Annotated in this window: 52 protein-coding genes and 2 pseudogenes (1 of these 54 running past the window's edge); 14 read left to right on the forward strand and 40 right to left on the reverse strand. The window is 29.8% G+C overall.

What is annotated here, in order from left to right; genetic code table 11:
* Both HX049_RS13485 and HX049_RS13490 read left to right on the forward strand, forming a co-directional pair.
* Nucleotides 1-152, forward strand: a 152-nt coding sequence (locus tag HX049_RS13485; protein ID WP_286416528.1) for a transposase domain-containing protein, incomplete at its 5' end; no start/stop codon positions are given.
* Between the two features lie 338 nt (nt 153-490).
* Nucleotides 491-850: an adenylyltransferase/cytidyltransferase family protein gene (locus HX049_RS13490; protein WP_286416454.1), complete on the forward strand. Its 360-nt coding sequence runs from the start codon at nt 491-493 to the stop codon at nt 848-850.
* Nucleotides 851-1124: 274 nt separating this feature from the next.
* Here HX049_RS13490 and HX049_RS13495 read toward each other — a convergent pair whose 3' ends face one another.
* The 18 genes from HX049_RS13495 to HX049_RS13580 form a co-directional block, all read right to left on the reverse strand.
* A complete protein-coding gene (locus HX049_RS13495; RefSeq protein ID WP_286416455.1) occupies nt 1125-1601 on the reverse strand; it encodes a transferase in 477 nt (158 codons plus the stop codon).
* Between the two features lie 329 nt (nt 1602-1930).
* Nucleotides 1931-2887 carry an MraY family glycosyltransferase gene (locus HX049_RS13500; RefSeq protein ID WP_286416457.1) on the reverse strand — a complete coding sequence of 319 codons (957 nt, stop codon included), beginning with the start codon at nt 2885-2887 and terminating at the stop codon, nt 1931-1933.
* A gap of 140 nt (nt 2888-3027) precedes the next feature.
* On the reverse strand, nt 3028-3942 hold the full coding sequence (locus tag HX049_RS13505) for an NAD-dependent epimerase/dehydratase family protein (RefSeq protein WP_286416459.1): 915 nt from the start codon (nt 3940-3942) through the stop codon (nt 3028-3030).
* A complete protein-coding gene (locus HX049_RS13510) occupies nt 3943-5154 on the reverse strand; it encodes a glycosyltransferase family 4 protein (RefSeq protein ID WP_286416460.1) in 1212 nt (403 codons plus the stop codon).
* Nucleotides 5155-5162: 8 nt separating this feature from the next.
* A complete protein-coding gene (locus HX049_RS13515; protein ID WP_286416461.1) occupies nt 5163-6047 on the reverse strand; it encodes a dTDP-4-dehydrorhamnose reductase family protein in 885 nt (294 codons plus the stop codon).
* On the reverse strand, nt 6034-7170 hold the full coding sequence (gene wecB / locus HX049_RS13520; protein ID WP_326368675.1) for a non-hydrolyzing UDP-N-acetylglucosamine 2-epimerase: 1137 nt from the start codon (nt 7168-7170) through the stop codon (nt 6034-6036). Before wecB ends, HX049_RS13515 begins: the two co-directional genes overlap by 14 nt.
* Nucleotides 7161-7403, reverse strand: coding sequence for a hypothetical protein (locus HX049_RS13525; RefSeq protein WP_286416462.1), 243 nt, complete (start codon nt 7401-7403; stop codon nt 7161-7163). Before HX049_RS13525 ends, wecB begins: the two co-directional genes overlap by 10 nt.
* Before the next feature lie 173 nt (nt 7404-7576).
* Entirely contained in the window at nt 7577-8575 is a 999-nt protein-coding gene (locus HX049_RS13530; RefSeq protein ID WP_286416464.1) for a polysaccharide biosynthesis protein, read from the reverse strand.
* Nucleotides 8562-9686, reverse strand: a complete 1125-nt coding sequence (locus tag HX049_RS13535; RefSeq protein ID WP_286416465.1) for a glycosyltransferase — start codon at nt 9684-9686, stop codon at nt 8562-8564. The genes HX049_RS13530 and HX049_RS13535 overlap by 14 nt, the downstream gene beginning before the upstream one ends.
* Before the next feature lie 3 nt (nt 9687-9689).
* The gene (locus HX049_RS13540; RefSeq protein WP_286416466.1) at nt 9690-10679 is read right to left on the reverse strand and encodes an EpsG family protein; all 990 of its coding nucleotides are present in this window, start codon (nt 10677-10679) and stop codon (nt 9690-9692) included.
* Nucleotides 10680-10697: 18 nt separating this feature from the next.
* Nucleotides 10698-11660 carry a glycosyltransferase gene (locus tag HX049_RS13545; RefSeq protein WP_286416467.1) on the reverse strand — a complete coding sequence of 321 codons (963 nt, stop codon included), beginning with the start codon at nt 11658-11660 and terminating at the stop codon, nt 10698-10700.
* A 1-nt stretch (nt 11661) separates the two neighbouring features.
* Nucleotides 11662-12081, reverse strand: a complete 420-nt coding sequence (locus HX049_RS13550) for a serine O-acetyltransferase (RefSeq protein ID WP_286416469.1) — start codon at nt 12079-12081, stop codon at nt 11662-11664.
* A gap of 1 nt (nt 12082) precedes the next feature.
* Nucleotides 12083-13330: an oligosaccharide flippase family protein gene (locus tag HX049_RS13555; RefSeq protein WP_353653719.1), complete on the reverse strand. Its 1248-nt coding sequence runs from the start codon at nt 13328-13330 to the stop codon at nt 12083-12085.
* Nucleotides 13330-14349 carry a GDP-mannose 4,6-dehydratase gene (locus HX049_RS13560; RefSeq protein WP_286416471.1) on the reverse strand — a complete coding sequence of 340 codons (1020 nt, stop codon included), beginning with the start codon at nt 14347-14349 and terminating at the stop codon, nt 13330-13332. The genes HX049_RS13555 and HX049_RS13560 overlap by 1 nt, the downstream gene beginning before the upstream one ends.
* A 6-nt stretch (nt 14350-14355) precedes the next feature.
* The gene (locus HX049_RS13565) at nt 14356-15759 is read right to left on the reverse strand and encodes a UDP-glucose 6-dehydrogenase (protein WP_286416473.1); all 1404 of its coding nucleotides are present in this window, start codon (nt 15757-15759) and stop codon (nt 14356-14358) included.
* A gap of 27 nt (nt 15760-15786) precedes the next feature.
* The gene (locus HX049_RS13570) at nt 15787-17130 is read right to left on the reverse strand and encodes a nucleotide sugar dehydrogenase (protein WP_286416474.1); all 1344 of its coding nucleotides are present in this window, start codon (nt 17128-17130) and stop codon (nt 15787-15789) included.
* 198 nt (nt 17131-17328) lie between these two features.
* Entirely contained in the window at nt 17329-18774 is a 1446-nt protein-coding gene (locus tag HX049_RS13575; RefSeq protein WP_286416476.1) for a hypothetical protein, read from the reverse strand.
* Nucleotides 18775-18822: 48 nt separating this feature from the next.
* The gene (locus HX049_RS13580) at nt 18823-19500 is read right to left on the reverse strand and encodes a DUF6904 family protein (protein ID WP_286416478.1); all 678 of its coding nucleotides are present in this window, start codon (nt 19498-19500) and stop codon (nt 18823-18825) included.
* 166 nt (nt 19501-19666) lie between these two features.
* Here HX049_RS13580 and HX049_RS13585 point away from each other — a divergent pair, with 166 nt between their 5' ends.
* Nucleotides 19667-19894 (forward strand): YWFCY domain-containing protein, encoded by a 228-nt coding sequence (locus tag HX049_RS13585; RefSeq protein WP_286416480.1) that lies wholly within the window; start codon nt 19667-19669, stop codon nt 19892-19894.
* A gap of 676 nt (nt 19895-20570) precedes the next feature.
* Nucleotides 20571-21146 carry a hypothetical protein gene (locus tag HX049_RS13590; protein WP_016649235.1) on the forward strand — a complete coding sequence of 192 codons (576 nt, stop codon included), beginning with the start codon at nt 20571-20573 and terminating at the stop codon, nt 21144-21146.
* Nucleotides 21147-21400: 254 nt separating this feature from the next.
* On the opposite strand, the gene HX049_RS13595 is transcribed toward HX049_RS13590, so the two are convergent.
* Nucleotides 21401-21601, reverse strand: coding sequence for a DUF6904 family protein (locus HX049_RS13595; protein ID WP_244154080.1), 201 nt, complete (start codon nt 21599-21601; stop codon nt 21401-21403).
* Between the two features lie 103 nt (nt 21602-21704).
* On the opposite strand from HX049_RS13595, the gene mobC reads away from it, so the two are divergent.
* A complete protein-coding gene (gene mobC / locus HX049_RS13600; protein WP_286416482.1) occupies nt 21705-23708 on the forward strand; it encodes a conjugal transfer protein MobC in 2004 nt (667 codons plus the stop codon).
* Between the two features lie 61 nt (nt 23709-23769).
* Here mobC and HX049_RS13605 read toward each other — a convergent pair whose 3' ends face one another.
* The 10 genes from HX049_RS13605 to HX049_RS13650 all read right to left on the reverse strand — a co-directional run bounded on the left by HX049_RS13605 (nt 23770) and on the right by HX049_RS13650 (nt 33097).
* On the reverse strand, nt 23770-25785 hold the full coding sequence (locus tag HX049_RS13605) for a DNA topoisomerase (RefSeq protein ID WP_286416484.1): 2016 nt from the start codon (nt 25783-25785) through the stop codon (nt 23770-23772).
* A 1-nt stretch (nt 25786) separates the two neighbouring features.
* Nucleotides 25787-27076, reverse strand: coding sequence for a DUF4099 domain-containing protein (locus tag HX049_RS13610; RefSeq protein WP_286416485.1), 1290 nt, complete (start codon nt 27074-27076; stop codon nt 25787-25789).
* A 102-nt stretch (nt 27077-27178) separates the two neighbouring features.
* Nucleotides 27179-27472 (reverse strand): helix-turn-helix domain-containing protein, encoded by a 294-nt coding sequence (locus HX049_RS13615; RefSeq protein WP_286416486.1) that lies wholly within the window; start codon nt 27470-27472, stop codon nt 27179-27181.
* Between the two features lie 906 nt (nt 27473-28378).
* Nucleotides 28379-28627, reverse strand: a complete 249-nt coding sequence (locus HX049_RS13620; RefSeq protein ID WP_286416488.1) for a hypothetical protein — start codon at nt 28625-28627, stop codon at nt 28379-28381.
* 85 nt (nt 28628-28712) lie between these two features.
* Entirely contained in the window at nt 28713-29996 is a 1284-nt protein-coding gene (locus HX049_RS13625; RefSeq protein WP_286416490.1) for a relaxase/mobilization nuclease domain-containing protein, read from the reverse strand.
* Nucleotides 29986-30411, reverse strand: coding sequence for a hypothetical protein (locus HX049_RS13630; protein ID WP_286416492.1), 426 nt, complete (start codon nt 30409-30411; stop codon nt 29986-29988). The genes HX049_RS13625 and HX049_RS13630 overlap by 11 nt, the downstream gene beginning before the upstream one ends.
* Nucleotides 30412-30595: 184 nt before the next feature.
* Complete coding sequence (locus HX049_RS13635; protein WP_286416493.1) at nt 30596-31132, reverse strand: hypothetical protein; 537 nt, start codon at nt 31130-31132, stop codon at nt 30596-30598.
* A gap of 64 nt (nt 31133-31196) precedes the next feature.
* Entirely contained in the window at nt 31197-31889 is a 693-nt protein-coding gene (locus HX049_RS13640) for a CPBP family intramembrane glutamic endopeptidase (protein ID WP_286416495.1), read from the reverse strand.
* 436 nt (nt 31890-32325) lie between these two features.
* Complete coding sequence (locus HX049_RS13645; protein WP_286416498.1) at nt 32326-32853, reverse strand: hypothetical protein; 528 nt, start codon at nt 32851-32853, stop codon at nt 32326-32328.
* Between the two features lie 22 nt (nt 32854-32875).
* Nucleotides 32876-33097 carry a helix-turn-helix domain-containing protein gene (locus HX049_RS13650; protein WP_286416500.1) on the reverse strand — a complete coding sequence of 74 codons (222 nt, stop codon included), beginning with the start codon at nt 33095-33097 and terminating at the stop codon, nt 32876-32878.
* Between the two features lie 1563 nt (nt 33098-34660).
* Here HX049_RS13650 and HX049_RS13655 point away from each other — a divergent pair.
* The 4 genes from HX049_RS13655 to HX049_RS13670 are packed head-to-tail and all read left to right on the forward strand — an operon-like array spanning nt 34661 to nt 42430.
* Entirely contained in the window at nt 34661-37684 is a 3024-nt protein-coding gene (locus HX049_RS13655) for a SusC/RagA family TonB-linked outer membrane protein (RefSeq protein ID WP_286416501.1), read from the forward strand.
* Nucleotides 37685-37695: 11 nt separating this feature from the next.
* Nucleotides 37696-39075, forward strand: a complete 1380-nt coding sequence (locus tag HX049_RS13660) for a RagB/SusD family nutrient uptake outer membrane protein (protein WP_286416502.1) — start codon at nt 37696-37698, stop codon at nt 39073-39075.
* Between the two features lie 18 nt (nt 39076-39093).
* Entirely contained in the window at nt 39094-39867 is a 774-nt protein-coding gene (locus tag HX049_RS13665) for a hypothetical protein (RefSeq protein ID WP_286416504.1), read from the forward strand.
* A gap of 4 nt (nt 39868-39871) precedes the next feature.
* Nucleotides 39872-42430 (forward strand): alpha/beta hydrolase family protein, encoded by a 2559-nt coding sequence (locus HX049_RS13670; RefSeq protein ID WP_286416505.1) that lies wholly within the window; start codon nt 39872-39874, stop codon nt 42428-42430.
* 65 nt (nt 42431-42495) lie between these two features.
* Here HX049_RS13670 and HX049_RS13675 read toward each other — a convergent pair whose 3' ends face one another.
* Both HX049_RS13675 and HX049_RS13680 read right to left on the reverse strand, forming a co-directional pair.
* The gene (locus tag HX049_RS13675) at nt 42496-42837 is read right to left on the reverse strand and encodes a hypothetical protein (RefSeq protein WP_286416507.1); all 342 of its coding nucleotides are present in this window, start codon (nt 42835-42837) and stop codon (nt 42496-42498) included.
* Between the two features lie 871 nt (nt 42838-43708).
* The gene (locus HX049_RS13680) at nt 43709-44536 is read right to left on the reverse strand and encodes a helix-turn-helix domain-containing protein (RefSeq protein ID WP_286416508.1); all 828 of its coding nucleotides are present in this window, start codon (nt 44534-44536) and stop codon (nt 43709-43711) included.
* A 247-nt stretch (nt 44537-44783) separates the two neighbouring features.
* Here HX049_RS13680 and HX049_RS13685 point away from each other — a divergent pair, with 247 nt between their 5' ends.
* A complete protein-coding gene (locus HX049_RS13685; protein WP_286416509.1) occupies nt 44784-45629 on the forward strand; it encodes an RteC domain-containing protein in 846 nt (281 codons plus the stop codon).
* Between the two features lie 798 nt (nt 45630-46427).
* On the opposite strand, the gene HX049_RS13690 is transcribed toward HX049_RS13685, so the two are convergent.
* The 4 genes from HX049_RS13690 to HX049_RS13705 form a co-directional block, all read right to left on the reverse strand.
* Nucleotides 46428-47924, reverse strand: coding sequence for an acyl-CoA dehydrogenase family protein (locus HX049_RS13690; protein ID WP_286416511.1), 1497 nt, complete (start codon nt 47922-47924; stop codon nt 46428-46430).
* Nucleotides 47925-48148: 224 nt separating this feature from the next.
* Nucleotides 48149-48382, reverse strand: coding sequence for a hypothetical protein (locus tag HX049_RS13695; protein ID WP_286416512.1), 234 nt, complete (start codon nt 48380-48382; stop codon nt 48149-48151).
* Nucleotides 48383-48481: 99 nt separating this feature from the next.
* Nucleotides 48482-49042, reverse strand: a complete 561-nt coding sequence (locus HX049_RS13700; RefSeq protein ID WP_016649218.1) for a helix-turn-helix domain-containing protein — start codon at nt 49040-49042, stop codon at nt 48482-48484.
* 594 nt (nt 49043-49636) lie between these two features.
* A complete protein-coding gene (locus tag HX049_RS13705) occupies nt 49637-49864 on the reverse strand; it encodes a hypothetical protein (protein WP_286416514.1) in 228 nt (75 codons plus the stop codon).
* Nucleotides 49865-50113: 249 nt separating this feature from the next.
* Here HX049_RS13705 and HX049_RS13710 point away from each other — a divergent pair, with 249 nt between their 5' ends.
* Together HX049_RS13710 and HX049_RS18480 are read left to right on the forward strand one after the other, a co-directional pair.
* Nucleotides 50114-51040, forward strand: a complete 927-nt coding sequence (locus HX049_RS13710) for a beta-1,6-N-acetylglucosaminyltransferase (RefSeq protein ID WP_286416515.1) — start codon at nt 50114-50116, stop codon at nt 51038-51040.
* A 161-nt stretch (nt 51041-51201) separates the two neighbouring features.
* Nucleotides 51202-51459, forward strand: coding sequence for an ATP-binding protein (locus HX049_RS18480; RefSeq protein WP_353653720.1), 258 nt, complete (start codon nt 51202-51204; stop codon nt 51457-51459).
* Between the two features lie 245 nt (nt 51460-51704).
* Here the strand turns inward: HX049_RS18480 and HX049_RS13715 are convergent, their stop codons facing one another.
* Both HX049_RS13715 and HX049_RS13720 read right to left on the reverse strand, forming a co-directional pair.
* Nucleotides 51705-52475: a M15 family metallopeptidase gene (locus HX049_RS13715; RefSeq protein ID WP_286416517.1), complete on the reverse strand. Its 771-nt coding sequence runs from the start codon at nt 52473-52475 to the stop codon at nt 51705-51707.
* A gap of 306 nt (nt 52476-52781) precedes the next feature.
* A pseudogene (locus HX049_RS13720) lies at nt 52782-53072 on the reverse strand (transposase); the annotation flags it as partial.
* A 79-nt stretch (nt 53073-53151) separates the two neighbouring features.
* Between HX049_RS13720 and HX049_RS13725 the strand changes: the two are divergent.
* Nucleotides 53152-53724 (forward strand): annotated as a pseudogene (locus HX049_RS13725) (hypothetical protein).
* 111 nt (nt 53725-53835) lie between these two features.
* On the opposite strand, the gene HX049_RS13730 reads toward HX049_RS13725, so the two are convergent.
* Genes HX049_RS13730 through HX049_RS13740 form a run of 3 tightly spaced genes read right to left on the reverse strand, consistent with a single transcriptional unit; the run spans nt 53836 to nt 56003 of the window.
* Nucleotides 53836-54402, reverse strand: coding sequence for a hypothetical protein (locus HX049_RS13730; protein WP_286416519.1), 567 nt, complete (start codon nt 54400-54402; stop codon nt 53836-53838).
* Between the two features lie 18 nt (nt 54403-54420).
* Entirely contained in the window at nt 54421-55464 is a 1044-nt protein-coding gene (locus HX049_RS13735; protein WP_286416520.1) for a DUF3137 domain-containing protein, read from the reverse strand.
* A complete protein-coding gene (locus HX049_RS13740) occupies nt 55464-56003 on the reverse strand; it encodes a LemA family protein (protein ID WP_286416521.1) in 540 nt (179 codons plus the stop codon). The genes HX049_RS13735 and HX049_RS13740 overlap by 1 nt, the downstream gene beginning before the upstream one ends.
* Nucleotides 56004-57130: 1127 nt before the next feature.
* Here HX049_RS13740 and HX049_RS13745 point away from each other — a divergent pair.
* Nucleotides 57131-57671, forward strand: the 5' end (the start) of a protein-coding gene (locus HX049_RS13745) for a TonB-dependent receptor plug domain-containing protein (RefSeq protein WP_286416523.1). It continues 2237 nt past the right edge of the window; only the first 541 of its 2778 coding nucleotides appear in the window; it begins with the start codon at nt 57131-57133; its stop codon lies off the right edge, out of view.

The raw sequence follows: 57671 nt of genomic DNA on the forward strand, positions 1-57671 counted from the left end.
CGTTTTTTGCTAACTGCAAAAAGCATGACATTAATCCATATAAATGGCTAAAGTATGTTCTTGAAAATATTCAATCCATCAACCACAAGAATATCGCTGACCTATATCCTCATAATTACAAGAAACTTATCCTGGATAATGTAGAAGAATAATTAGATCTCACAAGATGTACTTGCTCGGGTGCATACATTGCAGATGCGTTTTTAGATAGAATAATTCACTCTGCTATTCGCTTTGAATTAGAAGGAGAATCTCTCAGAAAAATAATCAAAAAATAATAACTCTTTTTAGCTATATTTATACTACTAAAAAACAAGGCGAAGAACTGTCTACTTTCACACTGGAATAGACTGTTCACTTTCACACCGGAATAGACTGTTTACTTTCAGTGGAATATTCAACAAGGTAATGTAACAGAGAAATCTTATCATCATAGGGTATCATTAATCTCGAAAAATTCAATAAGTTTACACAACTTAAAAAACAAAAAATGAAAATAGGAATTACCTTCAGTCCCTTTGATCACCTACACGCAGGATATATCAAAATGCTAGAAGATGCTAAGTCACAATGTGATTACCTTATTGTAGGTTTACAGACTAATCCACATACAGATAAAGATTATAAAGGATTAGCTCCACAGACATTAGTAGAGCGCTATATTCAGCTTAAAGGGTGTAAATATGTAGATGAGATAGTTCCTTATATCACAGAACAAGACCTAGAAGACATCATACGTTCTTATAAAATAGATGTACGCATCATCGGTGAAGAATACAAAGGAAAAAACTTCACAGCTAAGAACTTCTGCATAGAGAAAGGAATAGAGATATATTATAATAAACGATAAAAGTTGTCTTTTGTTTATTCGTTTTTTTGTCTTTTTGAGCTTTCTCAAGACTATTTATTATCTGTAACAGAATAACAAATAACAAACTCACAGAAAACAATACCCCACAAACTGCGTCATCCTGAACTTGTGAAGGATCTCAGCCTATATATCACAATACAAAGATTACGAACTAGCAAACAAATTATATCATAAAGACAAAAGCCAAAGATTTACTCATTAATCTTTGGCTTTTTTATATTCATTTACTGTTTTATCAATCGGTTCTCTTTCCCTACAAAACCTCACTTTTCCACACCACCTGTCCAGGTTTCAAAGTCTGACCTTCCGTAATACGAGCAAAACCCGCTACATAAGCGGCAGGATAAGTACATACGTAATCCTCTACTATTGCATCGTGATCCACAGTTACATTCGCATTGATAATACAATGTTTTCCTATTTTAGCATCTGCTTGTATTACAGCATTCGCTAATACTACCGTACCTTCACCAATCTCTGCAGATGGAGCCACATAAGCGGTAGGATGTATAATCGTAGCAAACCTATGCTTCACATCTCCTACTATACGTTTACGTACCTCATTATTTCCAATTCCTATAATCAACTCTGCCTCCTTCTCATAACTCTCACTATAAGGATTTGACGCATCATCAAAGTACTCTACACTATTATCATTGTCCAACTGGTAAATTGTATCTTCTACTACCTTACCATGACCACCTTTACCGTATATTAGGTATTTTTTCATTCTTAAACGATTATTCTTACAAAATGATAAATTAAATAAACTCTTAAAAGTAATTACACTTGCAAAGCGACAGTTAAGTGAACTGTATAACACAGTTATACTTGCGAAGCGATCTTACGGCCTAAGCTAGTGAGTGAGTGTCTTCTCATTGAAGATTTGCTAACGGTCACCTCGCCCAAAGGGAGTTTGGGGTGTTAGTGCAAATCGAAATGTAAGAAGACCATTTGCTAGGTTGAGCCTTGATTTTTTTGTTTACTTTTTTTATCAAGAAAAAAAGTAAAGTAAATAATATTTTTTATTGTAAACTTTATAAGCTTCTTAGTATTATACTAAGAAACGTATCTTTCTATTACCTTCTTCTTTACAACTAAATACACCACACTCGTTACCACCAATACACCAACAGCAAAAGCAACCTGTGTACACATTTCCTGTGAAGTCATAAGTATAGTTCCATAACCTACAATAAACTGTAAAACTCCATATCCAAAAGAAACATAAAGTTTATTTACCTTAGCTTCATTACTTAAATATTGGTATAAGTGAGTACGATGCGCTTGAAAAATATTCTCTTTATTCAATGCACGACGAACAATTGTCCATACAGCATCTATACCATATACAGCTAAGAATAAAATATAACTAAAATTACCTGTTGTGATAATTAATTGTCCTAATAAGAAGACAATAATAAATGCCATACTCACACTACCTACATCTCCTGCAAAAGCCTTAGCCTTTGTTCTAAAGTTAAAGAATGTAAATACCACAGCACCTAATAAAGCAAATAAAATCAAATCCATAGCCACAAAGCCTACTGTTTGATTCACTAAAGCTAATAGAGCTAATACCACAATACTATACCAAGCTGTAATCCCATTGATCCCATCCATAAAGTTATAAGCATTGATCGTTCCTATCACTCCAATTAGAGCTGGTACTATCCACAACCAAGATAACTCAAATAAATTCCATTGATAGAACATCAACAGTACAGATCCTAAATGTACCAACAAACGTATCTTATTCGATAATGTAAAGATATCATCTAAAAAGCTAATTAAGGTAATAGCTGTCAATCCTATAATGAAGTAAGGATACTCAAATCCAGAGTAAAGAAAGTATGCAAGTGCCCCAAAATAGAACACTACTCCTCCCCCTCTTAAAGTGATTTGTGTATGTGAGCTACGCTCATTTGGTTTATCTATGATATTGTACTTATCTGCTATCTTAAAGTACACTAACTCTGCAATAAATAATATTGCTAATACTATAATGTATTCCATTTTTTTCTTTTTTAATCGTAACGACGTTACGGTCGTAATGTGTAAGTCGCTCGCTCGTTAAAAAGGTAATGCGTATCAACGTGATGCGTCTTTATGCTTAACGACCTTTACGTTTTTCGTTTCTTCACCTCCATCACCCATCACATCTGACGTTCTTCACGAAATGAAGCAATCGTTCTTTCCAATCCTTTTTCTGCACTTACTGGCAATTTATCTATACCTAATGCCACTTTCACTTTATCATTAGAAACCACATAATTCTCTGTCAATTTCTTTAATCGTTCAGAGTTCAAAGGTAATTTTATCTTATCACCAATAGAAGCCATACTATTCATTAATCCTTTTGAGATATGCCATAGTTTAAGTTTCTTATTAGACACCTTCGCTATTAAGGTTACCAATTCATTTGTTGATAAAGCTTTGTCATCAGAGAAATTATATACTCCTGAAGACACATTAGCATTTTGCATCATTTCATTCACTAAATAACATAAGTTATCTATAGATAAAAAAGAACGATGATTATCAAAAGATGCCAATGGCCAAGGAATACCTTTCTCTACTACTTTATATAATAGGTTTAAATTTCCTTTATTACCAGGACCATGTATCATACATGGGCGAATAATAAACACTCTTTTACCTTTAGGTAGAGAAGCATTTAATAGGTACTGTTCCGCTTCCTGCTTTGATTGTCCATAAGGAGTATAAGGATTAGGTGTTACATCTTCTTTTAAAACTCCTTCCACTGTATCTGCTACTGCTTTTACAGAACTAAAGTAAAAGAAATCTTTTGCATCACTTTTAATGAAATGATTAAATAATTCTATCGTCAAATCTCTATTGACTTTAAAATACTCATTTGCACTCGAGGTATTAGCTGTATCATGCGCCTTACCTGCTAAGTGAATAATCACTTCTGTTGTTGTAGGAATACTACTTTGCCAATTTTCTTTACGTAAAGATAAAGTATGAACACAATGTCCCTTATTACCTAAATAAGGCACTAAATTTTGCCCTACAAAGCCTGAAGTCCCTGTTGCTACAACATTCATTTATTTAATAATATTATTAAGTACTCTAATTAAACGCTCTAAAACGACAGATCTCTTAAACTCTTTATTAAAATAATCTAATGCATTCTGTCCCATCATATTTTTTTCTTCTGTAGACAACATAATTATTTTCTCAATATTAATTACAAGTTCTTCTACATTTTCTGAATCTGAAATAAATCCAGCCTTAGCTTCTTTCACAACCTTTGCACCTTCACCATCTAAACTTGCTAAAATAGGTCTACCACAAGCTAAGTAAGATTGCACTTTAGAAGGAATTGTAAGTGAAAAAATATAATCTTTTTTTAAAGAAACATACAAAGCATCAGCATAAGAGAAAAAATAAGGCATTTCTTCTGAAGGAAATTTACCAACAAAATAAACATACTCAGAAAGGGACAACTTATTTACCTTTTCTTTCAATGATTCTTTATATCTTCCATCACCCACAATTATCCAATTAAATTCCATCCCTTTGTCAATAACAATCTTCATTGCCTCTAAAAAAGTATCTAAACTCTGAGCTTCTCCAATATTACCAGCAAATAAAATATTCTTCCCTTTGGGTACTACTGAATCATACTTATCTGTATAGTTAATCCTCTTATAAAAAATTTCTGTTGTATTTGGTAGATAAATTATTTTGTCTTCTTTTACACCTTGCTTTAAAATATAATCAGAAAATGTTCTTGACTGTACCAATAGTATGCTAGAATACTTGTAAATTTCTTTTGTTAACCAATTAAAAAAACCTAGTACTAACTTATTATTTACACCACCAGCAGCAGTCAGTGAAGCAGGCCACAAATCTTGAACCCAAAAAGCATAAGGCACTTTCCTAATCATTTTATAAATCATAGCTGGAAAACCAACTGTAATAGGTGAAGGTTCAAATACTAAAGTACAATCAATCTTTTCTTTAATATTAAACACTCTAAAAGAACCAAATACAGCAAATGACATATAATTTAACAATAACCTCACCCCTCCACCGTTTCCTCTTGGAATCAAAATAGAGCGATAGATTTTTATACCATTCCAATACTCTATACATTTTCTATTCTTATAGTTAGAATAGATACTTCCATCTGGATAATTAGGTTGTCCAGTTAATACTATGACATCATGCCCCTCTTCTTTTAATCCAAGAGCAATATCATTAATTTTAAAATTTTCTGGCCAAAAATACTGACTTATAATTAATACTTTCATTATGTAATCTACATATAATGTTTATACAACTCCTCATTATCATAGATCCATTGTAATTGCTCCTCTAACATTAAATCATAACTAGGAACTTCATATTGAAAATCTTTACGAATACTTTTAAGACTTTTATCTATAACATAAGAATCATTCTTTTCAATATTAATAATTCCTTTTTTATATATTTTATTAAACAACTGTAACAAAGTATATTTATCAATTTTACTAGTAGCTGCAACTTGAATCAAGCCAACTATATTTTGTTTTATAATCTCATCGATAACCTTCGCTAATTCAAAGGTAGTTATACCTGACCAATAAGCTTTTGAAAAACCTTTTAAAGTTAATTCATCTGATTGACTCATAAACCAATGAAATAGTCCTATTCCTTTTGAATTAATTTCAGGTCCAATAATAGATGTTCTAATAGTTACATCTTTATTATTATTTAATTCTCCAAGAGCCTTAGACTGAGCATAAAAACCTTCACCATTTTTAAAAGAAACTTCTGTATAGTTTCCTCCCAAATCTTTTCCAGAAAAAACACAATCAGTACTAATATGAATCACTTTAGTTTTAGAATCTTTAGTTATTTCTTCTAAAAAATGAGGAAAATAACTATTAAACCATATTGCTTTTGAAGGGTTATCTTCTGCATCTTTATTCAAAATTCCTATACAATTAACAACAATATCAAATCGGTGTTTACTTATTAGTTCTCTTAATTTAGAAACATCAATCACATCTAAGTTAAATATATTTTTAGTTTCAACTACTCCTCTAGCTAAACCGAAAACATCATAATCTGATATTTTACTAAAATAGTTATAAAGAACATGTCCAGCCATTCCCTTTATACCAATAACTAACAACTTCTTTTTATTAACCTCTCCCATCTTTATTCCAAATTACTTTATTTACAATAGATGTATAACTCATTATTGCTTTAACAACACGGTCAGAAGTATTAGTTACCTCATATTCATCTGGTAAACTAATACTAGAATCAAACAACCCTCTAGAAATTTCAATAGAATTAATCATCTGATTTTTATCAATTCCACCTAAAACAATTGTACCTGCATCTACAGCCTCTGGTCTTTCAGTACTAGTCCTAATACTTACAGCAGGAAATCCCATCATTGCAGATTCCTCGCTAATAGTACCACTATCAGAAAGAACAATAAATGAATTTGCTTGTAATTGTACGTAATCAAAAAAACCTAAAGGACTTACATTAGTTACCAATGGATGAAAAACTACATCGTTTTTTTTAATTCGATTCTTAGTTCTTGGATGAGTTGAAAATATAATTGGTAATTTATAAACTTCAGCAACAGTATTAATCGCTTCAACTAAAATTTCAAAATTATTACCTAAATCAATATTTTCCTCACGATGAGCACTTACAACAATATATTTGTCTTTTTCTAATCCTAAATTTTTTAAAACATTACTACTCTCAATCTTATGTTGATACTTAATAAGTACCTCTTTTAGAGGAGATCCAGTTACAAAAACATGATCTTTTCTAAAACCTTCACTCAATAAATAACGTCTACTGTTTTCTGTATAAGTTAAATTTATATCACTTATATGATCAGATATTTTCCTATTAATCTCTTCTGGTACATTTTGATCAAAGCATCTATTACCTGCTTCCATATGAAAAATAGGGATTTTTAATCTTTTAGCTGCAATTGTACTCAACACACTATTTGTATCACCTAATACCAATAAAGCATCTGGAAGTTCTTTACTCAGAATATCATATGATTTTGAAATCACATTACCAATTGTTTCCCCCAAATGAGCACCTGCTACATTTAAAAAATAATCAGGTTTCCTAAGCCCTAAATCTTCAAAAAAAATTTCGTTTAACTCATAATCATAATTTTGCCCAGTATGTACAAGAATATGATCAAAATATGTATCACATTTTTTGATACATTCCGCTAATCTAATAATTTCAGGTCTTGTTCCTAAAATAGTTACAACTTTTACTTTCTTTATTTCCATGTCATTAAATCATATTTATAATTATCATCTACCTCTCCTAGTAAATAATCCGAAAATGCTAATAATTGCGAATCTTCTTCCAACTCTTGAATTAAAGTTGCATAACCAGAACTCAATAATAAGCTGTCGAAATTTAATGCTTTAAGAATATACTCCTGTACCACTAAATTGGTAGATGGATTCTCAAAATCATCTATTTTGACTACTTTTATTAAAAAACTACCACGACTCACACAAAAAAATCTTTTTTCTATTTTATGCCCCTGCCATCCTCTTCTTACGTTTAAAGATGAATTTTCAATTATATAAAGTCTTTTGAATAAACTTAAATCAATATTATTGTTGAATAATAATTTACCTCTATGATCAGTAAATACATTCCCTGAAGAAAAAGATACCATCTTGATTATTTAAACAAATCTAGTTTTAGTAATAATCTCTTTACCCCTTCTAGATCTTCACGCTTTGTATTGTGTGAGTTATAATCTTCTATTTCGTCATTAATTTCTTTTCCTTGAGAAAAATATTTAGCATAATTCAAATCCCTATTATCAGCTGGAATACGATAAAAATCTCCCATATCTTCAGCATTCATCATTTCTTCACGTGTACAAAGCGTTTCGTATAATTTCTCTCCATGTCGAGTGCCTATTATTTTGACACCATTATCAACTCCTTTTAACGCTTTTACAGCTTCCGCTAATACACCAATAGTTGCTGCTGGTGCTTTATTGACAAACAAATCACCTGGATTACCGTGTTCAAATGCAAATAAAACTAGTTCAACTGCTTCTTCTAAAGACATAAGAAATCTTGTCATATTAGGATCTGTAATCGTCAGCTGTTCTTGCTTTTCTATCTGACTTATAAATAAAGGAATCACTGAACCTCGTGATGCCATTACATTACCATAACGTGTTAAACAAACTACAGTATCAGTCAAATTACGTGCTTCAGCTACAGCTACCTTCTCCATCATCGCTTTAGAAATTCCCATAGCATTAATTGGATAAGCTGCTTTATCTGTTGACAAACAAATTACTTTCTTCACTCTATTAGAAGCTGCGGCGCGTATTACATTCTGTGTTCCCTCTACATTTGTTTTTACTGCTTGCATAGGAAAAAACTCACATGAAGGCACCTGTTTTAAAGCCGCTGCATGAAACACATAATCTACATCATGCATAGCATATTCAATACTATTATAATCACGTACATCTCCAATAAAATACTTAATCTTATCGTTTTTATACTCATTACGCATATCATCCTGCTTCTTCTCATCACGTGAAAATATACGTATCTCCTTAAAATGATCGGTTTTTAAAAATTTTTTTAATACAGCAGTACCAAACGAACCTGTCCCACCTGTAATTAATAGAACTTTATCTTTAATTTGTTTCATTTTTATTAATATATTTTTCTAATATTCCTAAATATTTTTGCGTACGTTCCATACTTGTTCCAAATCGTTTAAAATTATTTTTTCCACGATCAATTAGATTATTCTTAAGACTCACATCTTCCGAAAGTCTTAAAATACAAGTAGCATAATCTCGAGCAGAATCAGCTTTAGCATAAATCGCAGAATCCATACATATGTCCCTTGCAAAACTAAGATCCGAAGCGATTATAGGTACATTCATAAACATAGCTTCCAGATAAGATGCTGAAAATATTTCTAACAATGTTGGCATGAATAATGAGTCCATTTGTTTATATAAACTAGGTATACATCTCAAATCCACTACTCCTAAATAATTAATATACTTATTATACTTCTCATCAAATTGCATTTCTTGCTTTGTAACTGAAAGATGAAAACAAAAGTCTAAATTAGGATTTAAATTAATAATCTCATCAATGACATCAGGAATAATATTCAAATTTTTATGTGAATAATTAGCCGTCAAATAAAGTATATTAAAATCACTTCTATCTACTACAATTTCTTTCCAATCTGTTTTATTATAAAAGATAGAATTTAATGTATTAGATACCGTATAAGTCGGTAATCTAAATCCAATATGTTTATCATATCTTGACTTCGCATCATCAGTTTCAAAAATCAAAACATCTGAATTAAAATAAAAAAAACTATCTTTTATTCTATTTATAATTTTATTTTTAAAAAAAGCATACAAAGACAGTTTTTTAAAAAACAATGAATCAGGATAAACAATGTGACCTATGGCAAAACCAACAATTTTAGGTACACGACTACGATAATAAGATGGTCCAAAAACAGTAAAAATCACTTCTGGTTTAATAACCTTTTCCAATTTTTTCATTCTATTATTTCTCATCCAAATAGATTTCCCACATTTCTTGTCTAAAGCATAGAAAGAAAAACGTTTATCAAATTTAGAACTATCAACTAATTGATTGATCGCAAAGGACTGAATGATATGGTACTCATTTTCATCGCTTAGCTCTAAAAGGTCATTTAAAAAAGAGATAGCTACTTGAATACCTCCACCTGCATATAATGATGAATTATCAATTAAAATTTTCATATTTTAAAACATTTTATATGGCACTATTTCTCCACTATTACTAAGTAACAATACCGTAAAAACACTTAAACAGTAAATACTTACTACAAAAGTTAAAAAAAAGTATTTACTTTTTTCAACATAAAATCTCAAATTTGCAAAAAGAACCACTTGCCCTATTAGAAAAATTTGAGATAATCTTCCTAATTCAGGAGAAAATGACAAAACATTTAAAACAATAACTCCAATAAACATACTTATCAACCAAATATCAATTTTCTTCACTAAAAAGATGATCGTTAGTAAAAATACATTTAGTAATAATCTCGTTACTATCCCTCCTTCTTTTATATCCAATAAAGAAGAATATGCTAAGTATTTCTCACCAAAAAAACCTAATATCGTAAGTAGACTAGTAAATACCCCCGTTGTGCTAAGAATCAAGCTAAGAACAGTAATGAGATACATAAGTTTTTTACTCACATTAACTAACAATAAGGGATATAAAATAAATGCAATAATAGCTGATCGATGAAACAAAAAACCAATTATTATAGCTATTATGAAACTTTTCAACTTTTTCTTATCTAAAAAATAATACCCTAAAAAACAGAAACTAACAGCTATTGATTGTCTTGTAATATTGAAAGAGTTAAAATAAAAAAATAATGAAGTATAAACAAATAAAGAATAGAATACATTATTACTAGTCTTATATACAACATAACTAACTGGTAAAACACATAAAATAGCTAGTATTAATAAAAGAAAATTAAAGTCACCTCCCACTTGTTCAACAAATGTGAGTAACCACACAAAAAGAAATTCTAAATCGCTACCTTCGATTCTTCCTTTAAAAATATAAAAATAATTTATTGTATCACTACCAACATTTACCTCTCTATAACCGGCTAGAAATATTAAAAAAAAAGTACTTACTAAAAACAACACTTTATTGCTTTTAAAAAAACTCATAACTAATAACAACAAAACCAGAACTATGTATATTTCCATAATTTAACCAACTTATCTCTAATTACTTAATAGTTTTAATATACATTTCATTTTTTCCTTAAACATCAAATCTCTATTAAAAAGAAATCTGTACTCCTTTATTAAAACATAAATACGTGTTATTCTATTAACCGTAGCATTATTAATAAAAAAAACCATTAAACTTTCATACTGATTCTTTGATATTTTAGACCTAATAAAGTTCTTATTACTATTAAATATTTTATAAAACTCAAAATTTAAACTTGAAGGTACGACCACTTTTTTTTCTTCTAATATATCTGCAACATGTCGTAAATACACAATTCGTCTTGTATTTATTTGTTCATACTTCCCCTTGCTACTTATTTGAGAATCGGACAATCTATACTTAATTAATACATCCTGCAAATTAGAAATCTCACCATGTTTCAATAACTCAAACCATAAAGCGAAATCTTGGGCTTTACTAAATTGTTCATCATACTTAATTTTGTACCTATCCAAAACATTCTTTCTGATAAAAGCCACAGGATGTGCCACAGGAACGTTACTAGGGTTGGCTATAAAGAAAAAGTCACGTATATTAATACTAGAATTAGTAAATTTTATAATCTTACTTTCTTTACCGAAAGTTTCTACTTCTGCTCCACACACTACAATATCTTCATTTGCATCCATAAATAACACTTGCTTTTCAAATCTATCATGCATACAAATATCGTCTGCATCCATCCTAGCAATATATTCACCTTCACAGATTTCTAAGCCTTTATTCAATGATTTAGTCAGACCAATATTCTGTTCATTTCTAATATACTTAAATATTTTAAATTTGTTAGAATATTCACTTATCAAGATATCATTTTCTAATCTAGTAGGATTATCATTTACTAAAATAATTTCAAAATCCTGAAATGTTTGATATAGAATTGAATCTAAAGCATCTTTAATCCATTCTATTGGTTCAGAATAAATAGATATTAAAACTGAAATTTTCATCTTATTTTATTTTTTTTACTGGATTTCCAGCAACGATTGAATTAGATTCCACATCATTCAGTACAACTGAATTTGCCCCTATAATGGCGTTATCACCTATATTCACATTTCCAACTATAATACTATTTGGATAAATAATAACATTATTACCTAATTTAGGATATGCCCCATTTTTAACTCCTAAAGTAACATTTTGATAGATATAACAGTTATCACCTAATATAACCCCTTCGCCAATAACAATACCAATAGGATGAGGAAATTTAGTCCTTTTTCGAATAATTGTATTCATTCCTATAGTAAAATGATTACACATATAAACTTTAATTGTTTTATAAAAAATAATACTAAGAACTAGATTATAAATCCCTAAAACAATATTAAATAGCATTAAATAAATAAATACAAGAATCCGCTTCATATCAAATCAATTTTTCTTTCTTACAATAATAATAACGATATAATGTTTCAAACATAAAAGAAACTAAAAAAAACATAGAGAATATTTCCAAATTTTCCCACCTACACATATAGTAAATTAAAACCAAAAACAAATATAATATTCCAGAAACAATCATGCTTCTTAGAACAATTTTATCTTTATTAAAAACTATTAAGCAATTTCTTCCAAGCAACCCTCCCACTGCATAAAAAGGAACCACAAATGAAACTATTTTCAAAACAAGCACAGCATTACTCATATTTACTCCACCTAAAATTCTAACAATCCACTCTCCAAAGAGAAATGTAAAAATCACAAACAAACTTGTCGAAAATAAAATCACTACTAATACTTTCTTCAAGAATATCATATTTTTCTCCCGTGAAATTTTTGGAAAAACAGCTTGATTTAATACATCTGAAAAAGTATTCCCCATAGTAATTATTTTCATAGCTAGATCAAAATAAGCTACTTCTTTAACTCCAAACAACAGTTTAATCAAAATAATATTTAATCCACTTTTTAAATTATTTGAAGCATAAGCCAAGGCCATTACATAACTTTTTCTTATATAATAAGTGAGAATTGAAAATTTTGGAAAGTATAATTTTACACCATGCTTTAATACTATTTTTATAGATAGAATGCAAACTATCAATCCTGTCAATCCATTAAAAACAGGATATAAATAAACATCTTCTGAATTTTTAATAAAAGCAAAAACAAGAATTAAAAATAATATCTTAGATATAAAGTTTAATAAAGTAATAAATTTCATTTTCTCTGTTCCATGAAAATAAAAAACAGGAAAAAAAACTTCATAAAACCCCATCCACATAGTTAAAATCAGTAGATTACTAAGTTTTGAATCTAACGCAAAACCAACAACAATTAACATTAATATTACTAAAGAAATAATAAATATCGAAAATTTTATAACAAAAACCGAACTAACTATTTTTGATAGTTTTCTAACATTCAATCTATTTCTACTAATATCTTTTGTCGCAGTAATATTAAACCCAAAACTTATCAAGAGTACAATATATCCTATAATAGCTTGAGAATAAACTATTAAGCCATAATTATCAACCCCTAACACTCTTATTATATAAGGATATGTTAGAAGAGGTATAATTATATTTATTAGTTGTAAAATTGTCAAATATGACATATTACTAAATACCTGCCTATTAGCTTTAAAAGTTTTAACAAGATTACTGAGCATTAAACGATATAATTATTGAACCAATTAACAAAACTAGCTACTCCTTCTTTAATAGAGGTTGTGCTCTTATATCCCAATTTATTTAAATTAGACGTATCTGCCCAAGTTCTAGGTACATCTCCAGGTTGCATTGACATCATATTTTTTTCTGCTACTTGCCCTAGTTCAGCTTCTAAGGTTTCGATAAACTCCATTAGAGAAACAGGTGAACCATTCCCAATATTAAAAAGCTGATAATATGGATGTTCAAAATCTTCTTTTGGGACATTCAATAATGTAATAAGAATTCCATTCACTATATCATCTATATAAGTAAAATCACGGCTCATTTCTCCATTATTGAACACTTTAATTGCTCTTCCTTCAGTAATAGCTGAAGCAAATAGTATTGGTGCCATATCAGGACGTCCATAAGGCCCATAAACAGTAAAAAAACGCAATCCTGATGTTGGTAATTGATATAAATGACTATAAGTGTGAGCCATTAATTCATTTGCTTTTTTAGTAGCAGCATATAAACTAACTGGATAATCTACTCGGTCTTCCTCTCCAAAAGGAACTTTTGGATTCTCTCCATATACTGAAGAACTAGAAGCATACACTAAATGTTTTACCTTATTATATCTACAGCATTCCAATAGGTTAACAAAACCCACCAAATTACTATCCACGTAAGCCATTGGGTTCTCTAAACTATAACGAACTCCAGCTTGTGCAGCTAAATTAATAACTCCATCAAATTGATATTCTTCAAATAATAGAGGCAACGCATTACGATCTTCCAAATTCATTCTATAAAAGAACAAATTAGAATACAAACTTGATTGTGTTTTATTTCCCCATACTTCTACTTCGTCCTTCTGAAAACCAAGCTCTTTTAAACGAGAAAATTTAAGACTGACATCATAATAATCATTTATATTATCAATACAAACAACATGATATCCTTCTTGAATTAAACGTTCTGCAGTAAAGTACCCTATAAAACCCGCTCCACCAGTTACTAATATACTCTTCATATCTCTTTAGTTTTGCCCTTTACCTATTGTATAAACTTCAAATCCTATTGCTTCTAATGCTTGACGATCTAAAATATTACGTCCATCGAATATAAATGCAGGCTTCTGCATCTTATCGTAGATACGTTGCCAATCGTACGTCATGAATTCATCCCACTCTGTCAATACTGCAATACCATGTGCTTCTTCTAGGGCAGTATAAGGATCTTGGTGTACTGTCAAATGCTTTTTATTCAACTCCGCTTCGCGAGTCGCTAAGTAATCTAAATCAGACAACATTTGCTGTTCTGTTACCTTAGGATCGTATACGTGGATTTGTGCCTCTTCTTCAATTAGATCATTCGCTACATAGATAGCCGCTGATTCTCTTGTATCATTCGTATCCTTCTTGAATGCCCATCCTAAGAAGGCGATTTTTTTATCGTTTACCGTATTAAACAACGTAGTTACGATATTCTCTGCAAAACGACGCTTCTGATAATCATTCATAATGATTACTTGCTCCCAATAATCTGCTACTGCATCTAATCCATAAGACTTAGCAATATACACTAAGTTTAAGATATCTTTTTGGAAACAAGAACCTCCAAATCCAACAGATGCTTTTAAGAACTTGTTCCCAATACGGCTATCCGTTCCTATTGCTCTGGCTACTTCACTAACATCTGCTCCTGATACTTCACATAACTCAGAGATAGCATTAACAGATGATACTCGCTGTGCTAAGAAGGCATTGGCAGTCAGTTTAGAAAGCTCTGATGACCATACATTAGTACGCAGAATACGCTCCTCAGGCACCCATGCTCCATAGATAGCAGCTAAAGCTTCAATAGCCTCTTGTCCCTCTTTCGTTTCTGCTCCACCAATCAGTACACGATCTGGATTCATTAAATCCTGAACGGCTGTTCCTTCTGCTAAGAACTCAGGATTAGACAGGATTTGAAATTCTACTCCATTACCTGTTTGATCAAGAATTCGTTTAATAGCTTGTGCAGTTCGCACTGGAAGTGTAGATTTCTCTACTACGATTTTATCCGTCTTAGCAACTCTTGCTATTTGACGTGCGCATAATTCTATATACTTTAAATCTGCAGCCATTCCCTTTCCTTTTCCATACGTCTTAGTTGGCGTATTTACAGAAATAAAGACCATGTCCGCTTCATCAATAGCTTTATCTACATTGGTATCAAAAAATAAATTGCGCCCTCTTGCTTCACCAACCACCACATCTAAACCTGGCTCATAAATAGGTAACCTACTCAAATCCTTATCATTCCACGCTTGGATACGTGCTTCATTTAAATCTACTACGGTAATCTGAATATGAGGATTTTTCTGTGCAATAACTGCCATAGTAGGGCCACCTACATAACCTGCTCCTACACAACAAATTTTTTGAATACTTTTCATTTTATGCTTTTATATATTTCAATATTATTACAATCTACTATCTATTATTTCTCTATTTAATGCTGCTTTCGCATCATAAATAACCGCTGGCGAAGATACCATTTCTTCAATATTTAAAGTACGGAAATCCTCATGTGCTGTTGTTAAAACTAATCCATCATAACGTTTAGTACTCAACGGTAGCCTATGATCATTCACTTGAAAGTCCTTATGCTCTATACCTCCCATTGTTGTCATTACCTCAATACCATATTCTTCTCTCACCTCTACAGGACTTACCCATGGATCATATACATCTACCTTAATACCATAAGAAACTAATTCTTCGTAGATCTTCGCTACTTTCGTATTACGGGTATCGGGACAATTCTCTTTAAAAGCAAAGCCCAATAACAATACTCTAGAACGACTAACGTCGATTCCTTTTTGAATCATTAGCTTCACTACCTTGCTCGCAATAAATACCGGAATCTCATCATTCACACGACGTCCTGATAAAATTACATCTGGGTAATACCCTACTTGAATCGCTTTATGGGCTAAATAATACGGGTCTACAGAGATACAGTGTCCTCCTACCAGTCCTGGTTTATATTTAAGGAAATTGAACTTCGTACCTGCTGCTTCTAATACATCTTGGGTATCGATTCCTAAGCGATCGAAGATTAGCGCTAACTCATTCACAAAAGAAATATTAACATCGCGCTGTGCGTTCTCTATTACTTTTGCAGCCTCAGCTACCTTTAATGATGGTGCTTTATGTGTACCCGCTTTGATAATGGTACGGTATAACTGATCTATCTCTTCTGCTACTTCGGGAGTACTACCTGAAGTAACTTTTACAATCGTTTCTAAGGTATTGACTTTATCTCCTGGGTTAATACGCTCTGGTGAATACCCTACATAAAAATCACGGTTAAATACTAACTTAGAAGTTTCTTCTAATACAGGGATACACTCTTCTTCTGTACATCCTGGGTATACTGTAGATTCATAAATCACAATATCTCCTTGCTTTAGTACAGTACCTACTAGTTTAGACGATGATTTTAATGGAGTAAGATCAGGAGCATTAAACTGGTTAATCGGGGTGGGTACCGTAATGATATATACACTTGCCTCTGCGATATCACTGATACTCGTACTTGGTTTGTACCCCTTTACTCCTCCTGAGTTGTTATAAGTTAAAATTGAGACGTTTAACTGACTCTCGTCCACTTCTTTAGTAAGGTCAATCCCCCTTTGCAGCTCCGCTACTCTGCTTTCTTTTATATCGAATCCCACTACTGGGAAATGTTGCGCAAAAGCTAGTGCTAAAGGAAGGCCTACATAACCTTGTCCGATCACTGCAATTTTAACTTCTTTTTCCATACTTTTTTTCATTATTGTTACTGTCTAAAGATACTTTTTCGTCAGTAAGTGTCAATGTTTTTTAACAATAAGTTACAAATGTACACTTTTAAAATATTGGTACTAGCAAAAATGTGATTTTTTGTGTGGAGTGGTGTGTTTTATTAGTGAAGACTCCCTTCTTTCTTTTTCCTATATTTTTTAACTACATCTTTTTTATTACATAGACCTTAATTTGTTTAGCTCTTCAATCATAGCAGTTCTTCTTGGATATAATTCTTGAAGGGCTTTTATAGTAGTTTCTATTTTTATAGATTGATTAATAAATCTATCTTGTATTTCTTTAATAATGTAAGCTAGACTTCTATAACCTGATCTATTATTAAGTCCTTTAGCCCGTAAAAGTACTAATGGCATTAAAAGGTCTACTAAAACAAAGTCATCATAATGTTTTTGTAAAACATCAGTATAACTTAGCACTAATCCTAGATCTTTAACCTGACTCACTAAATTAAACAAATCCTGTATCATATTTTCCAAAACATAAACCTTACCTAATCTTTCCAGTAACATTCTATTATATGCATCTGTGGTCATATAAGTATTTTTCTTACAAAACCTATCTACATCTTTTATTACTTCGTTTATATAATCCTTTAAAACAATACCCCAATTAGAATCCGTATAGGTGTTTTTCCACTTAATTATATACTCAGATTTATCACCCTTACCTTCTAGAGCAAACTTTTTATATAAACAGCGCATCTTTTCTATATCACCACTTAACTCATAAATCTCTAAAAGAAGACATTCCCACCTAAAAACAATCCCTAAATAATCTAACTCCTTAGCTTGTTTAATACCTATATAGACTTGTTGTTTAGCCTTGTCAAATTCTTTATTGTCTTTATAATAGTTAGCCAGTCTAATCCTTACATCTGATAGCTCTAAGTTATTCATTATAGTGGCTAAAAAAGAATCTATATCCTTATAATGTTCAAAAAAATCTAATTTGAGCTTAATAAGGTGTTCAAGCAAAAAACGATTATCTTTCTCTTTACTAGCCTTTTTATCAATATAGGTTAAAAAACGTTCTTTATTTTCCGTTTTAAAACAAAGCATTTTATATGAGTCTAATAAATCATAGCCATAGTCTCCATAGTCAAAGTAAATCTCTTTGTTTATTTGACTTTCTAAAAATTCCATTAGATCTAATTTAAGCTCACCTATTTCTTGTGATTCTATTAGCTTATCTAAATACTGCAATATCTCAGATAACAAAACACCTATATGCCCACTACTATCATCACAATACTCTACAACTTTAATTACTTCTGTTAAAGCTGCCTTTATAATGTCTAAAGACTCTTTATACCTATGACGTTGAATCAACACCTCTAAAGTCTCTAAGTGTTCTTGCAACTCACTAGCAAGTCTTGGTGTGTTATTATAATCTATAAAGCCCTTATAATTATAAGAACTTATAATACTTTTAAAAAGTGCTCTATACCTATTTTGAATATCATCATTTTTAAACTTATCTGAGAAATAAGTCTCTAGATCCAGTTTAAACTGAGGATTCCTCTCACTGTAATACACAAGAAACTCTTCTAATTCTTCTTTTTGAATTTCTTTTAAAATCTTATCTATCTTTATTTTATACATTGCTGACTTTTTATTATACTCTCTACTTAAACTTACTAAAAGAAACAATTACCACTTCACGCTTTCATAATCAAAATAATCATCATCAAGCTCTAAACTTGTTACCTTAATTTTTAATCTTTTAGCCTCACGCTCTAGTTCTTCTCTGTAAATATTATAACCCAAAGTTCCATAACAGGCTCTCTCTAGCAATCCTGGCAAGGCCTTAAAGGCCTTTTTACCTCCATTTAACAAAAAGTATTCTAGGTTAATTTTTCTCATATAAATATACAGGCAGTCATTTGAGGTATCTATTCTACCGGTTATAAAACCTTTTAATTCTAAAGCTGTTTTAAAGTCAAATTCATACATTGCTTTTTCCATCCAATACTCAAACTCTAACAAATGTGCTAGAGCTAGTTTATTAGTTGGCAATAGCCTTTGCTTGTACCTAATTGCCTGAATAAAAAATATTCCTTGAACCCACGATAAACAACATCCATAATAAACAGATTCACTATCACTTAAATGACCCGAGTTTCGTTTTAATCTACTATCATTAAAGGCTTTTCTAATTTCATATAAAACCCCACTTATAATTTTATCACAAGAATCAAATTCTAATTCCGAATCATAGATTTGACCATTAAAGAAAATAGAAAAAGAGTCATACAGCTCACTTAAATCTTCACGGCTTCCCCAAAGCTCAAAGCCTATAGCATTTTTAGTTGGTTTAATATAAAACATAGTCTTGTCTTTTATTTTTTACAAGATAAAAATAGTTTTTTCTCAACAATAACAACAAAGTTCATCTTATTAAAAATAAACCAAGTCTTTTAAGAACAAACAAACCCTTTAAGAGTCAATAAGATAAAAAAAAAGCAATAACCTATATTTTTAAAGATATAAAACTATGCAAAGCGAAGATGGTTTAAGAGCCCTTTCAAAGATTTTATCTTTTTTAAGAGCCGTTAGTATTATTATACTACTTCTGCACATTTACTGGTTCTGTTACTCTTTATTTATACGCCTTGGGCTAACCCACCCTGTGATTGATAAAATCCTTTTAGGATTTAACGCTAAAGCAAGTTTATTTCTCTATCCTAATCTACATGAAGCTATTTTCCTATTTTACTTCTAGAACTGAGTTTTTTGGGAAACAAAGGGGTGAAAAATCACCTAAAAGAAAATAATTATTCTATTTTGTATTGGAGCATCACTTTTCTTTCTAAACTCATCTCTAGCAGTTAGTCTACTCATTAGTAGTTTATCTATAGGATACATACTGCTTCTTGTTTCTGGAGCTTATATAAATAAGCTTATTAAAATAAACTACAGTACAACGAAGCTTAAACTGTGCAAGGTGAAGTTTTTTTAATAGAGAGCATAAGAGGGAATTCTTGTCTATAACTAATCTTTTCCAAATAAAGTCGGATATGATAGCTGCCTTATACAAAATGAGATGGCAAATAGAAGTTGGCCTTTCTCAAACTTGGTAAGTTTTTGTAAGATTCATCTGTTTAACTACATTAAACTATTACATTTCTTAGAAAATCCTGAGCAAGATTGGATTATTTAGAATCAAGAGATAAAACAACGTTCTTTATTTTGACAGCCTATTTTTAGGCTAACTATGAGATAAAAAAGATATAAATCTTACTTTCAATATGTTATGACCAAATAATCCCTTAATAATAAGTTTTATCGGACACTAATGGGTAAGTATATACTTTTCTAAATATCTTTACGTTTAATTTAAATAAATCATTCAATCTTTATATATGCCTATAGACAAATCTTATTCAAAAATTTAATTAATGAAAAAAGCCATTATTTTATCTGCCACCTTACTAACATTTACCTTATCAAGCTACTCACAAAGCGATACAAATACAATAGAACACCAATTTAACACACTAATTAGCCAATCAAATAATTGGCAAAATTACAAGGTAGTAGAGAAAAATAAATTACAACAAGTACAACAAAATGTAAAGGATTCGATAAACAACCTACAAACTACTATAAGAGAGAATAAGAATTCTCTTATAGAACAAAAAAAATCTATAGATTCTTTATCCAATCAATTACAAGTTCTTCAAGAAAACCTAACAATTGCAATTGATAAAGAAAACAATCTTGACTTTATAGGTATCAGTACCCATAAAAGTACTTTTAAAACAATAGTTTGGTCTATTATTTTAATACTCCTATTGGTTTTAGGTATCTTATTTATCCAATTCAAGAAAAGTTTTACCAACACAAAGGATGCCACTAGAAAACAAATCGAAGCAGAAAGTGAACTTGAAGAATATAAAAGATCATCCTTAGAGCGAGAACAAAAAATCAGAAGACAGCTTCAAGATGAAATCAATAAAAACAAACGAGTTTAACCCATAGGATAAAGCATATAAAAGACTGAGATTTATTTTATAATTCATTAAGAGTTAGCTTTGGGTTAACTCTTAATGATTATATCATTTTTCTCTTACAACTCTCTTGGTGTATATTCAATCCCCCCTATTCTATCTATTTTTCTATTTAAAACTATTAAAAATAGCTTAGTACAAGACAAAAATAGCATTATGTCAATAAACGGAGATACATTAAACAAACTCACTATCACTTAAATGTCCCGAGTTTCGCTTTAATCTACTATCATTAAAGGCTTTTCTAATCTTATATAAAACCCACTTATAATTTTATCACAAGAATCAAATTCTAATTCCGAATCATAGATTTGATCATTAAAGAAAATAGAAAAAGAATCATACAGCTCACTTAAATCTTCACGACTTCCCCAAAGCTGAAAACCTTTAGAATTTTTAGTTGGTTTAATATAAAACATAGTCTTGTCTTTTAAGGACAAACACCTCCTTTAAGAGTCAATAAGATAAAAAAGAAGCAATAACCTATATTTTTAATATTCTAATTTTTAAAGATATAAAATTATGCAAAGCGAAGATGATTTAAGAGCCCTTTCAAAGATTTTATCTTTTTTAAGAGCCGTTAGTATTATTATACTACTTCTGCACATATACTGGTTCTGTTACTCCTTATTTATACGCCTTGGGCTAACCCACCCTGTGATTGATAAAATCCTTTTAGGATTTAACTCAAAAGCAAGTTTATTTGCACATCCAATCTATACTAAGATATTTTCTATTTTACTTCTAGCTTTAAGTCTTTTGGGAAACACAGGGGTAAAAAATCAAAAAATCACTTTAAAGAAAGTAGCTATTTTATTTTTAATGGGAGCTGGGCTTTTCTTTTTAAACTTTTTTCTTTTAAAAATAAACTTACTTATTGTAAATATCCTATACATCACAACTTTATCAATCGGATATATACTACTTCTTGTATCGGGAGCATATTTAAGTAGACTTATAAATCAAGAGCTTTTAGAAGATGTTTTTAATTTAGAGAATGAAAGTTTTTATCAAGAGACTCGACTTTTGCAAAACCCGTATTCGGTTAATCTTCCAACTAAATTTTACTACCGAAAAAAATGGCATAATGGATGGATTAATGTAGTTAATCCCTTTAGAGCTACAATTGTTCTAGGGACTCCAGGTTCGGGTAAGACCTATGCGGTTATAAACAGTTTTATCAAGCAGCAAATAGAAAAAGGCTTTGCCATGTATATCTATGATTTTAAATACGATGATCTTTCAACTATTGCCTATAACCATCTTCTTTTACATGCTCATAAATACAAAATAACGCCTAAGTTTTATGTTATAAACTTTGATAATCCAAGAAAAAGCCACAGGTGTAACCCAATAAACCCTAAGTTTATAACAGATATCTCCGACGCCTATGAATCAGCTTACACCATTATGCTTAATCTTAACCGATCTTGGATACAAAAACAAGGTGATTTTTTTGTAGAATCGCCGATTATCCTTCTAGCGGCTATTATATGGTTTTTAAAGATTTACAAAAATGGTAAACACTGCACCTTTCCTCATGCTATTGAGCTACTTAACAAACCCTACAAAGATGTTTTTACTATTTTAACCTCGTACGACTCCTTAGAAAACTATCTCTCTCCTTTTATGGACGCCTGGCAAGGAGGAGCTCAAGATCAGCTTCAAGGACAGATCGCATCGGCAAAAATTCCGCTATCTCGTATGATATCTCCATCCCTGTACTGGGTTATGAGTGGAGATGATTTCTCCCTTGATATTAACAATCCCAGTGAGCCCAAGATTCTCTGTGTGGGAAATAATCCAGATCGCCAGAGCATTTACTCAGCAGCTCTTGGGCTTTACAACTCCCGTATTGTAAAGCTGATAAACAAAAAAGACCAGCTAAAAAGTAGCGTTATAATAGATGAGCTTCCAACTATTTACTTCAGAGGCCTTGATAATTTAATTGCAACGGCTAGAAGTAATAAAGTAGCGGTGTGCTTAGGTTTTCAGGATTTCTCTCAACTAGTAAGAGACTATGGAGATAAAGAGAGCAAGGTCATTCAAAACACGGTGGGTAACATCTTCTCTGGTCAAGTAGTTGGAGATACAGCCAAGAGCTTATCTGAGCGTTTTGGAAAAATACTTCAAAAACGCCAAAGTATATCTATTACTAGGCAAGATAGATCCACCTCTTTTTCCACTCAGCTCGATATGCTTATCCCCGCTTCTAAAATATCGTCTTTAAGTCAAGGAATGTTTGTTGGGGCTGTATCTGATGATTTTACTCAAAAAATAAAGCAGAAGTTTTTCCACGCACAAATACTAATAGATTCTGATAGGATAAAAAATCAAGAAATGAATTATAAAAAAATACCAACTCTTACCTCTTTTACAGACTACAAAGGCAATGATCACCTAGATAGGGCTATTACAGATAATTACAATCAAATAAAAAAAGACGTTGAGCTGTTGGTTAAAAATGAAATTAAACGCATTGAAAACGATCCAGATTTAGTACACCTACTTAATAACAACAAATAAATTAAACAAAGATAGAGATAGGTGTTTTAAAACAAACTATCTCTATCTTCTAGTTTAAATATTATTTTACTATATCAAACATCAGTCTTGCATTTTTATCTAAAAACAAATACGCTTTAAAACAAATGTTATCTCTCGCTTTAAAAACAAATACTCTACTTGTTTTTTTTAGTTCCAATAATTCTTCAAGTTCTTTCTTAGATAGGTGTACTCCAAAGACTAATCTAGGTATAGTCCAATTACAAGTTTTATTTAAACAAACAAGCCTTTGATAGCTAAGCTCAAATTTACTACCTAAACACTTAGGACAAGATCCTTTTAAAGGCTCTTTTGACTCTTTTAAATAAGAGATGCTTTGGCTTAACTCCTTAAGCTTTTCACAACTGATTTTATAAAACATCTGCTTGTTTATCTCTGCTTGATTTGCCTTGAAAAATAAAACCTCAAAATCAAATAAATAAGTAAAGCTAGAAACAGGTAAATCTTTTGTTTTAAAATAATAATCAAGGGCCTTGTTTGTGCAAACAAGCTTTTTACTGTCTATATACAAATACTCTTGTTTTATTAACTGATCAAGGGTTAAACTAAGACCGAGAAAAAGATCTGTAAAATAACAAAAATTCATTTTCGCAATTGCGTTTTCGTGTAAGGTTTTAATAAAGTCTTTTTTTAGTTTTTTAAACAAACCCTCTATATTAAACAAAGCATTCTGCTTTTTTGTGTGTGTTGTAATATTTACAGATTCTATTTTAAAGACTTTCATACCATTAAGCTGCTCTAGAGTATCAACTTGGTTTACCAAATTATCCTTTAAGAACTCTCCCTTGTAAATCTCTAAGGGTAAATCAAGACCTGCATCATCTACAAAGAGATTTAAACTAACTTTTTTTACATCTTCTTTAGGGGTAAAACAATCTATTGTTCTTTTTACTATCAACTGATAGATTACTTTTTCACACGTATTTAAACAAGTTGGAATCTTTAAAGTAGGTATAATGCCGTGAGTTTTTAAATCACTATCTACTATCACATCCTTATAATTAAGTCTAGCTAATTTTAAAGTTAACAGCTCTTTTTTAAACAAGGGATAATCTCTTAAGGCGTTTAATAATCTTGGTATACTTGATTTATACCAACTAGGCAGATAATTATTTAAAGTAAGGGGATAACTAATAAATCTTTGTCTGTAAAGACTAAGCAAGGCCTGTTTTGTTTTGCTAAAAGAAAACCCATATAACTTGTTAACGCATACTATAAGACTTATAAAATCATATAAAAGTAATTGCTTTTGCCTTAGAGTTTGTATGTTTTTTTCGCTTATCTCTACCCTTGAATCTTTATTAAGCAAACCAAGTAAGCTTTGGGCTTGTTTTAGTTTTTTATACTTTTTTTCAAAAAAGCAACAAAATAGTTTCTCCTTAAAACTAAGCTCGACACTTACCCTATAGAAAGTTTTAGTTTGACTAGCCTCACTCTTTAGATGTTTTTTAGATAACAAAGCGATAAGAGCAGTTTTAATAAGACCTAGTTTAATTTTTGTTCCTGTTTGATTGTAATAATACCTACTTAACCTATTTTGAACAATCTTAAAGATAAGGTCCCTGTTATAATAAGTTTTAAAACAAGAAGTAGTATTGTCTAAACATAAGTGATTTTTTAAAAAGGATTGCTCTAAACTATAAAGCCATAGGGTTTTACAAGGCAAGGTGATATTAAAGAATTCTTTGAAATACTCAAACTTTCTTCTTTGGGTCTGACTTGGCTCTGTGGCAATAACAATAGATTTAGATTTAAGGATGAGCCTCTTTATTAACTGCACTTTTTTACTTTGAACAACACAAGGCGTTTTTTTATTGGTCCTTTTTACAAGTTTTAATTTATAGTCTAAAAAATCTTTCCCTAGAAAAGAGTCATTATCTTGTTTAAAGTTTAAAGGCTTTAAATCTACCATGCAATCATCTATCCATACAACCAAATGAGTCTGTGAGCTATAATAATCAAAATGCCTATTGTTTGCATTAAAAAACGTGGCTAGAATTCTAGCCACGCTTGCTGATTGTGTTATAATAAGTTCCATATTAAATTTTTAAACCTTTTTTTCTGTTTTGAGTCTCTTTATTATTCTGTGTTTGACTCTCAATGATCTTAGGTTTACTAGGATCTGTGAAAGAAAAATTAATTCTATTGTTTATTTTATCATAGTTTATAAAACCCTTATAAGGCTTGCCTCTTTTATCAATAAGTCCATCAATGGCCACAGTCTTACCTTCTAAGAGCTCTTTATACTGATTATCATCTAGGGTCTTTCCTCTAAAGACCTTTAAGTCTTCAGGATTTGAGATCTTCTTATTTTTATTTGTCTTATCAAACAAAAACTCAATATGCTCTTTAGAGGCATTGTACTGAATATGAGCATCAAAAGGATTTCCTTTACTTGAACTCATATCCTTAACCAGAACTGCTTTTCCTTGTCTAAGCTCATTTAATTGATTATCCGAAAGATCAACCCCTTTTATATGCGTTGGAATTTGCATTTTCTCAACACTAGTAACCATTATATTATTGGTTAATCTATCCACGCTTACAACCGATGGGATATAAGAGTTAGTCTCAGGATCTAAAAGCTCCACTACCCTTCCCATATTACCTGTCTTTAAAAGATTATATTTATCTTGCCTGGTAAACTCATGTCCTTGAAAAGGTACATTTAAATTTGGGTACTTTTTTACTCCCTCAAGAGTCATTACAACCTCTCCGTTAGGGGCATGTTTAAGCCCAAGACGCGCATCTAATGAAAACTCAGCAGATCCCAAATTAAGATTAACCTGAACTAAATCTTTTGTTTTATATCCCTTTAATAAAGGTTCTAAAAGATCCATCTCTTCGAGTTTCTCTTTTGAAAGCCCTATCTGACTTAGTGATTCCCAGTTTATATGTTCAATATTGTATTTATATGGATTATATTCTTTACAAGAGGTTATATCCTTATTGGTACTATTTTCAATACTTTGAATCATTTGCTTCGGATCTACTTGATGGGATAGATACAGCTGATGATTTAAAGTGTTTTTCAAGTCTAACTCACCTTGCATCTGCTTAGACAAACTAATGGCTAAATTCTCTGGAACCCTAAAAAAACTAAACCTAGTGGGGTCTTTTAATTGAGAAAAGAAATTGGTGAAAAAATTAGAAAAGAAATCTCCGTTTTTATCTAATCTTAAAAATGAGTTTAAATTATTCTTATTAATTGGTGCACTTTTAAGATTACCGTTTTCACTTAAGCCCTGTACGGCTTTAATTTTGTTATCCTTTGAATCACTAACAAGTAAGATATCATGTTTTGATTCACTGCTTTTTTTTACTTCCATAATTAATAGGTTAATTGATTAATACCCAAAAGTATCTCCTAGACCATTTTGTACTTATTTTTGGCACAAAAAGGTATGTGTTTGACCTTTAGAGTCGTTTTACTATTCTCTTACCGGAACAGCAAAGCTGTCTCGTATGAACTGCTGCACATCAGAGAGCTTATAATATATCTTACCTTTTAATCTGTAATAAGGAAGCTTTTTATCAGATCTATACCTTTGAAGCGAGCGAGAACTTATCTTTAAAATCTGTAAAACATCTTGATTATCTAAAAGTTCTTCTCCATCGATATTTAAAGTTTGGAGTTGAACCTTGGCAATATGCTCACTTAAAGCATCAAGTTTTGTAGAGAGTCGTTCCATCCAGGAGATGAAATCTAAACGGGTAACATTCATGATTTAAATTTTTAATGGTTAATAGTCTTGTTAGCTAACCATACAAAATTCAAAAGCTTAAAAAAGGTGTAAAGCCAATTGGCATGAAAAAAAACAGAAATTCTTATAAAACTGATAAGAATTTTAAAACTAACTAGCCACAAGACTAGATATAATAAGACTTTAAAGGATAAAAGTAAAAAGACAGATAACGACTTTTTATATACGAATTTTTTCTTAACTATAAAGCCAATTGGCATCTGATTTACAGATAATTAAAAATCGTACTATTTATCTCTATACTTTTTAAAAATAAACTAGCATATAACCTGTAAAGCTATAAAAAGAGTAAAAAAAAATTAAAGAGTACTAATCTTCAAGTAATTCTAAGTTAAATAAAAATACAATTCAACTAAAAAAAACTAACAAACACTATTTAAAGATAAATTACAACAATAAAGCACATAATTTATAAAAAATAACAACTTAAAGTTATTAATTTAAATTAAAAACATACTTTTGTATAGTAAAATTATATAATACCAATGTATTATAACCTTGATACATAAAACACATAATTATAACACATTAATGAAGTTTGTATATTTAAAGACATGTTAATTAATACAATACGAAAAAGGAAATAAAGAAAAAACTACGCTTTATAAGTTACCTACTTATAACTGTATCACTGTTTATATTTATTAATCTAGTGTATCGCTATAATACTATAAATGAACCCTTTGATGAGTTAAACAAAGAAATATTTATCAGTTTACTTAATCTAATTATTGGATTAATCTTTTTTTTCAATCAAGAAACACACAAAACGAGAAATAACAACGATAAGAAACACTTGTTTTTATAATTGGGTAAAAACACAGTTATTCTTTTTTTGTTTAAAACAAAGCCTAAACACAAACCATACTATTTGAGTCTTTTTGCTATTTCTTTAAAAGAGTCACCCTGTTTTTTTTCTAGTAAATCCGTTAGGCTCTCTGAGGATCTTCTAATTTTATTTAGCTTTTTGTAGTTTATTTTAGTTGTGCTTTTACCAATAATATCAGTAGCTAATACAGTGTAATCTTCTTTAGACTTACTGCCTAAAAGAAAAGAAACAAAACTTTTAATTGAAAAGTAAACAAAAAAATAAAGACCTAAGAACATACTTATCATACCTTTTAATTTTAAATAATCACACCTATTTTTAAATACTTCCCTTACATATATCTATTATGCCCATATAAAGTATTTCACTCTTTTAAAGAGTATGTCTTTTCTTTTTGCGTTTTTTCTTTTTAAGATTCATAAACTGTTTCTGATCTAAATCATCCACTGGACCAGTAAATAGAAAATTAAAAAAACTAACAAACTCTGCTTTATTATAAGAGTTGTAATAATTATCCACAAACTCAAAACAAGGATGAACCTTTAAGCTATCAAACTCTTTATTTAACTCAATAAATCTATGTTTTACAAGTCTCTCAATAGGATCTTGTTTCTTTTTAGAGTTGTTTAAAAAGGTATTAAAAAAAGGATCGTTATCTAATTTATTAGACAGCTGTCTATCAATATGAGAAAAAGAAAAAACTCGTCTATATTTATGACTAACAAAATAGAACTTGCTTTTATCTTTATTATCAGCAACTAGATTAATTCCTTGATTAGTGAGTAGTTTTTTAAAGTGCTTGTAATCTTTACTTTGAGAAAGATATGATCTTATTTGATCACTAACCTTGTTATCAATATTTAAGTCCTTAGCTTTAATAGACTTTTTAAAGTGTTTTTCTAAAAAGCCTATATCTACTTTTAAAGAAAGTTTACTTGAGCTTACTAGATTACTAATTTCTTTATTTTGATGATCAAGAGCAAAATACATTATAGAATTAAACTCTTTATTGTTTCCTAATCTAGCCATGACTTTAAAGAGCTGTAAAATAGCGTTATAACTATCAAAATCTTCAAAACTATAATACTTAGGTAAACTACTAACAACACTATCTATTTGCCGGGTTAGATTTGACTCTCTATAATCCACAACCTTAAGGTCTAGGTCTACCTCTACTTTATATTTTTTAGTATAATCTGTTAGATTAAATTCTTTGATAAGCTCTTTACAGGCATTTTGAGCAATTACAAAATCAAAATCACGATTAATCTGATATCCTTGATTATTTATAGACACAGAAACAATATGAAGATGTACTCTTTTAAGATCAAAATGTTTATAGATAATATAGGGTTGGTGTTTATAACCTATTTTTTCCATATAAGCCTTGGCTATCTTTAAAAGAGTAAGATCATCTAGTTTATCTACAGGATTAGGATTAATTGATATGTGTCTAACAGGAGTAACAGTTCTGAGATTATTAAGTAAATAAGGCTCAAAGTAACTATAAAAATACTTACTTGCATTTTCTAGGCTATATAATGGAAGTGCTATTTTATTTACCCCTAATATACAAGCAGACTTATTATCTACCTTAGTTTGATTATATACTAAAGGCTTTAAAATATCAATTCCCTTTCCAATTCTAACTACCATAATCCCTAGTTGTTTGTAAGACTTTATTCTCAAAGGATATGGTGAGTTTTATAATCTCTTGACACACTTTTGATAGTTCAATAGTAATCTCAGAGATATCTTTTAATATCTCTTGAGAATCTACAGCTAAGTCTGTTCTATTTACTAGAACATTATAACTTATCCCTAAGGCTTTAAAATAGTTTATAAGATTGGTAAGGCTAGCATGGTACTCAAAAGAAGCTTGATCTATTACAACTACCTTAATAGATTCACTAAAAATACGAGAAACAATAAATCTAGTCTTATTATTAATATTGTATTTCAATAGTAATCTATCAAACTCTTGTTGTTGTTGATCAGTTAAAGCAAAGCCGTGTTTATGCCAAACGGTCTTTTTCTTCTCTATTATTTTATTATTAGTGTTTTTTTCCATGATCATAAATATTAAATATGGGCAAACTAGTAATAAAAAATAACGGTTAAAGCACTATGGTATTTATGGGCTGTGTTTGGCCTATATTAGCTATAATAGAGGCTAATAAAGTTAATTCTCACTTTATTTTACTTAATAATGAGTACCTCTTACCTTAAGGTTATTATCATATCAATTAAAAACCTTATTTGGAATTCTCTGACATTTTAATTCTTTCTTGTTCTTCTAAGCATTTTAAACTTTGTAACTCCCCTATTTTATACTTAGCACGAAATACTGTTCTTAACGAATCTATATAGCTATCTAAATCATCACTATAATAAAAATCAAACGTCTTCCTAAATGTCATATGTGCTATTACATTGGGATTATCCATAGTTGTATATGGATTATATGTTTTCTCTACCCATTTACTTATTAAACTTTCATAGTTTTTATTTTCATAGGATTGATGATTATCAGAGTAGAAATCAACCACTAAACAATATTCATGATAAAGTTCTGAAGCCGAAATATCTACTAAAAAATCTTCTGCAATTACTCCTTTTTCTTTTCGAATTCTATCTAAAGATTTTCTATACAAATCAATAAAAGCATACTCTTTATGAATCAAAAGTATCTTTTCTATATTTTGCTCTTCTTTACTATCTTTCTTTGATTTAAGAAATGTGCAATTAACGCTTAGTATTAATAGTAATACATACACAATTATTTTATTCATAATTAGTGAAATTTAGTATAAAGTGTATTTCCCAAAACTCCCTTCTTAGTTTTAATATAGAATACTATTTTTCTCTTTTAAATAAAAAGAAAAGTAGTAATAAAGCTCCTAAGCTGACTACTAAACTAATTATTTTTATATTCTCCATATTACCTATTGTAAAAAAAACAAGCGAGTAAAATGATGAAATATTAAAAACCATATGCCATAGAATACATAAACTTATATTTTGAGTCTTATTATATATCCAAAACAAAAAGATACTTGAGATAAACGGTATGATTAAAGGTACTTCACCAAAAAAATGTGTTGCACTAAACACAAGAGAAATGATAATAATGGAACCTATTTTGTTATTGTTCGCTGTCAAAAATCTAAACCAGTACTTTCTATACAAAAGTTCTTCAACAATAGGGCTTAATATAAATAAGCCCAATAATCTAAATACAGAATAATCATAGCGCTGCTGCATAACAAAACTAAACTCATCTCCTCTTGCATAAATAGCATTTCCTAAAAATGCTAAAGAAACAGCTGATATTAGAATTAAACCACAATTCAATACTGAACACCTTGTTTTTAAAGAGATTTTATTATCCTTATATTTATATATAAATAAAGCAAGAGTACCAATTGTAAAAACATCTATAGCCTTAAAAGCAAAACCTGCTCCATAAATAGCTACAATAAAAAACAAAATAGTGTAGATTATCAATAACCCTATACGACTATAACTAGTCTCAAATTTTATGTTCATCTTTAACGGTATTTATAATGACACTGCCATCAATAGCGTTCTAAAACGTTTAAATAAGTGGCAAAAAAGAGAGTGTATTTGGCATCCCTAACTATCTTTTGAGTTGCACTCCAACACACACCCGCATGTTAGTTAAATATAATGCTGTTTACACAAATAAGGGGCAATATAAACTATATTATTCTTAATTAGACCTTATTGTCCAAACTACTATTTTATAGCTTATTTATTCTAATAGATACTTACTCTATGGTCTTTACTTTTGGAGCCAAATCTTTGATTAAATAATTTTTATCAAAATATTTAAAAATCAATTATTTACAACAAATTCCCACCCTTGTTCCAATTGATAAGCTTTTACTTTAGTAATAGCTAATAAAGTCCTTTAGCTTATTATATTTTTTGGGGATAACATACAACTAGTTAATCGATTCTGCTATAAAATAAAACCTTTAGGTAAAGTTGATATGTCTAAATTTTTGGGATCTGCTCCATTAATTAAAGCCAATATAACCTCCTCTTTTTTAAACTCTTCAAACTTATCATAACTAAGGTCAAACATAATTTGAAGGTTTACTTGAGTTATAGCCTCCTTGTTATCTATAAACTTATCAGAATACATTCTAATGAATTGTTGTTTTAAGATCTCTTGTATTTCAAACTCTTTATACCTTATGAAATCCCCTTGTTTAATTGAAAATATTTTCTTTAAAGCAATAAAATCATTCAACTCTTCTACTGTTATACAATCATCCTTTAAGGTATCATAAGCATACAGTAACAAATAATCTAGAGCTGAATTTCTTATACGTTCTAAAACACCATCATGTTCCGCTAAATATTTTTTTAGCTTATCAATTGTAGCATCTTTTGATACAACAATAGAGATAATTTCATTTACAGAATTATTCTCTGATTTTTGACTCTGAATGAACTCTTTAAAGTTCTTTGATAGTACATACATAATTGAATCTATTCAATTTTACTTAAACTTTCGCTTTCTTACAAAACTCTTCTAAAGATAAATTCTCTACTTTACATATTTTAATCAAAGTAGTCAAACTAATATTATAATTATCCTCAGTTCTCATTAGGCGCACGGTTTTCTCATCCAAATCATATTTCCTTCCAAATGCACTATTATTTTTCTCCTTATTCAACCAAGTTTCCTTAATATAGTCAACTATTTGTTTATTGATATCTTTCATTGAATCATATTTTTATTCGGATTTATTTCCGAATTGATTTTTTTATTTATATATTTGTTTTTTAATATATAAGCGATTTCATTAATTAACTAGTCTAGTTAATTAAGATGTCTCTCTTTTTTGGAAAAATCCGCAATTTTTTTGTCCAAGAGAGTACAGTAAAGTCGCCCACTTATCTGGATTATTCTATATTTGTAATAAATCCAGTGGGCGGTCTTTGCGTTTGTACTTCTATGGACAAACCGAGACAAAGCAATTTGTCAAGGGGGTAGCGGATTACCACCAAAGTAGAAGGAGCAAGGACCGTTTTCATTGGTAAACCATACTTCTACATAAATAGACAGACATCGTTCATATATTCTATGTGAGCGATTTTTTGTTTTAACCACTCACTGTTGTGATTCTTAAAAAGAAAAAAAACAGTACAAGGTTCAAAACTCTAAATTGTTCTCATACAAATAGTGCAATAAGAAAAGGGATTTACTCTTTTGTTTATAGCACTACATCTTAACTCAAAACACAAGTGTTTTAAGTTAGATTGGTTTTTCTTTTTTGATTTTGCACTCTAAAAGTAAATCCTTTCTTAGTGTTTTCCAAACACTATACCACTTAAGACCTGTTTATTTTCAGTAAAAGATGACAAAATGCGATAGTCTAGTAGTTTTCTACTAGGCTATCCAAGAGAATTAAGGTATTAGAAACAAGTGTTCTATACCTCAACATACCGCATAAACCTTTAATGTTTAGCCGTCTCCCAATTAGGCTATAAAGGTTTAAAACAAACAAGGTGGACTTGTTTAGTATTCTTTATCTTGAATACTAACCATACCTTATCCTTAATGGACTTATCGAATGATTCAATTCGAAATTTTTTCAATTATTTATTACAACAAACAACAATTAGTAGTAACCAAATTCACATTTAGCCTATGATTAGACTCTTGTGTAACTACCCTTAGAGTTATGTTTTTTTAAGACTTTGATTTCATAAACAACTTAGCCCTAACTCTAAGGGATTCACATATAGTTTACCAAGTAAAATTACATTTTACGCTAGATCCAAGAACAGTTCTTGGATGCGTATAGGACCTCTATTGCCTATTAGTTATCACATCTATTTAAACCTAATAGGCAGTAAATAATTTAGTTAGTAAGGATAAAATGCTATGAAACAATACGATCCACTGTTCTATTTATTAACCAAATAAAACACTATTACATTATGGAAAAAACGTCTACAGGCTACTGCTTAATTAGTTGGGTTTGTTTGAAATTAACTAGTAAGAAGGTTTTAAAAGTAGCTAAGTCTGTAGGCACAAAACACAAACAACACATTGTATGACTTAAAGGGATTTTAAGTCATACTAAAAGTCCATGACTATTCTCCCTGAGCTCTTGTTATGCATTTTGGGAGACATGTTAAAGAGCAAAGGGAGATAGTTCTATTAAAACAATATATAAAAACCAATTAACTAACCTTTGATACAAAGGCTTATTTAAGTACTACGGCAATAAAAATCTTAAGGATTTAAAGTCTTCTTGTATCATACAATTATAACAATTATGAAAACTCAATTTTTAACCAATACTGGTTGCGGGATAGTGTTACTTTTAAGTAGTCTTACTATCACCTGTGCCTACGCCGTACCTAAAGATAGTCTTAATATCTTAGATTATCAAGACAAAACTAAACTAACTGGTAAGGTTAGTGACTCCACAGCTGAGCTACCTGGAGTGTATGTTATGGTAAAAGAATCTAATATAGCAACTATAACAGATATAGATGGTAATTTTTCAATTGAAGTAGCTAAAGGACAAACCCTACTCTTTTCAATGATGGGTTATGCATCTAAACAAATCACCTACACCGGTCAATCCTCTTTAAATATCAAATTAAATCAAGAGATAAGCACTCTTGATGAAGTAGTTATAAACGCTGGTTACTACTCTGTAAAAGACCGTGAGCGCACAGGAAGTATCGCTCGAGTTACTGCCAAGGATATCGAAGTTCAACCTATTAATAATCCTCTTCAAGCTCTTCAAGGAAGAGCTCCAGGGGTAAATATTACAAATCTTACAGGTATCCCTGGCGGTGGAATTGATATTGAAATTAGAGGACAGAACTTTTTAGCTCAAAAAACAACAGGAAGAAATAATCCTTTTTACGTTATCGATGGAGTTCCGTTTATCTCTGATGCTCTTGGTATGAATAATGGTAATTTATCCGCAGAGATATTATCAGCTAATATAAATCCTTTAAACGCTATAAATCCCGATAATATAGAAAGCATCGAAATCTTAAAAGATGCTGATGCTACGGCTATCTACGGATCACGTGGAGCTAATGGTGTGGTGCTTATTACCACAAAAAAAGGATCTCAATCTAAAACAAATTTTACCCTAAGCTCTTCAACTAGTTTTAGCAAAGTTGGTAAATTTTTAGATATGATGAATACCCAGCAGTACATAAAAATGCGTGAAGAGGCTTATATAAATGGCAATAGAGAAATTCCAGCCAGTGCCTATGATATAAATGGAGTGTGGGATAAAAACAGATATACCAATTGGCAAAAAGAGTTAATCGGAGATACCGCAACAGGACAAGAGTTTTCTTTAGGGGTAAGAGGAGGAAATGAGCTTTCAAATTTCAATATCAATTATTCTCATAGTGAAAACACAACTGTTTTTCCAACAGATAAAGGTTATAAGAGAAACTCCGCCCTGCTTAGTTACAACTATAAAAGCAAAGACAGTAGACTATCAGTAAACTCCTCTACTACCTATTCTAACCAAAGCAACAATCTTCCTATTACTGATCTTACCAAACAAGCTCTTACCTTACCTCCAAACGCTCCTTCGCTATACAAAGAAGATGGAAGTTTAAATTGGGAAAACAACACCTTTGCAAACCCATTAGCTCAGCTTATGGGTACTTACGAGAATAAAACCTCAACTATTATATTAAACTCTAATATCTCTTATGAGCTTTTAAAAAACCTATACACAAAACTAAACATCGGGTATACAACAAATCAATTTGAAGAAAGGAAAATTTTACCTCACACAAGACTAAATCCAGCATTTGACCCAACAAGTGAACGATCTGAATCTAGTCTATCAAATCAAAATCACAATAGCTTTATAATAGAGCCTCAACTAAACTATGTTTTATCAAAAGGTAAACATCAAATAAACTCTCTTCTAGGTTTTTCATATCAACAGACAGATTCAGAAGCCATTCAGTTCTATGGTAAAAATTTCTCTTCAAACGCTTTTATTAAAAATATTGGAGCTGCAAAAGAAAAAGCTTTCTCCCCTAATGTTAAAAATCAATATAAATATGCCTCTATTTTTACTAGAATTAACTACTCTTATAACTCTAAATACTTTGTAAACCTAACAGCTCGTCGTGATGGATCTAGTAGATTTGGAAATGATTATAAATTTGGAAATTTCGCAGCTGTTGGAGCAGCATGGATATTCTCTAAAGAAAATTTTGCTAAAAGTATTCCTTGGTTATCTTTTGGTAAACTCAGAACAAGTTATGGAATAACTGGTAGTGATAATATCGGAGATTATGCTTATTTAAATACCTACTCAGTAGGAGCTATCTACAATGATATTCCTACTTTAAAACCAACTGCGCTTTTTAACCCAAACTACAAATGGGAGAAAACTAAAAAATTTGAAATAGCCACAGAATTTAGTTTTTTTAAAGATCGCCTAAATGCCTCTATTGCCTATTATAATAATCGTTCTTCAGATCAATTAGTTGGTATGACTCTACCCACCACAACAGGATTTACTTCTATTAATGCTAACTCTCTAGCTGTTGTAGAAAATCAAGGTTGGGAATTTGCTATCTCTAGTCAAAACATAAAAACCAAAGATTTCTCTTGGCACACTAGCTTTAATATCTCTTTTACTAAAAACAGACTCCTATCTTATCCTGGGCTCGAAGAAGGAACCGAGAGCAGTTTTTATGTTATCGGAAAACCTATAAACATTGTAAAACTCTATAAATACGAAGGTTTAGACCCAGAAACAGGAAATTTCACATTCAAAGACTACAATGAAGATGGAAAAATAACATCTGAAGATCAACAACAGATAGTCAGCCTTGCTCCTAAGTTTTTTGGAGGTTTACAAAATACGGTATCTTACAAAAATTTTAGTCTTGACTTTTTATTCTATTTTATTAAAACAGACAATTACAATATTAATAAGTACTATGTCTCTCCAGGAGGTGCAATGACAAATATACCTGCTGTTATGGCTAATTATCACTCTAAGTCAAATCCAAATGCAACCTATATGCCTGCCAATATAGGTAATCCTAGCCTAGCAACTCCATACAGACAAAGTACTGCCACCATTTCTGATGCTTCCTATATAAGATTAAAAAACGTAGCTCTATCCTATACTTTAAAAATGCCAAAGCTTAAAATGGAATCTGTTAAACTATACTTACAAGGACAAAACCTTTGGACTATTACCTCTTATAAAGCAATGGATCCTGAATTTATTTCTTTTGGAGGATTACCTCCTCTTAGAACAATTTCTTTTGGAGCTCAACTAACCTTTTAATTCTAAAAATTATGAAAAAATTTACTCATATATATAAAATAACCACCTCTTTTATTTTAGTAGGCCTACTTATTACTTCTTGTACTAATCAAATAGAAGTAGATATGCCTAATGATAAAATAGATCAGTCTGAAGTCTATAAAGATATAGCAACTACTAAAGCTACGCTCAATGGACTTTATCTTGATTTAACTTACTCATATATCTTTGGTAAGTCAGGTACTGGAGTTAGTTTTAACCTTAGTCTTTTCACAGATGAGCTGGACTACTCAGGTACAGAAACTGCGGCCAAAGACATGTATGAAAATACTATTTTAGATACAAATTCTAGAATAGCCGCATGGTGGAATGACTCTTATCAAAAGATATATCCTATTAATGCTTTTATTGAAGGAGTCACAAATTCTACTTTTTTAGAAACAGACTTAAAAAAATCTCTACTGGGAGAAGCTTATGCTCTAAGAGCTTTATATTACCATTACTTAAGTATTCTCTATGGAGATATTCCCTATACTACATCTACCAACTACAATCTAAATAAGTCTTTACAAAAACTTCCTTATCAAGAAGTACTTTTAAAAATAGAATCAGATCTTACTCTAGCTACAGAACTACTAGATTACTCATATAGAGATCCTAATAAATTCTACATTAATAAATCCATAGCGCAGATTTTACTAATTGAAAACTATATTTTACAGAAGAAATATGACAAAGCGGAAAATACTGCCCACTTAATTTTAAATCAAAAACTATACAGCATAGAAGATAACCTAGATAGAACATTTAAAAAAGATGCTAAAAGTACAATTTGGCAAATTGCTCCAAGACTTGCCTCTAATATAACATCAGAAGCTTCACTCTATCTTTTTTCTAATTTCACAAACAGTAGCTCTACCGTTAGTAATCACTTACTAAATCTTTTTGATAGTAATGACAAAAGAAAACAACAGTGGTTGAAAAAGATAAATATTAATAATCAAGAATTTTATCAAGTATATAAATACAAAAATCAACAAAACAATACAGATGAATTCTCAATTTTCTATAGAATCGAGCAAGTGTACTTTCAGTTAGCCTACAGTCAATTCATGCAAAAAAACACAAAACAAGCCATAGAAACGCTAAACATAGTAAGACAAAAAAGAGGTTTAAAAAACCTGCCTTATACCTTAAGTAGTCAAGACTTTAAAACAAATTACTTAGAAGAAAGCAGTAAAGAATTCTTTACAGAGAATGCTAGGCGCTTTATTGATTTAAAAATAACTGATAGACTTGAAGATTTAAAACTCATAAAACCAAACTTTCAGCCTTACCACAACTTATTTCCTATCCCCTATAAACAGTTACAAATAAACAAAAACTTACTTCCTAATAACCCAGGATATTAACCTTTAAAACATATAAAAATGAGAGCAATAATAATATTAATAATTACATGTGTTGTTAGCTTATTTATCTTCTTGTCTTGTCAAGACAAACAACTAAATACAACAGAGCAACTACAGCCTAGTACTTGCCTAGAGAATCTTGATGGAAGCATTACTATACAAGGAAGAATTACAGTTAAAAACACAAACGACGCTCCATTGGGAGTTACAAGCGTAAACATTAAAAACAAATGGGCTTTTTCAAAAGATATAACAAAATTTATAAAAGAAGAATCACCTAAAAAAACAATAGCTTACGGAGAAAACGAAAGAACATTCATAAATAAAAATGGATATTATCACATAACTATAAACAAGAATGATACTCTTTCCATTATTCCTATTTCTTATCTATACAAAACTCCTAAGGATATTACAGGGCTTACCAAAAGTCAAATTTTAAATATAGAATTAGAGCCTTTACCTCAAAAAGTACTTCAAGATTTTGAAAAAAACTCTCCAATAGGATATAAAACATTATCTCTTTTTTTACAAAACGTAAACCCTGATAGTTTAGTAACAGTATCAGGAACTATTTACAAGTCCACTACTGGAACTCCTTCAGAGAATATCTATGTCATTACTGACTTTTTAAATAATACAAAACGTGGAGCATCTTTGCGTTTTACTGATAAACATGGGCAATTTAACATCAAAGTGCCAAAAAACAGTTCCATTACAATAGATCCTTTTCAACCTAGTTATATTAATTTAATCGCTAAAAATGATACTGTTGTAAACCTAAAACTATAGCATTATGAAAACAAAATTAAAAATATTAGTACTACTTACTTTTTGCCTATATTCTTTTCAAGAGGCAGTCTGTCAAGAAACGAAAAAAAATGATTTTTTTGATGATGATCTAACGTGGAGTAGTTTGTCTGCTGCTGCTTTATCTCCCGATGGACAATGGGCTGTTGTGGGAAAACGATACAACAAAAATCCAAGACCTAGAAAAACATATTTTGTAAATACAATAACAAAGGAAAAAAAAGATTTCACACATTTTTCAAACTTTTATAAGTCTTTTTTAAACAAAGGAATTGTTGTTGGAAACATCAAAAAAGACCTTGCTATTTTTTCTTTAAACCACAATGATTCATTAATAGTTAAAGAAGTAACAAAGTTTGATACTAATGTTGAACTAAATCTATTATTCACCTTAAAAAATAACAGTGAATTTACCATCGTTAAACTTAGTGAGAATCTTAAAAAGATTAAAACCGAACTCTCTCTTCAAGAAATAGATAAATATTACTTATCACCTAATTCAAATAAACTTGTTGTGATAACCAAACAGAAAGAATTAATACAGATAAATCTAAAAGATTTTACATCCAATAAAATTACTGATTTAAAAGACAATATAAAGACTTTAAAATGGAATATTAACCAAGATGGCTTTGTTATACACATTGACAATAAACTCCATGTAATAGATCTTAACTCTAATAAAATAGGGGTTATAGATATTACTGAAGATAAAGATATTGAAAACTTAAAACTAAGTTTCTTTTTAAATAATGATCTTTTTGTTTCCTATCAGTTCAATTCTGATAAGATTATACCAGAGAGTGAATATTTAGATATATGGCAAGGGAATTCTAGACAATTATTACCTAGTGATTTTAAACCCAAATATAAAAAAATCTATAAAGCCTTTGTCTATAAAAACAAACAAGACGCTATTACATCTCTAGAAAGAAGAATTGATAAAGATTATTTAAATATAGGCATCCCTGGTTATCTATTGTCTTATAATTATTTTAAAGATATAGACTTTGATACTTACTTCCCTCCTATAGAATATTCATTATACGATATAGATAAACAAAAAAATGTAATATCGTTATCAATGACCTCTCAATCCCCTTTTTATCCATCTATTGATGGAAAATACATTCTATATCCAGTTAACTATACTAAAGATAAATGGGAAGTATTAAATATAAAAACATTAGAAAAGCATTCCTTTGATACAGATAATCTAACCAAAGGTTTTTCTCCTATTTGGTCACAGGATTCAAAAACCATCTTTTATGCTTATAATGGCAATCTACATTCTTATAATTTAGAAAACAGAAAAACTATAAACCTAACTCAATTTAAAAAAACAGACAAAGTACACATAGGTAAACTAGTAAACAAAGAGTCAATACCATCTTATGCTTCTTATGTAGATGCTAACAAGCCTTTTTATCTTATAGGTACACAAGAAAATAAAAAAACTATATACATGTTTGATAAGCAAAAAGTAACTCCACTGTATACGACTAACACTGATTTGTCTCTTAGGCCAACAGCTAATCAAACGTTTAGTAATGATTATAATACTGTTCTTTTTGAAATAGAGGATTATAATGTACCAACAAAGATATTAAACATTCAAAACAAGAAAGTAAGTACACTAATTGAATCTGATATTAATAAAAATCTGTATAAATGGAGAAAAAGAGTTGATTTCACTTTCACAGATAAATTTAATAAAAGCCTTAATGGTTACCTTTTCTATCCTAAAAACTATGATTCTAAAAAGAAATATCCTATGGTAGTTCATCTATATGATCTAAATTTAGTACCTGAACCTAATGAATTTTCAATTCCAGTACACGTTACTTCTATTTGTGGTTTTAATAGTGCGTTACTAACAGAGAATGAGTATTTTGTTTTAAGTGCACAAACATATGTAACTAAAGAAGGACCAGGAGTTAGCGCTGTTGATTGTGTTACTAATGCTGTTAACAAATCCTTAGAAATTGAACCTACAATTGACAAAGACAATCTAGGGCTAATAGGACACTCTTTTGGTGGATACAAAGCTAGTGCCATATCTGTACTCTCTGATTTGTTTAAAGCTTCTGTATCTGGAGCAGGAGCTCATGATCTTATAGGTGGAATGATGTTTAGATATAGCTATTATAGAGGTATGCCAGATTGGTTTATGGCTGAGAAATCTCAATCTAATATGGAAGTTAAATTCTCTGAAGACCCTGAGAAATATTACAACAATAGTCCTATACTAAACGCCTATAAAACCAAAACAGCAATGCTACTTTTTACAGGATCACAAGATGATAATATAGATTGGGAAAATACCAGAAAAATGTTTGTAGCTCTTAAAAGAGAACAAAAACCCGTTATGGCTCTTTTTTATAAAAATATAATTCATGGATTTAGCCCTTCAGGTCCTGTTGAGAATCGTGATTTAAGTATAAGAGTTTTAGATTGGTTTGATTATCATTTAAAAAACAAGAAAAATATCCCATGGATAAAAGAGGGACTTGATTATAATAAATATTCAATAAGTACCTACTAATTAGAAAAAAGAGGGGGATCTTTAGTTCCCCCTTTTACCGTTTTAAATATTAATTTTGTAAACTCTTATAATTTATAAAGAGGTGCATACCCTCCTAAAGGAGATTCTCCCCATAAATCATAATCTTCGTTATCTATTTCTATCGTACATCTCACAGTTCCTACAGTCAGAGTACATTCTCCTTCTACAACTCCTTCTACTTTAGTAAAGACATATTCATTTGTTATAGGATCAAGAATTTCAATATAGTGATCTCCTAGATAAGGATCAGCAACTTGAAACTCCGTTACAGATTCAGTATTAACAGCGTGATCTATTTTTTCACTAGCATTTATAGTAAATGCACCTACTGTTAGCATTGCAAAAACGGCCAATGGCATTAGTAGGTTTTTAATAAGTGTTTTCATAATAATAAATATTTTTAGTTACAACAACCAGCCTCTTGCTAGTTGCTAAAAAAAGTAATCTCATTTTTAAGGTTGACAAACAAAAACTTCTACTTAGTTGATTTACTTTAGCTTTTTAAATCAATCCACTACTTTTATAAAAACTCGCGAGGTATTTATAATAAAACATTCTATAAGTAATACTAGAATTTTAAAGAAAAAACACTTTAATTTAGTTGCTGTGCTATTTTCATCTACTCAATTGATATACAAAGCTCCATTATATATATAGATAGATTTGTGTACAAAAAGGACAAAAGTGTATGTATAAATGACAATTTTATGATAAAAAAGGACAAATAGGCCTACTTTTAAAAGATTTGAAACCAAAGACAAATAAAACGCTGTTATTTTAAATAGCCTCTTAAAAATAATTTTATGCAAAAGATCTAGCTATTTTTTTAGCCAAATACAAAAAAACAAAGGTGGGAATAAATCATAATAGTTTACTCCCACCTTTATATTTAATTAAGGTTAAAACTTATTACCAAGGGCTCTTCTTTAAGGCTCAATCTAACTCAGTAATTACTTTTTATCCCCTTAGAATTGTATGTTATAATACTTTACTCTTTTCTTTTAAAAAGCTATACTGATGTTTTAAAAGAATTACTCGATAACCTTTTAAAATAAGTTTATCCAATAATATATCAAGGTGACTCTTCTGTAAAACATGTATTCTATCCTTGTTTGGTATGCTCTTCCAGATTTGAATTCAACTTATTATAATACTGCTATAAAGCATTTTTTAACAATAATATTTTCAACTTAGCCAGTTATTATTTTTTATTAAGCTTGTTATTGCACAACAAATCTATTACTCTAATCTCATCTCTTAAAGGTTGCGATAATATAACGGTTGATGCTTTTGATCTTTATTAAAAGCTCTTAAATAACCTCTGTAACTTTCATATCCACATTTGTAGGCAATCTCTGATACAGAATAAGAAGAGAACATTAAAAGAAACAACGACTCAATGAGTCTGTTTTGAATATGATAATCATAAAAGGAAGTACCTAAATATTTTTTAAAATTGCGCTGAAACGTCCTAGGATGCATATTTATTTCTTGGCTATACCACTTTAAACTAATACTAGGATCTTCTTGTTTTAATAAACAATAATCCTGATAGTATTTTTTATACAAAATCCTTTTCTGTTTGTTTATTACAATGTTCCCTGAAGTAATTGATTTAATCTTAATTCTTATTGCCCAGATATAAAATACCTGATTCACTGAAGATATATTAATGCTAAAACCTGATAGCAAAACGGCATTTGAATTTTTAACAATCACCTGGTTTATCACTACTTTAGAACTCAACACATCATAAGGTGTAGTATTTTTTAACCAATCAATAATTTCGGAGTTTTCTAGTCCAAATAACTTATCACTCTTTGCAATCCCTGAGATATCCCACTTTGCAGTTTGCTTTTTAATAACTACAAAAGATTTTGCATCAGGGTTTTGATATAGTTTAAGATTTAATCCAAAATACTTCTTTGCGCATACAAAATAAAGCAGCTTATCAAAAACAAAACAAGCATGCTGTAGTGTTCTATGATCTAAAGCATTAACTGTCTTATCATTTAACTCCTCTAAAAACAAAGAGAAACACTGCTTTAATACATCGCTAAAATCTTTAATTAAATCTAATCTCATTACCGAAATACACTTTACAGAATAACAAGAAAATCATAGGAGACTTATTGTTACAATACTACATTAAAACATAATTTATTGTTATACAAAACATTACAAATTAAGCCTTATAAAGTTAAAAATCACTAAAAGCGAACACTTTAACACTTATAATGCTTAAAATCAGTAATTTAATGCTTTAAAACAATCAAACAACTTTAAAGTAATTTATTTCTTACTCAGTAGAATAACTAACATCAAATAAATTATGATAAAACTCAACAGCAAAACCACTCAAGACTTAATCTTAAAAGAAGAGTCAAAGTTAACTCTAGATCCAAGTCAAATTATTAAAGAGGCTAAATACATGACCACATACCTTAGCCGTGTTTTACAAAAGCAAAAACAAATGATTATAACTCATGGTTTTTCTAACCAAGAAGAAGAAATCTATTTCTTTAAGATTCTTAAACCCAATATTCTCTCCAAGTTAATGTATTATAACAAAATATATAAAATAGAGACTCACTCTCCCAATACTGCAAGCAAAACTCAAAAACAGTACTACCTAAAAAAAATAAAACAAGTATCTTCTGAATACAAACTATACTATACTAGTTCTGAGTTCTACAAATACTACAAAAGTCAAAGAACAGATAAAGATATAGAATATTACACAAGAGGTAATATCAATGTTTTAAAAGGAGTAAACAGCTTTGCATTTGAAATAGATCTTCAGTTCTCAACATACTATGATTATAAACTCTCTCGTATTTTATCAAGTAAGCTGCTTTATGAGTATCTAAGTATAAGATTAAATCAAATAGATCCTTCAACTTTTTCCAAAAGTATAACCATAGACAATACCTTATCTTGGTCTGAATCCTCAGCAGCTCTAATAGAACTTATATACGCTTTATATGCTAGTAGAGCTATTAATCAAGGAGATTTAGAAATAAAAAAAATAGCCTATTTATTTCAGAATTATTTTAATATTACCCTAAATGATATTCATCATACCTTTCACCGGATGAAAACAAGAAATTACTCAAGGACAATGTTTTTAGATAAATTAAAAAAATCACTTGAGGATTACATGGATAAGGACTACTAGCATAGGAATTAAAACTAAAGACCAAAAAGACCACTTACATATAGCCTTAGCCTACAGTGGTCTTTTTCATTTAAAAGAAAATCTTTACATCATAATAAATAAACTAAATGTCTCAATATGCTAGTGGCTAAAACCATAAAATAAGACACTGATTTTAAAAACTTTAATTATAAATAAACAAAAACAGAACTAGAATATTTTACAATTCGTGAAAATACCCGTCTTTATCTCATCAATACTAGTGATATTGATTTAGCTATAGCCTCTAAAAAGGGCAAGGTACACCTATTGTATTTATAAACGATTCATGGGGTGATCATAATTCTTGGCTTGTAGTGGCAGAAGAGTTAATTGTATCAATATCAGTCTTGAACCCCACTCTAATTGAAAGTCTACTGTACACATAAAATGCTCAGCACATCTTATAGTTACTGCAATTTTCTGCACACTAGGCAAATGCAGTGGATATTTTAGAGAAATACACTAACCTTACTTTTTGTAGAACAACAATAAATAAGCACATTAAACGAATCCTAGATAGTCCAAGTTTTTCTTTAAAATTAGCTTTCATAATTGTTAGAAACTCTGTGCTTTTATACTCTAGATTGTTTTTATTTTTAAAGATATTATGCAAGTAACAAATATTTAACACACTAAACACTAATATCTCGACAAAACATAAATTATTTAAAAAATTTACACATTTTATTTATCAAGTTTTTTCTTTATTTTAAGTTTCTTAAATTATGTAGTAAACCATTGCAATTATTCAATATTTAAACTTGATTTTAATTTTTGTTAAAAAGTAGTCCAATCTGAATTGATCTCATAATCTAAAATGGGATTTACATCATTTTGTACATTAAATTGACCATAGAAAGAAGCTAAATCTAAAAGAAGGCTTTGACGTGTAATTTCTATAAGTTGCATATTAAAACCCTCTAGCATCAAGACAAATTGAAAGCTTATAACTCGAGCTATCATTTTACCTATAAGTATTAAATCTCGTTGTTTTAATGTATTATCAACACTTAAATCTAATTGAGATATAAAATATTCAGCACTCAAACTCGTGCGTTCATAAGACTTTAAAAAATCATATAGATTCGTTTCTTTAGCTTTTCTCATCAATTTTATTATCCCCTCCGCAATTTGGGTATACAGCATTTCGTTTGATCCTTCAAAAATTTGGAAAGGTCTACAATCAACTAAAGATCTTCCGGCAATATGGTCTAATCGATATCCATTAGCTCCGGCTAATTGTAAACTAATTTGAGCTGATTCTTGCATTAAATCTGTGACTAATGCTTTTAGTACATTAGCCTCAATACTCATCAAAGCTACATTTTTGTCAATTCCGCTTGCATTAACGCTAAAAAGGCACATACCAGAACATAACGTGTAAGCGGCTTGGATTTTTGCAATTTGATTTTTAACCGAATCAATAATCAACAAAGGTTTGCCCCCTATCTGTCTTTCTTGGCAATGTGCTAAAGACTCATCTAAAAGCCTTTTAATAAAACCTAATCCCATACCTGGGAATTGCAGCCTGCTGCGATGAAGTGTATCAAGCATTAATTTAATACCTGTTGTTTCATTAAGTAATTTTTGCTCCTTAGGAACAACTATATCAACTTCATTAATACCATAAGCAATAGCATATAAACCCAAGTTATTATAACGGTGAACCATAGGAATATGTTGATGTTCTTTGTTATTTTCAGAAACAAAAAAATCAATATCTCTTGCTAATTCTCCATTTAGCTTACTCTCTCTAGCCGCTACAATCCAAAAATCAGCCACACCACTTAGACCCTGCCAATGTTTTTGTCCTTTAATATAAAACATCTCTTGCTTTTGCTCAAAAGCTGTTTTCATATTCAAAGCGTCGCTTCCGTGTGCTTTTTCTGTAATCATTAATCCTCCCATTGCTTTGTTTTCTATAAACTCTTTAAACACCTTTTGCTGAACAGTAACCTGTCCGTATTTAGCTAAAGGTTCCAAAAAAAGAGCGATATTTATCCCAAAGATCAACGAAAGAGGTAAAGATTCATAAGAAGCTACTGAGAGAATTTGCAGGCATTCCTTTACTTTTATCCCCCTACCTCCATAGACCTTAGGAATAGCTACAGATAAGGGGTTTAGATCCATAATTTCATCCACTAATTCAACAGGAAAATCACGAGTAAGTCCCATAGCATTATAATTATACTTTTCTCGAAACAGATATTTCAATTGCTTCTTAAATTCTTCAATATAAATACTAAAATCAATATTTTCTACTAATGCATTCATCTTTATTATCTTTTAAAAATTAAAACTTCTTGATTGTCAAAGAGTTTACAACCTTGATATAGGAAAAAAATTTGCTAAAATTTAATTTTATCAATAATCAAAAAACCACCTGATCACAACAAATATCAAGTGGTTATTAAAGAAGTAACAAATTATTAATAAAGTTTTATTTATTATGGCTAAGAATTAATAGTATTAAAATTTGATATTCTGTTTACTTCTCCTTAAAGTCTAGTACGCATCTTTTTGCCAGTTTCACTGATTGCTTTTTCTGTACAGGCTTGTGCCTTAGTGTTACATTCTACAGCTTTTTCAACCAATCCATCCTCATAATGTTTAGCAGCATCTAAATGATATTTTACAGCTGATTCTAAATGACCAGCCGCTTCACGATGATTCTTGATTTCATTTTGTGAACTACTAGCTAAGGCTTTGTTTTTTTCATCTTTATTGTCCATATGTCTTGTGTTTTATTTTGTAGTTTAATTACTACAACACAAAGATGGAAAATACTAATTATAAACTCATTACACAATAATCATTATCTATTATATCATTCACACATCTTCGCGATTTATCCTTTTTTTATCTTTAAGCTTTTTAAAAAAAGTTGGAGTCAACCCCATAACTTTTTTAAATTGAGCAGATAAATGTGCTACACTACTATAGTTAAGCTTATAGGCAATCTCAGATAGATTCAATTCATCGTAAATCAGGAGTTCTTTTACTCGTTCAATTTTGTGAACAATACCAAATTGTTCTATTGTAGTACCTGTAGACTCAGAAAATATATTAGCCAGATAAGTATAATCATAATTTAGCTGTTTACTTATGTAATCTGATTTTTTTATTTTTAAAACATCTATATCACCATAGACCATTTCGATTACTACTTTTTTAATTTTCTCAATCAAAATAGCACGTTTACTCTCTATGAGTTCTAATCCTGTGTGAAGTAAAGCCTTTTTTAATTGCATAAACTCTTCATTGGTAAGTTCTTGTTTTAATTCAACTTCACCAAGATCTACACTACCATAAATGATTCCGAGTTTATCTAATACCATCTTCACTATCATCTTACAGCGAAAACTCACCATGTATTTTATGAAAATCTTCATACTTAAGAACTTTTATCTAAAGGTAACCTAAAGAATTGATTATCTGATGGTAATAGTTAAAAAAACGAATTAATATATAAACTATACAAACAAAGAGGAAGATCTATATAAATCTTCCTCTTCTAACAAAACCCTATTTAGTTAAATCTTACAGCGGAGATTCTCCAAAAAAAATTGATCAAAAAAAGGTAAGCATATCAAAAAAAAACTTTTATCGTTCAATACCAATGCCTGTTTTTCTTACCCTGATTCTATATAACATTCAATAAAATAACCTCGGAGCAACCCCAAGAGATATTGTGAGAACAGAGTAAGTTGAACAGTATATACTTTCTGATAATCTTTATCTAACTTACCTTGGCTTTCTATATACTCTCATATTACTTCTTTATTCCCATACAAGCCTATTGTATTTTGCATAAAAACCACTTGTCCATAAATGACCTCCCCATAATAATTGATTTATTTCTGGGTGAAGACGGAACAATATACTTTGCATAATTCAAATTTTAACTGAGATAAACATAATTTAAAAAATAAAGTGCACCCTAAAGTGCACTAATAGTTAAATTAAAGCGTTTTTATAAAAAATAGTTACACTTTACTCTGTTTTTCATATTTATTGATTAAATCAATCACTTCTGAGCGTTTTTTATTAATTTTCTTCTCAAGACGATTTAATAAATCATTCTCCTTTCCCACTTCATATTTCAAATCAACGTCTGTCAATTGCGAAAATTGCTCTTTTAACTTTTTTGACGATTCATCCCAATTTGAAATTCTAAGTACTTCCAATCTTTTATTATTATTATTATTATTCATAATAAAGAATTTTATTATAGCTTAATTACTATTTAGTAAATGTAGAGTTTTTAAGCTCCTAAGATTTATATAATAAAAAATAATGTTTATATAATACAGTTATTTTTCATATTCTATCACTTAATTTTTTTACAATAAAATTTACCTGAATATAATCACTATATTGCATATGTTATTTATAATTAAGATTTTACATCTTATATAAATGATACAATTCTAAATTATTGAAAACAATATCAGATATAACCAATGGCAACTAACCAAGATAAAAATTACCCCGAATTGAAATTTGAAACTAAAAATAATACAGTAAATAAATTAATTACCGTAGCTTATTTTATTACCATAAAATACAATCCAGATCATTTTTTAACTATGTTTAAAAAATTATACAACAAAGATCAATTGTATCTTATTTATATCGATCATACTTGTTCTATAGAGGTAAAAAACATGATTCAAACCTACATAGTCCACTTATCAAATGTATACATACTAGATAGTTTCTATCTACAAACAGATAGTCATAATAAATACAAAATTCAATTAAATGCGATGCAATACTTATTAAATGTCAGCGCTAAATGGGACTATTACATTAACTTAACTGATGATCATTACCCCTTAAAATCTCAATACAGAATTTGTGAATACTTAAGTAATAATAAAGAGCATAATTATTTTATCTATTATGATAAAAGTAGGTACGATCTAGATACTTATAATAGTAATAAGTATAACTACAGCGGCTTAAACGCGCTAAAAGAAGCTACTTTTACTGAAAATACAATCATACCCTATATGAGTAATACATGGTTAATACTAACCCGAGATTCATGTGCTTTTCTTTCTTACAGTAAACAAGTTGACCATTATATAGAATTATATTCAAAATCATTATTGCCTTCTAATTCATTCTTTGCTACAATCTTATTAAACTCTGATTACAAACGTATAATAATCAATCATGACCAAAGAATATTATTTTCAAAAAGCGAACCAATTGAATTAATTCTAAAAAAAATAAAATCTAATAATCATTTTTTTTTAAGAAAAATAAATTTAGCTTCTAACCACTTAATAGATAAGTGTATTGAAGATAATTATCAATTACCCCTAATCAATAAAAAAGAAAATAAAAATGTATTAGGTCTAAATTTTAATCAACAAAATTAAAGTAATTTGTAGGGGCTAAGATAAAAAGCTTCTTAGCTTGCGCTATAGGCAGATCGGCTTGTATGCTAGATTAGAAAACCGCTTATTTTAGTATGAGTAAGTTTATTGAAAATTTAGCTCAAACAAGATTAGATAGTACTTACATTAAATGAATTAAGTACATATTTAATCAACACCTATTAATCCTTGATGATCTTATACTTAGACCTTTAACTCCAGGTGCTAGATTAACACTACTGGATATACTTGAAGATTGCTATGGAAAGAGTTGTACAATAATACCTTCTCAACTAACTATTGAGAATTGGTATAACTTTATTGATAAACCAACTTTAGCAGACGTTATACTTGACAGATTGACTGCTTCTACAAATCGATTAACTTTAAAAGGAAAATCTCTAAGAACAAGAAAAATTTAGTAAATCTGATAATATCAGTGAAGTAAAAGATTATTAAGAGTTAGTCTAACTGGTGTACTATGTCGGAATGATGGTGTACTTTCACAGGAATATACAATATTGCCGATTTTCTTTATTTTCATTGAAAGAAAACCATTCAGCAGTACTATTTAGTAACTCTTTATTCGTAGCTAAAACAATAACCTCTTTTACTGTTTTTTTGACCATATACAGCTAACTAAACAATAAAAAAGTCAAATACTGTATTATAATAATTGAGCAATTTCAAAATGCATTCCATCTTTTCTACTAAAATGACCTCCCCAATAAAAACCATATTGATGAGCCAAAGGAACTAATTCTCGAATAGATCCTTGCATACCTAAGGCTATTGGTTCTTCATTAAATGGATTCCATTGCATGTTTATATCAAATGCAATACCAAAACAATGCTTAGACAGTACAGTTTTAGAACCTCTAACTAATCGAGAATTAAAACTTCCACCATAACTAAGTAATAAAGATAACATACCTTGTTTTTCTATTTCATTAAAAAAAGCTCGTAATTGTTCAGCTGCTTTACGATGAAAACGCACTATTTTATTAGCTCCCTGAAATGTCTTTACTAGCTGTGGTATTTCTACTTGTATAATATTCTTAGTTTCAAAATCATTTAAAATAATGATATTTTCAGGATTACTTTTTTTAGGACTAGAACTATATAAAATTTCTCCAAATTTCTCCAATAATAGTTGATTTGATTCTATAGATGAGAATTTAGGTTTTAAAGGAAAGGTTTTTTTTTGATTATTTAAAAAGACCATCCCATCTTTATATGCTTCTAACCAAGTTTGATTTCCTATACGTCCATCTGGTTCTAATTTTTTGTATTGCTGATATTCTTTTATTGATAACAATAGACTTAAATCATAATAATCATCAACACAACCTTTATAAGAACCTATGTTTTTTAAGAATTTTTTCCATTGTACAATTGCAGGATTATTTGTATTGGGACTTAGCAATTCGATTTTCATAATTTGATTTGGATAAATTAAAAAGAGTTAAATAAGTTTTTTGATAGAGTCTTATTTACTCTATGGAATTCAAAAATAGCCTTTAGGTATTGGAAACAAATCAAGCTATATACAGTAAGAATTATAAATAATTAAAATATTGAATTAACAATAATAGTCTTCTAGATAGATAAACAATATACTCAAAAACAATTTATTACAAAAAAAATAAATGTTAAAATCTTATTTTATCATAGAATAATCTAATTGAATCTCTAAAAATTTTGTCCAAATTAAACTAAAATAACCTAAGATGTATCTCCGTTTTTAGTCATAAGCAGTAATATTTGCAATAATAAGCCTATCAAAGAGCTTATCACCAAAGTACCTTCTATTAAGTTTATAAACGAATTCATCTAAGTAGGCTTGAAGATATTTTCGTTTAATTTTATGGTAATTTCCCAGTAGATTTCTTTTGGCATTACTGATAGCTATATGTACCCATTTAAGAGTTTCTTTTGTCGTTTGTTCTGATGATTTTTCAGAGATATGTATCTGAACAAAATCTGAAATATCTACATAGGAAGTACTCTTATCAGTTAAGACAATACTACTCTCTTTAATATCGTCTATCAATACTGCTAGAGTTAAACTATTAAGTATTCGCAAACAAGGGGGCGTAAATGGGCATCCTGCCATACAAGGATTAGTAATATTAATTTACTCTGCGAATAATCTTACCCAGGCTATTGTTGATGATTCTCATCTAACGGCTCTAAGAACTGGAACTGCCTCTGGTGTTGCAACGCGCTATTTAGCTAGAAAGGATTCGTCTGTTATGGCGCTTTTTGGTGCAGGTGCACAAGCTTAAACTCAGTTTGAGGCGGTATGTGCTGAACGACCAATTAAAAAGGTATACTTATTCGGGAGCTCTAAAACTAGTAAGTCAGTTCAAGCCTTCATCGAGTATTATAAAGAAAAATCAGAAATGGAAAATATAGCAGCAGAAAACTCATATGTTACTCATACAGCTTATATTATCTGTACGGTTACTCCTTCTTCAGCACCGTTATTTAAGACTGCTCCACTGAAAAAAGGGGTACATATTAATGCTACTGGTTCTTATAGCCCTTCTATACATGAATTACCTGAGGATATCTTTATAAATACTTCTTTATATGTAGGGATTGCCATTCAAGATTTAATTACTGCAAAATATTTCTATGACAAGACTTGTCAAGAGAATCTCGGTACTTCTATACAAATGTAATCACACAAGATACCGTATTTTTATTTAAAACACAGAGCGTCTGACTACAAATGATAAAAGGTCTGTTTTCAAAACAAAAACAGACCTTTTATATGTTTAATCCAAGAATATCTAGTACTTTTTCATGCTCTTAAACAATCCATATACTTGAGAGTATTCTGGCTCTTTAATCACTTTTACTTCTGCAACACCTTCTAATCTAGCAGATGTAATATAACGACACAACAATAGATAAATCTCTTTTCCCTCTTGATCTACATTTATCTCTAACTGCATTGGTCTATCATCTGCAGTCTCTTGATCAGTTAAACTTGCCCAATCATTGTTATTAAACATATTTATAATATGCATATCATCAGGTCCAAATGGCTCTGTTCCACGCTCAGGATGAGCAAACTTAACCATTCCTCCCATAGAGGTAAGTTTTCCACCACTTTTTTTACTATAAATTTCAGTTCCTCCTAAGTAGGTATAACCTGCAGCAAATAATACACCTACGATGGCTGCACCACGTACTAACCATCCCTCCATAATAATACCTGGGAAAATGATTAAAACAAGAAAACCTAAGGTAAAGATACCTCCTATTACTTTCTTTGTTACGTTTGTTCTTTCTTCAAAATGTTCTGGTTGAGATTTAAAAAACTCAAACAATTGATCTGGATACTTCTGTTTCATAATTTTACAATTTATTATTTATATTTCACTTAAATTCATCATACTACGCGATAAACACACATTATTATAGAAGTTATTCACGCTGTTGCCTTTTGCTATTTTAGTATTGTCAAGCCCTAATAATCCTTCGGGAATATTAATTGCTGCATAGAAGTGATTAAAAGCATATGAAATCATTATGTCTTTATCATATCTCTTTTTAAGTTCTACCATTTTTCTCATTCTACTAGGTGTTAATATATAACGGGCTAAAGTATCATCACTACTATAAACAGTAAAGGCATGCTCAAACTCTACATCTTCCATTTTGATTAACTCAATTCCATCTCTATTTTTAAGTTTTTGAATATTATCTGCTAGGTAATCCATATGTTTCTCTAATTTATCAGGTACTATAATTACAATACCTCCTATATTTTTCTTTAAAGACACTGTGCTAAACATTCCTCTAAAATCTAGGGTTATATCTTCCATTCTCTTTGAGAATATCCCTCTAAACATATAGATAACAACTGTGATAAATGTTCCTACTGAAGACTTAGAAAGCCAATACATCAATGTACTCTTTTTAAGTCCTATATCATTAATTGTTATTGTTCTACCTTGCTCAGAAAGCTTGAGTTCACCTAATGAATAGGCAGAAACTTTGTCTCGTTGTATATTGCCAAAAAATCCGCTAAGCATTAGTTTAGATATCGAGAAAGCTCCTTTTTCAAAATGATATTGACCACTGGGCAGGATGGTCTTAATAATTTTTTGGATTGCCTGTTGCTCGGTTTGAATATATTTAGAGTAATAATAACTCGTACCGAGTGTTCCTATGATAATTAAAACAAATAAAGGTATGATTATATAAAGTATTGTACTGTTATCTATTTGATCAAACCATTGACTATGAGTATAAATTAGAATATTAAATGAAATAAAAATTCCTAAGAAGTAGACAATACTTCCTCCGTATGACAAAACCTTAAACAGGTTCAGTATACGCGTATGCTTTTTTACTTTTAACAATGTACTTTGTAATTCTAATTCTAGTTTGTCTATTTCTTCTTTTTCCATTATTTAGTAAATAAAGATCTTACATCTATATCTTTAGCTTCTTCTTCGCTGATTGCAATTAGCTCCACTACTTTATAATTCTTGGTTGAAGCAATAATAGAGGATGGAAACATTTGAACATAATTATTATAATCAACAGCAGCAGCATTAAAAGATCTACGCGCTGCTTGTATTTGCAACTCCATTTCTTCTAAAGAATATATTAACTTAGTAAATTGACTATCCGCTTTAAGGTCTGGATACTCTTCAGAGAGTAATTTAATAGAAGGCAGATCTATAGAAGAAGCTTCTTTGGTATCTAGTGCATTACTTCTGAGTTTTGTAACCTCTAGTAGAATATTGCTTTCATGATCAACATACTTCTCTATCGAAGCCACTATATTAGGAATCAAACTACTTCTTTGTTTTAACATAACAGATATACTACTATCTGCTTGTTTAATTCTATTGTTTTTGTGAACAAAAGAATTAAGAGTATTAATCCACCATAAAACAATAATTGTTACAATAAGTAAGGGTACTAAATAATATGTAATCATATCTTAAAAGTTATTCTACTCTAAGTAATAGTTTTCTTTAATTTTAACCAAAAGTAGTTAACATTAACTTAATATAAAAATTGAATGTATCAATATTTTTATATATTTTACAATTTATAAATACCATTATTCCATAAAATTGCTTTTTTAATAACACAACAAACCAAATACAGACAAACATCACAGTCATTAGTTACTGAAGTTTCGCACCTTCAATTAAAGTCTCTTTAGGTATTACAAATATTGATAAAATTACCTAAACAGTTAAATTACTACACATTACAGATGTGTCAATAAAATCCAAAAAGAGCTTTTTAATAAAGTTGTCGATAAAGTCAATCAATCTAAAGACGAAGTGTTTTACTCTAAGTAACAGATAAATTAAACTAGTATAAACAATTTAATGTTGCGAAGCGTTCTATGAGTGAACTATTTAACTGCAGTAATCTTGCGAAGCGATACAACGGCCTTAATGGATAAACGAGCATCAATAGGTGCAAATTCATAGAAACAAAATTCTGTTTGACCGAAGGGAGTTCATTTTGTTTCAGAATTTGTGCCAAAATTGACCGTTTAGGAATTACAGCCTTGACTTTTTTTGTTACTTTTTGGTGTCAAGACAAAAAAGTAAAAGATTAAAAGAATTAGATATTAGGCGTATCTTACAATATTATAAGACAAAAGTAATGTTGTTCGTAATAACACATATCCCAGGTAAAAGCCATTTATTTCTTACTTAAAAACACTCAAAATAGGGGTGCGAAACTTGAGTTAGTTATTTATATCGCAAAGGGACTTGTTAATAGCTTATCTATTTTAAAATCTTTAATCAACTACCCTCTTGTTGAATTCTATCACATAATTCTTTTGAGTTTTAGTCATAGCTCATCATCTCTTTCCTTATAAAGACTAAAGAACAACCTTAACTGTCAAACCATGTCTTAAAAAACGTTATTAATTCTTTATTTTTTTAACATTTCAAGTACATACCTCATCCTTAAATAATCCAAAAAACAGAACTTGTTATTTAGAACGATTATCAATAATTAAATTTTATGCAATTATTAATATTCATTCTAAATAAATAGATTTGCTCAATATCTTTGCCTCATTGAAAAACAAGATCAATGTACCGCATAAAAAAACACCCTACAACTTTAATTTTTGTAATTTTTATCTTATTAATTAACAAAACAATCGCTCAAAACACAACAATTACCTTAACAATACAAGATTCGGTACAAAACCCCATTACTAATGTTTTTGTAGAAATTAAACAAAATAAGGGACAAACCTTCTATCGAACTACTGATGAAAAAGGAATATTAACCTTAAACAGTATAAATAAGAATTATTTCATTACTACTTCACATCTTGGGTATCACTCTATTGTAGACAAAGAAATATCATATCAAAATCAAAATCCTATTATCACTTTAAAAGCCATACACACCCAATTAGAAGATATTGTTGTCAGTGCTAAAGAAGATACTGGGCTTAGTACAAAATCAGTGATAAACAGACAGGCAATGGAGCACTTGCAGCCATCTAGTTTTGCTGATTTAATGGAACTCTTACCAGGTGGAAAAGCTAAAACACCTAACCTTACTTCTACCAATCGCATTTTAATTCGCGAGTTTGGACAAAGCGGCGGACAGTACAATACAA

Origin of the sequence: Myroides odoratimimus, from assembly GCF_030326305.1 — a bacterium.
GTDB classification, from domain to species: Bacteria; Bacteroidota; Bacteroidia; order Flavobacteriales; family Flavobacteriaceae; genus Flavobacterium; species Flavobacterium odoratimimum_A.

Excerpts from the sequence above, each read along its gene's own strand:
- HX049_RS13625 (WP_286416490.1), bottom strand. The coding sequence starts at position 29,996 with ATGGTAGTTAGAATTGGAAAGGGAATTGATATTTTAAAGCCTTTAGTA.
- HX049_RS13655 (WP_286416501.1), top strand. The coding sequence starts at position 34,661 with ATGAAAACTCAATTTTTAACCAATACTGGTTGCGGGATAGTGTTACTT.
- HX049_RS13690 (WP_286416511.1), bottom strand. The coding sequence starts at position 47,924 with ATGAATGCATTAGTAGAAAATATTGATTTTAGTATTTATATTGAAGAA.
- HX049_RS13555 (WP_353653719.1), bottom strand. The coding sequence starts at position 13,330 with ATGCTCAGTAATCTTGTTAAAACTTTTAAAGCTAATAGGCAGGTATTT.
- HX049_RS13680 (WP_286416508.1), bottom strand. The coding sequence starts at position 44,536 with ATGAGATTAGATTTAATTAAAGATTTTAGCGATGTATTAAAGCAGTGT.
- HX049_RS13590 (WP_016649235.1), top strand. The coding sequence starts at position 20,571 with ATGAAAAAAGCCATTATTTTATCTGCCACCTTACTAACATTTACCTTA.
- HX049_RS13705 (WP_286416514.1), bottom strand. The coding sequence starts at position 49,864 with ATGAATAATAATAATAATAATAAAAGATTGGAAGTACTTAGAATTTCA.
- HX049_RS13560 (WP_286416471.1), bottom strand. The coding sequence starts at position 14,349 with ATGAAGAGTATATTAGTAACTGGTGGAGCGGGTTTTATAGGGTACTTT.
- HX049_RS13635 (WP_286416493.1), bottom strand. The coding sequence starts at position 31,132 with ATGAATAAAATAATTGTGTATGTATTACTATTAATACTAAGCGTTAAT.
- HX049_RS13510 (WP_286416460.1), bottom strand. The coding sequence starts at position 5,154 with ATGAAAGTATTAATTATAAGTCAGTATTTTTGGCCAGAAAATTTTAAA.
- HX049_RS13570 (WP_286416474.1), bottom strand. The coding sequence starts at position 17,130 with ATGGAAAAAGAAGTTAAAATTGCAGTGATCGGACAAGGTTATGTAGGC.
- HX049_RS13535 (WP_286416465.1), bottom strand. The coding sequence starts at position 9,686 with ATGAAAATTTTAATTGATAATTCATCATTATATGCAGGTGGAGGTATT.
- HX049_RS13575 (WP_286416476.1), bottom strand. The coding sequence starts at position 18,774 with ATGTATAAAATAAAGATAGATAAGATTTTAAAAGAAATTCAAAAAGAA.
- HX049_RS13685 (WP_286416509.1), top strand. The coding sequence starts at position 44,784 with ATGATAAAACTCAACAGCAAAACCACTCAAGACTTAATCTTAAAAGAA.
- HX049_RS13550 (WP_286416469.1), bottom strand. The coding sequence starts at position 12,081 with ATGAAGCGGATTCTTGTATTTATTTATTTAATGCTATTTAATATTGTT.
- mobC (WP_286416482.1), top strand. The coding sequence starts at position 21,705 with ATGCAAAGCGAAGATGATTTAAGAGCCCTTTCAAAGATTTTATCTTTT.
- HX049_RS13710 (WP_286416515.1), top strand. The coding sequence starts at position 50,114 with ATGGCAACTAACCAAGATAAAAATTACCCCGAATTGAAATTTGAAACT.
- HX049_RS13700 (WP_016649218.1), bottom strand. The coding sequence starts at position 49,042 with ATGAAGATTTTCATAAAATACATGGTGAGTTTTCGCTGTAAGATGATA.
- HX049_RS13715 (WP_286416517.1), bottom strand. The coding sequence starts at position 52,475 with ATGAAAATCGAATTGCTAAGTCCCAATACAAATAATCCTGCAATTGTA.
- HX049_RS13630 (WP_286416492.1), bottom strand. The coding sequence starts at position 30,411 with ATGGAAAAAAACACTAATAATAAAATAATAGAGAAGAAAAAGACCGTT.
- HX049_RS13730 (WP_286416519.1), bottom strand. The coding sequence starts at position 54,402 with ATGAAACAGAAGTATCCAGATCAATTGTTTGAGTTTTTTAAATCTCAA.
- HX049_RS13665 (WP_286416504.1), top strand. The coding sequence starts at position 39,094 with ATGAGAGCAATAATAATATTAATAATTACATGTGTTGTTAGCTTATTT.
- HX049_RS13675 (WP_286416507.1), bottom strand. The coding sequence starts at position 42,837 with ATGAAAACACTTATTAAAAACCTACTAATGCCATTGGCCGTTTTTGCA.
- HX049_RS13610 (WP_286416485.1), bottom strand. The coding sequence starts at position 27,076 with ATGGAAGTAAAAAAAAGCAGTGAATCAAAACATGATATCTTACTTGTT.
- wecB (WP_326368675.1), bottom strand. The coding sequence starts at position 7,170 with ATGGAAATAAAGAAAGTAAAAGTTGTAACTATTTTAGGAACAAGACCT.
- HX049_RS13640 (WP_286416495.1), bottom strand. The coding sequence starts at position 31,889 with ATGAACATAAAATTTGAGACTAGTTATAGTCGTATAGGGTTATTGATA.
- HX049_RS13540 (WP_286416466.1), bottom strand. The coding sequence starts at position 10,679 with ATGGAAATATACATAGTTCTGGTTTTGTTGTTATTAGTTATGAGTTTT.
- HX049_RS13615 (WP_286416486.1), bottom strand. The coding sequence starts at position 27,472 with ATGAATGTTACCCGTTTAGATTTCATCTCCTGGATGGAACGACTCTCT.
- HX049_RS13565 (WP_286416473.1), bottom strand. The coding sequence starts at position 15,759 with ATGAAAAGTATTCAAAAAATTTGTTGTGTAGGAGCAGGTTATGTAGGT.
- HX049_RS13495 (WP_286416455.1), bottom strand. The coding sequence starts at position 1,601 with ATGAAAAAATACCTAATATACGGTAAAGGTGGTCATGGTAAGGTAGTA.
- HX049_RS13605 (WP_286416484.1), bottom strand. The coding sequence starts at position 25,785 with ATGGAACTTATTATAACACAATCAGCAAGCGTGGCTAGAATTCTAGCC.
- HX049_RS13670 (WP_286416505.1), top strand. The coding sequence starts at position 39,872 with ATGAAAACAAAATTAAAAATATTAGTACTACTTACTTTTTGCCTATAT.
- HX049_RS13490 (WP_286416454.1), top strand. The coding sequence starts at position 491 with ATGAAAATAGGAATTACCTTCAGTCCCTTTGATCACCTACACGCAGGA.
- HX049_RS13620 (WP_286416488.1), bottom strand. The coding sequence starts at position 28,627 with ATGATAAGTATGTTCTTAGGTCTTTATTTTTTTGTTTACTTTTCAATT.
- HX049_RS13500 (WP_286416457.1), bottom strand. The coding sequence starts at position 2,887 with ATGGAATACATTATAGTATTAGCAATATTATTTATTGCAGAGTTAGTG.
- HX049_RS13595 (WP_244154080.1), bottom strand. The coding sequence starts at position 21,601 with ATGTTTTATATTAAACCAACTAAAAATTCTAAAGGTTTTCAGCTTTGG.
- HX049_RS13530 (WP_286416464.1), bottom strand. The coding sequence starts at position 8,575 with ATGAAACAAATTAAAGATAAAGTTCTATTAATTACAGGTGGGACAGGT.
- HX049_RS13735 (WP_286416520.1), bottom strand. The coding sequence starts at position 55,464 with ATGGAAAAAGAAGAAATAGACAAACTAGAATTAGAATTACAAAGTACA.
- HX049_RS13505 (WP_286416459.1), bottom strand. The coding sequence starts at position 3,942 with ATGAATGTTGTAGCAACAGGGACTTCAGGCTTTGTAGGGCAAAATTTA.
- HX049_RS13660 (WP_286416502.1), top strand. The coding sequence starts at position 37,696 with ATGAAAAAATTTACTCATATATATAAAATAACCACCTCTTTTATTTTA.
- HX049_RS13585 (WP_286416480.1), top strand. The coding sequence starts at position 19,667 with ATGCAAAGCGAAGATGGTTTAAGAGCCCTTTCAAAGATTTTATCTTTT.
- HX049_RS13650 (WP_286416500.1), bottom strand. The coding sequence starts at position 33,097 with ATGAAAGATATCAATAAACAAATAGTTGACTATATTAAGGAAACTTGG.
- HX049_RS13545 (WP_286416467.1), bottom strand. The coding sequence starts at position 11,660 with ATGAAAATTTCAGTTTTAATATCTATTTATTCTGAACCAATAGAATGG.
- HX049_RS13580 (WP_286416478.1), bottom strand. The coding sequence starts at position 19,500 with ATGTTTTATATTAAACCAACTAAAAATGCTATAGGCTTTGAGCTTTGG.
- HX049_RS13515 (WP_286416461.1), bottom strand. The coding sequence starts at position 6,047 with ATGGGAGAGGTTAATAAAAAGAAGTTGTTAGTTATTGGTATAAAGGGA.
- HX049_RS13740 (WP_286416521.1), bottom strand. The coding sequence starts at position 56,003 with ATGATTACATATTATTTAGTACCCTTACTTATTGTAACAATTATTGTT.
- HX049_RS13695 (WP_286416512.1), bottom strand. The coding sequence starts at position 48,382 with ATGGACAATAAAGATGAAAAAAACAAAGCCTTAGCTAGTAGTTCACAA.
- HX049_RS13645 (WP_286416498.1), bottom strand. The coding sequence starts at position 32,853 with ATGTATGTACTATCAAAGAACTTTAAAGAGTTCATTCAGAGTCAAAAA.